This is a genomic window from Methylophaga sp. UBA3192 (assembly GCA_002363955.1).
Classification (GTDB): Bacteria; Pseudomonadota; Gammaproteobacteria; order Nitrosococcales; family Methylophagaceae; genus Methylophaga.
The window spans coordinates 332,949-375,851 of record DEXE01000007.1 but is presented as its reverse complement, the minus strand read 5'-3'; the positions used below and the strand labels follow the sequence as shown (position 1 = coordinate 375,851).

The window sequence follows — 42,903 nt, the reverse complement described above, 5'->3', positions numbered from 1 at the left end:
GCGCCAGGGAGGCGCGCGCCGGTCTGTGTTGCTCGTCACTTATTTAGAATAACTACAAAAACGTCAGGACAAGCAATGTTCCAGACATTGCTTTTGCATACACTCCATCCATGGAGATAAACGTTTTTGAGCGCAAGCCCCAAAGGGGTGAGATACATGGATGTATCTCACAAAAAGCGTTCCTCGTGCCTTGATTGACGCTTTTTCAGCTCACAACAGAGGCGGATATGAAAGATCAACAAGCCCTAGGGTTATCAGTTTTCATGGGTTAACCAAAAAACCAGTAAGCAATAATTATCGCTGCAGTTATTCCAGCAACATCCGCCGCAAGGCCGCAAGCAATAGCATGGCGGATTTTCTTAATCCCTACGGCACCAAAATACACTGCGAGAACATAAAATGTTGTTTCAGTGCTGCCCTGAACAATGGAGGCCAAACGTCCGGCAAACGAATCCGCTCCATGCACTTCCATGGTATCGATCATCATGGCCCGGGCCCCACTGCCACTGAATGGTTTCATCAGGGCGGTGGGCAGGGCATCGACAAAACGATCATCCAGTCCTGCAGCGAGCACTCCGGCACGAACACCGCTAGCGATTAATTCAAGTGCACCGCTGGCACGAAAAACCCCAATGGCAACTAACATGGCAACCAGATAAGGAATAATCATTACCGCCGTTGAAAAACCTTCTTTGGCACCATCAATAAAGGCCTCATAGGCATTTACCCGTTGCCAGGCAGCTGCCACAATAAAGGCGATTACTAATGAAAAAATCACTACATTACTGACAATAGCGGATTGCACCAGCATTTGTTGTTGTTCCAGACTGGCAAAATAAGCCAGTAAACCGAACACAAAAGCACTGAAACCACCCAGGTACATCAGCACGATGCGATCCAGCAGATTGATTTTCTGTACCGCGGCGACAGTGATTAAACCTATCAAGGTTGAAAAATAGGTGGCGATAAGTAACGGGATAAAAACGTCTGTCGGATTAGCGGCGCCCATCTGTGCACGATAGGTAAAAATGGTGACCGGGAACAAGGTGACGGCAGAAGTGTTAATGACCAGAAACAGAATCTGGGCGTTACTGGCGGTATCTATTAACGGATTAAGCTTTTGCAGTTCCTGCATCGCTTTAATACCCAACGGGGTTGCTGCATTATCGAGGCCCAGTGCATTGGCTGATATATTCATCACCATCGCCCCCAGCGCGGGATGATTCTTTGGTACTTCAGGCATTAAACGAGTGAAAAGGGGCGATAACCCACGGGTTAATAACTCGACAAATCCACTGCGTTCACCAATTTTCATAATCCCCAGCCATAAGGCCAGAATGCCGGTTAAACCAATGGCAATTTCAAAAGCGGTTTTAGAAAGTGCAAACAGCGCCTGCATGATCTGGTTAAAAATTTCTGTGTCACCCAACACCAGTAACTTAAATAAAGCTACTGCAAAGGCAATCAGAAAAAAGGCAATCCAGATAATATTCAGCATGGGGGCTATTGTGGCATGCTCAAAAAAAAAGTCACTGTTGCCAGTGACTTTTAGTTATTGATGTATTGACCAGTTAGCTTTTCTTAAATTTCTTACCAGGTTTGCTACGAGGTCCATCTTTACGATCTTTGCTGAAATTCCGGCGTGATGGACGGGCCGCTAAACTTTCAGCTACTGCTTCCTCTGTTGCCAGACTCATGTTCAGCTGTTTATTGTTGACCCATACTTTACGTATTTGTTGGAACATATCTTTTGGCATGCCTTGTGGCAAATCAATCAAACTATGATCATCATTAATAGTAATACGACCGATAAACTGACTGTCAATGCCTGATTCATTGGCAATCGCGCCGACCAGATTGCGTGGTTCGATATTATCTGCACGACCTACTTCAACGCGGTAGGTATCCATATCCGGCTCATTAGGGTGCGCGCGTGGTGCACGTTTTTCACGTGGTGGACGTTCGCCTCTGGAAGGTCTTTCACCGCGCTCCTGACGAGGTCCACGTTCCCGTTCTTCACGTGCAGGGCGTTGCGTGACATGTTTAACCGGCTTCAACGGACGATCTTTCTGCACTAAAAAGGCCAGTGCTGCAGCGATTTCAATCGGATCCGCATTATGTTCCTGTTGATATTGGCTGATCAGCGTCTCGAAATAAGCCAGTTCCTGAGACTCAATGGTTTCACTGAGTTGTTCCATAAACTGCAATACACGACGATCAGCAATATCTTCGCTGCTCGGTAATTGCATTTTGGTAATGACCTGGCGTGTCGCTTTTTCAATGGCACTTAACATTCGTGTTTCGCGTGGGGAGACAAACAGAATGGCCTCACCTTTACGACCGGCACGGCCGGTACGGCCGATACGATGCACATAGGATTCGGTATCGTAAGGGATATCGTAGTTGACCACATGGCTCATACGTTCAATATCAAGCCCACGTGCAGCTACATCAGTAGCAATCAGAATATCAATACTGCCTTTTTTCATGCGTTCAATGGTTTTTTCACGCAGGGCCTGATTCATATCACCGTTGATGGCAGCGGCTGAATATCCCCGGGCTTCAAGTTTCTCAGCCAGTTCAACTGTCGCGTTTTTGGTGCGGACAAAGATGATCATGCCGTCAAAGTCTTCGACTTCCAGAATACGGGTTAACGCATCCAGCTTATGCATACCGGTGACTTGCCAGTAACGCTGGTTAATGGTGGTGACGGTTGACGTTTTGGATTGAATGCGAACATCCACCGGATCTTTCAAATATTTCTGTGCGACACGATGAATTGGGCCCGGCATGGTTGCTGAAAATAAAGCGACCTGACGATTTTCAGGGGTTTCTTTAAGAATGGTTTCGACATCATCAATAAAGCCCATACGCAGCATTTCATCCGCTTCATCAAGCACTAATGCTTCAAGTTTATCCAGCTTCAATGTGCCACGACGAATATGATCCAGAATACGACCCGGGGTACCGACAACAACTTGTGGTTTACGTTGTAATGAGCGTAATTGAATGCCCATGCTTTGACCGCCATAAATCGGCAGAATATGGAAATCTTTCAGGTGACGGGCATAACTTTGGATCGCTTCTGAAACCTGTATAGCCAATTCACGAGTCGGTGCTAACACCAACATCTGGGTGGATTTATTTTTAACATCCAGCCGACTTAACAGCGGTAAAGCAAAAGCAGCCGTTTTACCTGTACCGGTCTGGGCCTGGCCTAGTAGATCTCTACCGGCAAGTAAAGGCGGAATACTTTGCGCCTGAATAGGCGAAGGGGTTTCATAACCTGCTTGTTGTACAGCTTGTAAAATTGGAGCAGCTAACCCTAACTCAGCGAATGAGGGTGTTGAATCGTTTTCTGGTGTGGACATTGAATAACCTGTGATGGGCAGCTTTGGAAACAAAGCTGTAAAAGTGACATTTGCGAGCGTGCAATTATACGTGCCTGAACTATGAAAAGATAGCAAAATCATTCATTTAATTAGTGCTTATTTACTCTTGAGCACCATCATGCAGAGACGATGATGGATAAGCAGCTCAGGCTTGCCATGGTGCTTATACCTGATCTATGTGATTATCAGCTAACCGGTTTTTTAAGATAGAGAAAAATACTATGGATCCTTTTTCAGTTGATGCGTATACCCCGGCAGAAATAGCTCGCCGCCTGGAAAAAATCAGTATGAGCAAATGCACTGTGGATCCGTTGAGAGTCTTTGCGTTGGCATTACTGGCAGGTGCATTTATCGCGCTTGGGGCGGCGTTCTTTACACTGGTGACTTATGACGTTGGCAATATGCCAGCGGGTTTGATGCGATTAATTGGTGGTCTGGCATTTTGCTTGGGATTAATTCTGGTGGTGGTGGCCGGGGCAGAATTATTTACAGGTAATAACTTATTGGTCATGGCCTGTATTGATGGTCTGATTAGCATAAGACAACTGATTTACAACTGGGTAATGGTTTATCTTGGCAATTTCATTGGCGCTTTAGGAATTTTACTGCTGATGTATTTCAGTGGTTTATGGTGGCAGGGTGATGGGGCGCTTGGGCAGAAGGTGGTGGCAATTGCTGACAGTAAAGTGAATATGAGCTGGATGGAAGCGTTCAGTCGAGGAGTGTTGTGCAATATTCTTGTTTGTCTGGCCGTCTGGTTATGTATGGCAGGCCGCAGCGTGACTGATAAGGTTCTGGCAGTGATCTTTCCAATTACTGCATTTGTCGCTTTAGGTTTTGAACACAGTGTTGCCAATATGTTTTTTATTCCTGCAGGCTTATTGGCACAAACTGAAATCGGGACGACTTTAGCTGTCTCTGAGCAACTGACCATAGGGGGATTTTTCTGGCATAACTTGATCCCGGTGACCTTAGGCAATATGCTGGGAGGGAGTGTATTTGTAGGCTTGTTTTACTGGTTTATCTATTTACGTAAATAAAAGGAAAACAGCATGACTGAACATGTTTATAAGCATATTGAAATCACCGGCAGCTCAGCCGATAGTTCGGATAAAGCGATTGAAAATGCAATCGCTAAAGCGGCTGAAACAGTGAAGAATCTACATTGGTTTGAGGTGACCGACACCCGCGGCTATATTGAAAATGGCGGTGTACGCTACTGGCAGGTCACTATCAAAATAGGTTTTCGAATAGAAGATTAAATCCCCTATTTATTCAGCTTGGTAAACTTGGCGCCTTCGAGCGTCAAGTTATACATCAGGCCTTTATTGCTGAACACAAACCCGACGATGGGATCTTTAATATCAGTGGTATTGATATCCTCACCTACTCCCCATTCGACAACAGCCACAGAACCATCTACTCCGGCTTTCCACCCATCACTATCGCGAAACTGCTGTAATGCCTCATCATTCATAAACACCAGAATCACGGTTTTTTGCTGAGCACCTAACTGAAAGCCGATGGATGCAGCCGCAGTATTGTAGTAATCCACAGTGCTACCACTGATGCGTAACGCACCTTCACCATATTCACCACCGATACCAAAACCGGCTTTGATGATATCGGGCAAAACCAATACCCCGGAAGCTTTTTCAAGAAAACGATCACCACCGGAAACTTCTGTTTGAAACCGTTTCAGGGCTTCATCCACTTTAATATCAATTTCGGCGGCTGAGGCGGAAAAGGATTGTGTAGAAAGCGTCAGTAAAGAAAAGGCAAAAATCATTGCTGACAGAACAGGAAGATAAGTCGAAATTCGGTTTAACATGATGTAAATCCTCAACTTCGTTATTGAGGCTTCAACATAGCACGCTGACTGGAGGGATGGAAGATGGTCAGTACATAATAAAACGTACTGACCATGCCGCTTAGTTATTGATCCCCAGACTTTTCAGATACTCATCATAGGTACCGGTAAAGTCGGTGATACCTTCATTTTCCATATCAAATATGCGGGTTGCCAGAGAGGAGACAAACTCACGATCATGGGAGACAAAAATTAAGGTACCTTCGTAGTTTTCCAATGCCAGGTTAAGTGATTCAATAGATTCCATATCCATATGGTTGGTCGGTTCATCCATCACCAGGATATTGGGTTTTTGCAGAATCAGTTTGCCAAACAGCATGCGGCCTTTTTCACCACCTGACAGCACATTGACCTTTTTATCAATCATATGACCAGAGAATAGCAGACGACCCAAAGTGCCACGGATAACCTGTTCATCATCTTCCGGGCTGCCCCATTGCGACATCCACTCGAACAAGGTCATATTACTCTTAAACAGATGATCATGATCCTGAGCGTAATAACCGATATTGGCATTTTCAGACCATTTTACATGACCGGATTTTGGCGCCAGTTCACCAACCAGCGTTTTCACAAAAGTGGTTTTACCAATACCGTTAGGACCGATAACAGCAATCTTTTCGCCTACTTCAGCCATAAAACTAAAATTTTCAAACAGCGGTTTTTCGTTATCGTAACCTTGTGTCAGTTTGCTGACTTCCAATGCATTACGAAACAGTTTCTTTTCCTGATTAAAACGAATAAACGGATTCACCCGGCTGGAAGGTTTAATGTCATCCAGCTGAATTTTTTCCATTTGTTTTTGACGGGAAGTTGCCTGTTTTGCTTTGGACGCATTGGCAGAGAATCGTGATACGAATTCCTGTAGCTCTTTGATCTGTGCTTTTTTCTTCGCATTGTCTGATTGCAGACGTTCGCGCGCCTGGGTGGAAGCGATCATGTACTCATCATAATTGCCCGGATAAATACGTAATTCGCCATAATCCATATCCGCCATATGCGTACAGATGCGATTGAGGAAGTGTCGATCATGCGAAATGATGATCATGGTGCTGCTGCGCTGGCTTAATACCTCTTCCAGCCAGCGGATGGTATTGATGTCCAGATGGTTGGTCGGCTCATCGAGCAGCATGATATCGGGATCAGCGAACAGTACCTGAGCCAACAGGATACGCAGCTTCCAGCCGGGTGCAATTTCACTCATCGGACCATAATGCTGTTCTACCGGAATGCCGACACCTAACAGTAATTCACCCGCACGGGATTCGGCGGTATAACCGTCCATCTCGGCGTATTGACCTTCCAGTTCTGCGACTTTCAGGCCATCTTCTTCACTCATTTCCGGCAGGTTATAAATCCGATCGCGCTCACGATGCACATCCCATAACTCAGGTTGTCCCATAATCACAACGTCAATAACACGTTGATCTTCGTACGCAAACTGATCCTGTTTTAATACCGCATAAGACTCATTAGGATCGTAACTCACATTACCCGAGGTAGGCTCTTGCACCCCGGCCAGAATTTTCATAAAAGTCGATTTACCACAACCATTTGCGCCAATCAGGCCATAACGATTGCCGCCACCGAATTTAACGGAGACATTTTCGAACAGGGGCTTGGCCCCGAATTGCATGGTGATGTTAGCAGTGCTTAACAAGGTTAAAATCCTGTATCTAAAGGAGAAATTCAGACGTGCTGAAAAAACCCGCCATTATACATGGTCTGATGGCTTGCCGATAAGGTTCAGTTTTTGTTGTCTGCTGAGTTTTTTGATTACTGCTTCCCGACGGCTTGCACTGCTGCGATCGGGATGCTGCTCCTGATACACTACTTTCTGTGCATCACTGGTATGGAAAAAACGGGCGCCGCCTTTATGGTTCTGATGTTGTTTTAAACGTCGTTCCAGGTCTGTGGTTATGCCGGTATATAAATGACCATTCGCCGCTTGAATAATGTAGAGCGTCCATTCAGTCCTGGTCATGAAAATCGAGGGCCACTGAATTAATGCAATAGCGCAGGCCGGTCGGAGCCGGGCCATCGTCAAATACATGACCCAAATGGGCTTCACATTGCTGACAGCGTACCTCGGTACGATCCATATTATGACTGTAATCCGGATGATGAGTGACTACACCATGCTCCAGCTGTGATGAAAAACTTGGCCAACCACAACCGGCATCAAACTTGGCATCTGAAGCAAATAAGGCCTGGCCACAGCAGATACAGTGATAACGTCCGGTTTCATCGTGATTGACATATTCACCTGAAAAAGGCGGCTCTGTGCCAGCCTGCCGGGTAACCCGATATTGCTCGTCACTAAGTTGCTGGCGCCACTGTGCATCCGTTTTTAAATCGGAGTTCATCTTGCTCTTCTTAATTACAACGTTGTGGCATTGTATAAAAAATCGCCAAACAATTCATACCTGTCTGGTGGATCAAGTGGCCCGTATCACCTGTTGTATGTCGGAACACATTGAAGGGAATTGTTTTAGCAATATCTGCATGCCTTCGATATCAAACGCATCAATGCGTTCCAGTAACTGGCTGGCATAGCGATCCAGAGTGTCAATCTGGTAACTACCTGCCAGTCTGGCAATTGCGTGGGCAAAATGCTTAATATCAGTCATGCTGTTACTTTTTGTGGCCATACGCCAGATTTCATCAATATCAGTTTGAAAATGCTTCAACAGGGACATCAGTTGCTGCTTGTTTAACTGTGACCAATTCTGCTGAGCTGTTGCGGTCACTTCAACTTCCATTGTCTGGTAATCTAGAAATACACTTAAGGCATGAAACAGCTCATTGCGTAAAACCGGTTTACGCAAGTAGGCATCAAAATGCTCCAGTTTATCCTGTTCGTAGGCATCTTTCATTACCGAAGCAGTCAGTGCGACTACAGGTAGATCGGGACTAAAGCCCTTTATTTTCTGGGCAGCTTCATAGCCATCCATCACGGGCATTCGGATATCCATCAACACCAGGTCCACTGAATTATTTTCAACAAACTCAACGGCCTGCTGGCCATTTTCAGCTTCACTGGTCTGAATGTTACTGTTGATAAAGTGTTGTCGAATCAACTCACGGTTATGTTCGACGTCATCGACGATCAGCATATGCGCCGGCTCAAAACGTATGCGACTGGCATCAAATGCCAAAGCCTGTTGCCGGAGTTTGTCACTGGCCATGGCGGCAATATCGATCCCGGGCAAGTCAATACTGAATACCGAACCTTCACCGCTGTTACTCTGCAGATGGATTTGACCCCCCATCATTTCTATCAATCGGCGGGTGATTGATAAACCAAGGCCCGTACCTCCATATTTACGAACATCCTGACCAGATTGCTGGGCGAATATTTCAAAAATATGTTCAATCTCAGCTTCGGGAATACCAATCCCGGTATCTTCAACCCGGATATGTAAATCCAGCTTACTCAGATGATCATCGACATTATCGGCGTGCACATGAATACGAACATGTCCTGTCTCAGTGAATTTGACGGCATTGCTGATTAAATTGAACAGGACTTGTCTGAGACGGGTGGCATCCAGTAGCAGGCCGTGAGGCAACTGTGGGTCAATATCTAAATGCAAGGCTAAATCCTTATTACGGATTTGCAGAATAAACATATTGGCTATCTCATCAAACAACTGGTGTGGATCAGTCGCCGTTTTATTCAGAATCAGTTTGCCGGCTTCAATTTTCGATAAATCAAGAATATCGTTGATCAGCAGCAACAGTGTATTGCCCGCACTGCGAATGGTTTTAATAAAGGATTTGAGTCTGGGTTCGGTGACCTGTTCGTCCAGCAGCTCGGTAAACCCCAGAATAGCATTCATCGGGGTTCGGATTTCATGACTCATATTGGCGAGAAATTGCGATTTGGCCAGATTTGCTGCTTCTGCATGGCTCTTGGCCTCTTTCAGTGAATTTTCCAGCGCAATTCGTTCATCCATATTAAGATAAAAGCCGAGAAAAGCCGGTTTGCCCTGATACTGAATGGAAATGATTGAAAACAGGCCCTGAATAAGCTGACCATTCCGGCTTCTTATGTTGACCATTTCACCATTGATTTCGCCTGCAGAAGCAAGTTTTGCCTGTACATCATCGCGTTGAGAAATATCAGCATAAAAATCCTGAACTTTTAATGTTTTCTGCTGATCGGCGGTAAAACCCAGTTCTTTATGACAATACTTGTTCGCCAGCAGAATACTGCCATCTATGGCCGACGTTACCATGAGGCTCATCGGCATCACATTAATCAGATGAAATAGCTGGGTTTCACTTTCCCGGAGCTGCTGTTCGGAAATAAGCCGTTTATTGACTTCAGTACGTAAGCGACGGTTCCAGTAGATAGTGGCAAGCAGGAAAATCAGCAGGACAGATGCGACCTGTATCAGTAGTGTGTAATTGGTGCGTTCAATCGTATTAACCGACATCCAGCGTTGGTCGATGGCTCGTTTTTCATCTTCTGTGATGGCTGTGATCGCTTTATTGATTATCGATAAAAGTTCGGGCTGATCCTTGACTATACCTACATGTAAGGCTGAGGAGTACTCCCGGACAATACTGGTATTCAGATGAGTCAAACCCGACTGGCTGGCGTTGTAGGTGATGGTGGGAAGAATGTCAAAATAACCATCAATCTCTTCCGCCGCCAACATCGCCAGTCCATCACGCACAGAGGGTACATAGATGATGTCAATTTCCGGATAGTAGGCCAGTAAAATCGACTCGGCAAAATAGCCTTTTACCACGCCGACAGGTTTATTGTTGAATTCACTCAGACTGCTGAGATGACCGAATTTCGTTGTGGCCATGGCCAGTGGGTAATCCAGATACGGAATGGACATGTCGAGAAATGTTTCACGAAATGTATTACGTGAAAGAGCCACAATAAGATCTATTTCACGGCTTTGTGCCGCTTCAATGACAGATTGCCAGTCCGCATTGGGTTCAAGTTGAAACTGCAGACCCGTTTGCTTGCTGATAAGTTGAAAATAATCAGCGCTGATACCACTGTGCTCACCATTTTTGTCTATAAAATCAAAAGGTGGCCAATAAGGGTCTACACCGATTCTGACAATCGGGTTATCTTTTATCCATTGCTGTTCGTTGTCGGTTAATTCGAGTCGACTCTGCTCAAACGGCAATACTTCAAATGCACTGCTATCACTGACAACGGCATACCATTTATCAATGATCTGCTGTTTTTCGGCCGCGGTAATTGCCGATAACGATTTTTCAATAATGCTGTGTAGCAGCGGATAACGTTTATCAATGGCAACAGATGTGTCGGTGGTCAGATTGGGCACTTTGGCGACCACTTTGAGATTGGAAAGATAACGTTGTTTGATTACGTTGGTTGCCACTGCGATATTACCGATATAGGCATCGGCTCTGGAAAAGGAAACCGCTTCCAGCGAATCATCGTTTGAGTCAGTCAACACCAGCGCCAAGTCCGGGTAATGGATTTTCAGCCAGTTATGCAGATAGGAGTCTTTATTTACAGCGACTTTAAGCCCAATCAAATCATCCATTGATTGAATATCATCGCGCTGCTTCTGGACAATAATGCCCAGTGAAAGACTGACATAGGGTTTTGAAAAGAAGAGAAACTCCTGTCTTGCCTCGGTAGCGGCTGCGCAGCTCAATCCCATTAACTCGCCGGCACGCATTTTTTCCATGGTGTTAGCCCATACATCTGGCTGAACGGCAATTTTCAGGCCACTTTTTTCACTGACAAGCTTCAATACATCAGCCGCTATGCCATCATGTTCGCCTTGGTCATTCAGAAAATCATAAGGTGCCCAACTGAAGTCTGCGCCGAGTTGGATTTCTGGGTTGTCAGCTATCCATGCCTGTTCTTCTTCGGTGAAAGTCAGTGCCGACAAGCGGCAACTGATGAACAGCAGAGCAAGCAATAGCAACCAGTTAGTTTTGATCGGCAATCGCAACAAATTCATCAATGTGTTCCATTAGCAGGTTCACCAGATAGGGATCAAACTGGCTACTGCTATGTGTCCTGATGTAATCAATGGTGGCATCTAATGGCCAGGCATCTTTATAAACCCGCTTGTGTAACAAAGCATCAAAGACATCAATCAACCCAACAATTCGGCCATAAATATGTATGTCCTGACCTTTTAAACCCTGAGGATAACCGGATCCATCCCATTTCTCATGGTGTTGGTGAGCGATGATGGCGGCAGCTTTGGTGTATTTACGTTTTGAATTATCAAGAATTTTATAGGCTCGGGTGGTGTGGGTTTTCATAATGGCAAATTCGTCTTCAGTGAGTTTGCCCGGTTTATGCAATATGGAATGGGGAATGGTGATTTTGCCAATATCATGCATCGGTGCGGCATGAAACAGAATATCGGCATCCTCATCGGTCAGACTTTCGTGATACAACGCCAGTAATCTGGAGCATTCGGCAACCCGGCGGATATGTTTGCCAGTTTCATCGGAAGTCGATTCCATCAGTTCGGTTAATACGTAAATCATTTCCAGCTGGTTTTGTTCCAGTTCGGTCATTAACCGTTGCTGATTTAATTCGTATTTTTGCTGCAGAGACAGATTGTTTTGCTGCAGCAGTTTTTTAGCACGATATAACGTGAGATGGGTGTTGACTCTGGCCAGCAGCTCTTCGGCGTGAAACGGTTTACACAGGTAATCCACTGCTCCGGCCTGAAAGCCCTGACTGATAGAGTCGACATCAACTTTGGCCGTGACAAAGATAATGGGGATATCCTGAAGTCGGGGTTCTGCCTTTATACGTCGGCAAACCTCGTAGCCATCCATTTCCGGCATCATGATATCAAGCAGAATCAGGTCATATTCATGCGTTCGCATCAAAGCGAGTGCTTCTGGACCGCGAGTGGCAAAAGAAAGATTATAGGGCTCTTCCTTAAGAAAATTCATGGCCACCTGAATATTGTCAGGGACGTCATCGACGATTAAAACATTGGCGTTATTATCCATCGCGATTCCTTGTATATAGATACTCTTGCGACAATCAGTTAGTGACTGCAAATGGTATCTACTGAAAATAACAGTAACTATAGATATTGTCTATCAGTCTTAAAAGCTGGTTTAACAAATATCGACAAACTAATTGCATCTGACTGGTAAGTTTATATTTGAGTTGCAATGATGAGGGATAAAAACAAAATAAGTATGATGTGGTTTTAAATAGCGGGAAGCGAAAATGGCTTTGCAAAAAGCGCCGGAATGGCAGGCTTTACTTGAGTATGAATTTGATCAGCCTTATATGCAGCAGTTAAAAGCATTTTTACAGCAGCAAAAAGCACAACATAAGGTGATATATCCACATTCGTCCAATTGGTTTCATGCGTTGGAAACGACACCATTATCACAGGTAAAAGTCGTGATCCTCGGTCAGGATCCCTATCACCAGCCAGATCAGGCACATGGTTTATGTTTTTCGGTAAAGCCGGGCATGGCTATTCCGCCTTCCTTAAGGAATATCTATAAAGAACTGAATAATGATCTGGAGATTATTCCCCCCAAACATGGCTATCTGGAAGCCTGGGCCAGGCAAGGCGTTTTGCTGCTCAATGCTGTGTTAACCGTGGAGCACGGTCAGGCGAATGCGCATCAGGGGAAAGGCTGGGAACAGTTTACGGATAGGGTGATCAGTCTGGTTAATAAGCAACGCGACCATGTCGTATTTATGTTGTGGGGCAGTTATGCGCAGAAAAAAGGGGCGGCCATTGACGGCCAACGACATCTGGTTTTAAAAGCACCCCATCCCTCACCGCTGTCAGCACACCGCGGATTTCTGGGATGCAAACATTTCAGTCGGGCTAACGAGTATTTACAACAGCACGGTCAAACGCCCATAGATTGGCAGTTACCTGCTTCGGTCAAGTTGTCATCAGATTGAATTTTGTTGTGTAACAGAGATTTCTCCAATACAGCCGATGGGCAGGCTTGATACAATTCGCGCCATGATAAATCTTAGCCAACTTTCTTTACGTCGCGGACCACGGTTGCTGTTTGAAGCGGCCAACCTGGTGATTCATCCGGGGCAACGTGTAGGTTTGACCGGTGCTAATGGCACGGGTAAATCCAGTTTATTTGCGATGATTCGGAATGAAATACACGCTGACAGCGGTGACCTGACTCTACCTGAGTCATGGGTGATTGCGCATGTCGCGCAGGAAACCCCTGCGGTTAATATACCGGCAATTGATTATGTGTTGCAGGGTGATGCAGAACTTAACCAGTTGCTGACACAATTGACACAAGCAGAACAAACCAATGATGGCCATCTGCAAACTCAGCTACATGATAAATTAGGGTTGATTGATGGTTATACAGCACGCAGTCGGGCGGCAAAACTGCTTCATGGACTAGGATTCAGTGCTGATCAGCAGGAAAATGCCGTCACTACATTTTCCGGTGGCTGGCGTATGCGACTTAATCTTGCTCAGGCATTAATGTGCCGTAGTGACTTGCTGCTGCTGGATGAACCCACTAACCATCTGGATCTTGAAGCCGTATATTGGTTGGAAGAATGGTTACGCAGTTATAGTGGAACCCTGCTGGTTATTTCGCACGACCGTGAGTTTCTGGATCGGGTCGTTACGCAGATTGCCCATATAGAACAGCAACGCATTAAATTGTATACCGGTAATTATTCGGACTTTGAAGTAGCACGCGCCGAGCATCTGGCCAATCAACAATCCGCTTATCAGAAACAGCAATCTGAAATTGCGCATATCCGTGACTTTGTGAATCGTTTCAAAGCCAAAGCGACTAAAGCCAAGCAGGCACAAAGTCGTATCAAGGCATTGGAACGTATGGAAAAGATTGCCCCTGCGCATGTGGATTCGCCGTTTCATTTCAGTTTTTTTCAACCACGGCGTTTAACCACGCCAATTTTAGCGCTGGATAAAGCCAGTGTTGGTTATCAGCAAACGCCGTTAATTGACAATATCAAGCTTAACCTTGCGCCCGGCGATCGCATCGGGCTGTTGGGGCCGAACGGTGCCGGTAAGTCCACGCTAATCAAGCTGATTGCGGGTGAGCTGCAACCATTGACTGGCAAACGCCGTGAAGGTAAAGATATTGTTATTGGCTATTTTGCTCAGCATCAGCTGGAACAGTTACGGCCAGAGGATAGTGCCTTAAATCATTTGCAGCGGTTGGATCCCATGGCAACCGAACAGGACTGCCGTAACTTTCTGGGTGGTTTTGGGTTTAATGGTGATACCGCTCTGGAGCCCGTCGCTCCGTTTTCCGGCGGCGAGAAAGCGCGTCTTGTCCTGGCTTTATTAGTTTATCAGCGACCAGCCCTGTTATTGCTGGATGAGCCGACCAACCACCTTGATTTAGAGATGCGTCTGGCACTGAATATGGCGTTGCAGGAATTTGAAGGGGCACTGGTTGTTGTTTCCCATGATCGGTATTTTTTGCGTAATGTCACAGACGATTTATGGCTGGTGGCGGATGGCAAGGCAACGGTATTTGACGGCGATTTGGATGACTATCGTCAGTTAAGACTTGGCCGGGATAGTAGTAATGACATCGAAAAAAATACGCTTGGTAACAACACTAAAAAATTAGACCGTCAGGCCGCTGCACAGCAACGGCAAAAATTACAGCCTTTGCGAAATCAGGTCAAAAAAGCCGAGCAGGTGCTTGATAAGCTGAATGCAGAGTTAGCCAAAATTGAAGGTTTGCTGGCTGATACCTCACTGTATGAGATGGCGAATAAAGAAAAACTGAAGACCTTGTTGCAACAGCAAGCAGCAACCAAGTCTGCATTGGAGCAGGCTGAAATGGACTGGCTTGATGCCAGTGAAATACTCGAAAACGCAGAAACTGCAGAGGTTTAATCCGTGGCATTATTGTCTTTAAAACAGCTGACCGTCAGTTATGGTGGCCCAAATTTACTGGATAAAGTCGAGTTTCAGCTCGATAAGGGGGAACGGGTTTGCCTTGTTGGCCGCAATGGCGCCGGTAAATCCACATTAATGAAAGTCATTGCTGGCGAGATTACGCCGGATAGCGGTGAAATGGTTGGTTTGCAGGAGTTAAAAATTGCCCGACTGGAGCAGGAAGTTCCTGCTGGTACGGCGGGTAGTGTGTTTGATGTCGTCGCTGATGGACTCGGTGAAGTTGGGCCTTTGCTGGTGGAATATCACCATATTGTTCAACAACTGCAACATGATAGTAGTGAACAAATACTCAACAAGCTGGAAAAAGCCCAGCATAAATTAGAAGCCGTTGATGGCTGGAGTCTCGAACAGCAGGTGGAAACGGTTATTTCCCGTTTATCGCTGGATGCCGATGTTGAGTTTTCCAGTTTATCCGGTGGTATGAAAAGACGGGTTCTTCTGGCTCAGGCACTGGTACGCCAACCGGATATCTTACTACTCGATGAGCCTACCAACCATCTGGATATCAGCTCTATCACCTGGCTAGAAGGTTTTCTGAAAAGTTACGGCGGCACCTTATTGTTTATTACCCATGACCGCAGTTTTTTACAGGCTTTGGCCACACGTATCGTGCAGTTAGATCGTGGGCAACTGGTGAGCTTTCCCGGTGACTACAAAAGCTTTTTGCAAAAACGGGAAGCCTTATTGTCTGCCGAAGCCGAGCAGAATGCCCAGTTTGATAAAAAGCTGGCCCAGGAAGAAGTGTGGATCCGTCAGGGAATCAAAGCCAGACGCACCCGTAATGAAGGTCGGGTGAGGGCGTTGGAAAAACTGCGTCGTGAACGCGGCCAACGTCGTGAAGTGCTTGGCAATGTGTCGATGCAAATCCAGGAAGGCGATCGGAGTGGCAAGCTGGTGGTCGAAGTTGAGAATATCAGTCAGGCATTTGATGGCCGGCAGTTATTTAAAGATTTCTCAACAGTGATTCAGCGCGGTGATCGCATTGGTATTATCGGACCCAATGGCTGTGGTAAAAGTACGTTACTGTCAATTCTGCTGGGACGGGCAGAACCCGAATCCGGAACAGTGCGTTTAGGCACCAATCTGCAGGTGGCCTATTTTGATCAATTACGTAGTCAACTTGATGAGGAAGCCAGTGTCGTTGACAACGTTGGGCAGGGTAGAGACTTTGTTGAAATCAATGGTAGCCGAAAACATGTGATTGGTTATCTGCAGGATTTCCTGTTTACGCCGGATCGGGCCAGAACCCCGGTAAAAGCGTTATCCGGTGGTGAGCGTAATCGGTTATTACTGGCCAAACTGTTTACCCAGCCCGCAAATTTACTGGTTTTGGATGAACCGACCAATGATCTGGATGCTGAAACCCTGGAATTGCTGGAGGATTTGTTACTGGGCTTTACCGGTACCATGCTGCTGGTCAGTCATGATCGCAGCTTTCTGAACAATGTGGTCACCAGCTGTATTGTGTTTGATGAAGATCAGCAAGTGCGTGAATATGTCGGTGGCTATGACGATTGGCTGGCACAACGCCAACAGTCCGTTAAGCAGGATAAACCGGCTGTCAGACTAGAGCCTGCTTCTCCAAAACCGGTTAAGAAAAAGGCGACATTAACCTATCAGCAACAACTGGATCTGAAAGCTTTGCCGTTAGAAATTGAAAAACTTGAACAACAAATTGCAGCGTTAACCGAAAAAATGTCGGCAGCAGACTTTTATCAACAGGATGCTAAGAAAATTAAAGAAACCCAAAAGCAAATGGCCGATTTAGAGAAGCAGCTGGAAGCGACTTTTGATAAATGGGAAAAGCTGGAGGCATTGCAAAACGCCTAGTCAGAAATTTACAGCTAGGGCTTGTTTATCTTTCATCTCCGCCTCTGTTGTGAGCTGAAAAAGCGTCAATCAAGGCACGAGGAGCGCCTTTTATAATTCTAAATAAGTGACGAGTAACGCAGAGTGGCGCTTTTTCAGTCACAACCCGAAGGGCTGGGACTATTTTTGCGCCCGCCTGCGTTGTCAATCACTTATGTAGTATGGCTACACGGAGTGCTTTCCGCCTTGTCGGACACAAAAATAGCCGCCAGCAGTGGTGGATATGAAAGATAAACAAGCCCTAAAAAAAAGCCGCTGCCTTGAGAGACAAGACAGCGGCTTTTTTAAGTTAAGAGTTATTCGTCTAATAATGCGTCACGATTGTCTTCACGGATACGTGGCAGAATCCACATTTCATACATGGATACTACCCACATAAAGGCAAAGGATAGTGCCATTGCACCACCACCAATCATTACAAACCAGGCAAAATTCGGATTCAGTTTGGTCAGCCACCATGCACTGATATCTATCAACAGAAAAATATAGGGCATTGAAATAACGAACACTTTTAACGGTTTTGGTACACCGGCGGCTAAACTGAAAATCAAGCCGACAAACATAAAGATAAATGCGATACCAAATAAGTGAATATGCGAAACGCGGGCAAGAGCCGTAATACTGGCACCAGTGTCCACCACCGCGCGTTCTTTTATTTGTTGGAAGTCAGAGTAATCCGGGACTGCACCACCGGCATCTGCGTTATGACAGATAATACATTTCGCTTCAAAAATCTGTTTAATACCATCATTTTCATACGCGTCTTCGGTGGCACCAGCGTGCACCCAGCTAATGATTTTTTCACGTTCATCATCAGTGGCCATGGGTTTCATTGAACCGTGTAATTTATTTTCGAGCAGAGAGTTACTTCTATTACCGTAATAGCTGTAAACGATGTCATCAACGGATAGTCCATATTTTCCATCTGCAAGGCCATGAGTCAGCTGAATCTGTACGATTGCCATCAGATAACCCACAGCGACCACAACCAGATATCCGGTAAATAGTGCTTTTAATGATGTGCCTTGACTGGCGAGATTGAGGTTGTGATTTTTTGCCATGTTGTTTCCCTTATTTTTATTGTGTTTATTCTATTACATCACGCATTTTCTGAGTAGCCGAAAACCTTATTTACTGCCAAAAACCTGCTGCAGCAGTTCCGATGTTCGTGCCGCTGGATTGTTACGGATCTTCTGTTCTTCCTGCGCTATCATCACAAACAAACCATCCAGCGCCTGACCGGTGACATAGTCCGGCAGATCCAGATTCAGATCCTGTCCGACAACGGGGACCGAGCTTAGTTGATCGTCCAGTTGATTGTAATAGCGGGTAGCCCCAACCTCATTGAGCGATGTATCAATGATCGGTTCAAATAAACCGGCCAGCTTGCCACGGGTTTTATCTTCAAAAAAACGCGTAGCCGAGTCAGTCTCGCCATTAAGAATGTTACGGGCATCATCAATGGTCATGCTTTTAATGGCATCAATCATAATTGACGTTGCCTGTGGTGCAGCTTTTTCTGCAGCCCGATTAATACTTTGTTCAAAATCGTCTGCCATTTTATTCAGGCCCAGCTGACGCATTAAGCCAGCGGCTTGTTGTACACGCGGTGGTAAAGGGATACGGATTTGCGGGTTGTTCAGATAACCACCTTCTTTGCTGACATTTTCCACCGCCTTTCTGGTGCCGGTTTCCAGTGCCTCTTTCAAGCCGTTCGCAATAGTATCAGCGCTTAAATCCGAACCTTGTGACGATTCAAGTGCTGTACTGCCTGATTTACTGAAGTCTTCCAGGAATTTTTTCCAGTCTGCATGGCTGGGGGAGGTTGCCAGTAACGAGAATAAAAAAACGATGGAGGTAAACGTTGCCGAAAATTTCATAATGTCATTCCTTTCATACCGAAGAGCTGCTGATCTTTCAGAGCCCAGTCCTTAGGAGTGGGATTGAAAAACACACAAACTGTAATTGCCTGTCGCTAATATGGAACTGCTATACGCATTCCTCGCGCATTGCGTGACGTTTTTCAATTCATAACAAAGGCAAAAAGATCATCAGACCTAAACTTTGATAGTGCCTGTATGACTCAATAAGCGTCAAGCCATCTTTTATGCCAGTTTTAGAATAACGAACAAAAAAAAGCCGGCTAAAAGTTTAACCGGCTTTTCATGTCTGTATCGGATCGTGTTATCAGCTAGGGACAACGTTTTCCGCTTGTGGACCTTTCTGACCTTGTGTCACTTCCATCGTGACAGATTGGCCTTCTTTCAGAGTTCTGAAACCATCTGATTTAATCGCGCTGTGATGTACAAAAACATCCGGACCATCGGCGCGTTCAATAAAACCGAATCCTTTTGCGTCATTGAACCATTTCACTGTACCTGTAACTTGCTCTGCCATATCAACCTCAATATCTTAAATCTTCTGCTAACTTAACTCCTAAGTCAGCTTACACTACCCCTTAAAAAGGGGTTAATCGCATTGTACGCCCAAAATTTAACAAAAAGTCACATTTATTTTGGAGTTTACAGTTTTTTTTTAGGGTTAAAATTAGCTGTAAAAACGGAAAAAAAAACTGTAATTTATTGAAATATATGAATTTATAAGAATTTTATCGTTCTGGTTAACTGGCATTAATGAAAATGTAGATTGGCAAATTTCAAACTGCGTGCACAGTTAAAATGCGCGACTTCCCTCAAATTTCAGCTTAAACCGGTTTGAAATCAGCTGGCGTTTCAGAACCTTCTCCATAGAAAAACTTTTCCAGTTCGGTTTTTAAAAAAGCCTGGGATTTCGGATCTGCAAGAGATAAACGATATTCATTTATCAGCATAGTTTGATGTGCTATCCACATTTGCCAGGCTTCTTTAGAGACGGTCTCATAGATTTTTTTGCCCAGATCGCCGGGATAAGGTGGAAAGTCGAGTGCTTCTGCTTCTTTGTTGAGTTTTACACAATGCACGGTACGTGTCATAGCATCCTCTCGGTTGATGATAAGAATTCAATTAATTGTTTAACCGGGGCGGGTAAGCCCAGTGTTAACGCCTTGTCTATTTTAACCCAGATATGCTGATTATTCTCAGCAACTATATTAATGGGATCTGCAGTGAAAATATGGGGGTGGATCGTTAATTTGAAATGACTGAAAACATGCTTGATTTCAGGCATTGATGATTGAAAGACAGCATTTTTTACCGGCAGAATGTTATCTGCTACTTGAGCCGCGGCTTCAGGAAAGCTCCACAAACCACCCCAGATGCCACTTTGTGGACGTTGTTCCAGTAATATGTGGTTATCCTGATGAATGTATATATACCAATTAGTTTGACGTACAGGTTGCTGCTTTTTGGTTTTACGGACTGGGAATAATGTGGGGTCACCGGAAGCGTAGGCCTGGCAATCGGTTATTAGTGGACATCTTTGGCAGTCCGGGCGACTGCGAGTACACAGGGTTGCGCCTAAATCCATTTGTGCCTGAATGTAATTAGCAATTCGCGTTGAGGGTAATAACTCTTCTACGCGTTGCCACATGGCTGTTTCAACGTGTTTTTCTCCTGGCCAGATGTTGATCGCATCATATCGTGCCAGTACCCGTTTTACATTACCGTCAAGAATCGGGAAACGCTGATGAAAAGCAAGTGCCATAATAGCCCCTGCTGTAGAACGCCCGATTCCCGGCAAACGTAACAATGACTGAAAATCCTCAGGCACCTGAGAATTATGTTGTTGTTGCATCTGAATGGCGGCTTTATGCAGGTTACGACCACGAGCATAATAACCCAGTCCTGACCAGAGACTCAGAACGTCATCGACCTGTGCGTCAGCCAGGGCATCAATATGCGGGAATTTCTCAATAAAACGCTGATAATAGGGGATGACCGTAGCAACCTGAGTCTGCTGCAACATCACTTCCGAAAGCCAGATATGATAAGCCGAGGCATTTTGCTGCCACGGTAAATCCTTACGACCATGTTGGTCATACCACGCTAATAAACGGTCACTGAAAGTGCTTGAAGTCAAAATAGAATCAGGCCGTGTTCCGGAATGAGCACGGCCTTTAGTTTGTCATTGATTAGAATAAACCCTTGAGTTTTTCTTTCAGCAGGTCTTCTGTTGATGGTGAAGATTCCTTTTCAGGCGCTTCTTCGGATGTTTTTTCTTCTGTTGCTGATTCTTCAACGGGCTCTGAAGAGGCGTCAGATTTAGATTCAATACCGAGCTTACCACCAAGCAAACCGCCAAGCCCGTCGCCCAGCTTTTCCTTAAGTTTTTCTTCGGCTTTGGCTTTTACTTCACCAGTGGCCTGGTCTTTGATAACTGAAGCCATATCAACTTTTGGTCTTGGATTGTCAAAACTACCCGTAATTTTTACCGGAATGGTCAGACCTTTAAGATCTTCCAGTGTTTTGCCCCCCTGGCCTTCAGCAGTTCCCACGATCGAAACGCGAACCGCATAATCAATGACCTCTCTTGGAATATCAATATCGCCCGCACCAGTGACGCGTAACAATGGCGACATCAATTCAAGATCCTGATTATTAACAATACCTTGCTTTGCTGTAAATGTGCCTTTTAGACTGCTGAAATCAGTTTGTACCGGTTCATTAGACTCAGCAGCTTTCTGACCGGAAAGCAGTGCTTTAGCCTGACGAATGGCTTCAGCAATATTAATGCCTTTCAATGCGCCATCAGTAAAGGAAAATGCGCCGTTGCCATCCAGGCTTTGTTTAATGGCATCAACATCCTTACCACTGCCATTAAGCTTTACACTGGCATTGGCGGTTCCGGAAATACGATCATTACCGGTCAGATCTTTTAATAAAGGCCCAGCCTGCACACCTTGCAGGTTTTCATCTACAGCCAGTTTCAGGCTGTCTCCACGGGCATCCAGGCTGACATTACCCTGATACTTTCCCTGATAGAGATCTGCCGCTAAAGGACTGAGTTTAATCAACCCGTCTTTGGCATCAATCGTAATGAGTATATTTTCGCTACTGATACCGCTGGCTTTAAGTTTGCCGATTTTGAAGCTGCCTTTGGCATTGATATCCCGCAATGTCTCTAATGGTAATTCACTTGCACCACCTGTGGCGGCAGTGGATGGTGTAGCAACTTCTTTGGCTGTATTTTCTTTGTCTTCTTTAGCCGGTGGTAAGTAGCGATCGGCATCAATCTGATCCAATGTCAGGTTAAATGTATAGGCCGGATTTTCAAAATTACTGATACCAAATTGACCAGCAAATTGGCTTTGGTCAAGTGTCAGTTGTAAATCTTTGGCATTAATGGAATTTTTACTGCCGCTGATTTCACTGCTCAACTGAACCAGTTCCAGTGTGGTGTTATCTGCCATTTCCGGTAATTCAATTTTTAAATCGTTAGCTAATTTACGTAAATTGAACGGTTTGACCTGTACATTGCCATTAAAAGCCAGATCATCCGACAAAATCCTGTCGCCTTGCAACCGGCCACTCATTGTCAGATCGGCTAGTTTTATAACGAGGTCATTGGCTTGAAAGGTTTCATCTGCCAGATTGGCAATAATATTGCTGTTTACTTCCAGTTTGGCTTTGCCGCCTGGCAGTTTTTCATCTTCGATGTCTGCAGTGATCGCCAGATTAGTAATGCGATGCAGCTGGCTGCCCAGATTGACTTCGATTAATCCATTAACACTGGCATTGATTTTTTGATTTGAACCGGTCGCCTGTAAATCCACTTTCAAATTATTGATTGTTACCAGTTCACTGGCCATATTGGCGTTAATATCGGCTTGAAGATCCAGATTAGCCTGTTGTAACGGCATAGCAGAGCTATTGGCTACCGTGTTGAATTTGAGTGATTCCAATGCATATATCTGGTTTTCTAAATCAACGATGACCTTGCTGTCGAGTTTGATATGGGCCTTGACTTCAGGCTTACTGCTGATAAGGTCAAACGATGTTGTTAAAGCGGTTGGTTGTCCGGGAACCAGAGGATCAGTATCAAGATTGAGATTACGCAGTTGAAAATTTTCATCTTTACTGGCGTCTGACCACAATACATTGGCATTAGTCAATTTAACCCCTGCGATACTGATTGCAGCCAGTCCACCCGAAGGTTCAGTTGAAGGACTTTCAGAAGTAGTGGCGGTCGCATCATCTGAGATCTCATCCGCCTTTGTCAGATCATCCCAGTTGGTCACACCTTGTTCATTTGTTTCCAGATTCAATAACAAACCATCCAGAACAATTGTGTCCATTTCCAGTTGCTTTTTCAATAAAGGCATCAGTTTAATACGAATTTCAGCCGCCTGGACGCTGGCGAATGATTCAGCCTTAAAGCCACTGGCATTACTAAGAGATAAAGGACCAAGCTCCAGTGCTATCCAGGGGAAGACAGATAAGCCTATATCTCCCTGTAAGGTCAATTTACGACCTGTGGCTTTTTCAACCTGTGCCGCAATTTCGTCTTTATAGTCATTAGGATCAATGATAAACGGAAGTGCTGCGAGAGCAGCGATAGCGATGATGATGATTGCGATAATCAGTTTGATAAAGGTGCGCATGCTTTGATCCTGTACTTAGATGGGTGTATTACAATGATGATAAGCCATTTGACGACGTTTATGAACCGGCTTTAATGATATAGGTGAAGCGTTCATAATCCAGTGTGGCCGAATAAACATCCTTGGTTTCCACGTTGAGAGGATCACCTTTGGCATTAAATACAGTTAACTGCCGTTTAGGGCTAAAGACACCTTTCTGGGTTATAAGTGCTGGAATTTGAGTATTTAATTGTAATGCAGGATATACAAGATTTCCGGACTTAGGCTGACAGGTCACAATTTCCGGCGTACCGTCGATTAAGCTGAGACCAGCCTGGGCATTATTCTGCCAATCATTGCAAAACCAGCAAATGGTGGCCAGTTGCAGTGAGTTTTGCATTTTAAGCAAAACCAGTTCGTTTACATCAATATTATCGTTGCATTCGGTAATCAGCAGTAAGCTGCCATGTTCAGAGTTATTTAATACCATCGTTTCCATACTGGGTGAGGCTGCCCCATTCAGAAAGTTAACAATGGCTGCATACCCGTGAACCAGTTCAACAGAACCAGATTCGATTAACTGTTTTCTGGGAGACTGTCGTTGATAACTGGCTGCCAGTTGGGGCATAACCTGTCGAATCAGCAGTAAATCCAACCTGTTTTCCTGCTTATTTATTGGTATAAGTTTTTGCCCGAGAATGGTTAACACGTCCTGAGTCTGTAACATGCGGTTATCAGGTATCTGACGTATTAGTTGTGGTGTTTTTGACATGGCCTTCGGGGCTTGATCTGTATCTGCTTCAATACAGAAAAAGCCGGTTAATAAAAAGGCATTCTCCAGAACTTGCTGTTGTGGCGGAATATCAGTAATCAAAACTTTATTAACCACTTCTGAAAGCATTGAATACAGGCGTATGACAGAATGTTTCGACAGGCTGTAGGGGTCGGCAATAACCGTTAACGCAATGAGCTTATATATATGTGCAAAGCTATCACTGCTGACCAGCGGCGATATTTCAGGTTTAAGATCCAGAGCTTTGGCTTTCTCAAGGTAAATTAACAGTTGATTTAACTGTAACCAGCAATCTTTCGGTGCGGTTCGATAATGAACAGTGGCATGCAAAATTTGTAAGGCAATTAACTCACTGCCGCGGTTTAAACAAAACAGAAATCGGGTCTGATCGGCCGGACGTTCACCACGTTGATAGTGTTTGTCCGCCAAAGTGAAATATAACTCGGCCAGACAACGCAAAGTTTGGCTAAAGTTAGTCAGGTTTTTTGGTGTGGGTCTTTTCAGGCTGGACTCGGCAGCAATAATTTTACTGTCACGGCTTAATAAAAGTCGTTTAAGCTCGAGGTAATAAACATCGAGCAGGTTAATCTGCCGGCTTTCGGAAATATGCTGTTGTTTAATGGATTGTAAGTTGGCCAGCAGGATGGACAGTCGTTGCGGCAGATCATCTGTAAGCTGAGATAACCAGGTTTTCAACAGGGCAGGATCGGTAATGATATCTCCGCGTTGCTCACTGCTCACCACCGAGGTCAGTAAATGCAGTTTAGGAAGATCTGCTGCAGGCTTCGCCTGTGTTCCCAGCAATTTGTTGCCCAGCCACATGCTGAATAATCGGGGATTGATTACTTTGGCAGGGGATTGCAGAAAATGAAAACCTTTAGCTGATAATTTAGTTGATTGGGCAAAATGTCTTTCAGCAAAAGCGAAGACAGAAAATAAATTACTACTGGTTAACGGTAATTTTATCTGCAGCAGATTTTTTTCATGATTGATTTTACGCCGGCTACAGTAAATATTAAGCAGGTTGATATCCCGATGTTGCCAGGCTTTTAAACCTTCGGCATTGTCGATATTGTAAAAATATAAAACGGCATGTCCTAATCGGCTGATTTGCCATTGGTAATTCAACGATGAGTTGTACTGCGATAATAAGGCCTGCAGCTGTTGATGATCTGCATCTGTGAAGCCGAAGCATCGTATCCGCAGATTAGCCAATTTAACTTTGCTCCGCCTCTGAAGAAGGCTGCAGCTGACGAAGCCGAACCGTTCTGATGGCATTGTCTGCGGTTTGGATGACCTCGATAATATAATCGTTAATACGTAAACTTACCCCGGGATCAGGAATACTTTCCAGATATTCCAAAACCAGACCGTTGATGGTTTTGGGCCCATCCGTTGGCAGGCCCCAATCCAATGTTCGATTCAATTCGCGGATATTTGCCGAACCATTTATCAGATAACTTCCATCACTCTGAGGATGAATTTCTTTTTCATCATCAATGGTATTGGCGGTAAATTCACCGACAATTTCTCTGAAGATATCCTCCAGTGTGATCAAACCTAATAAGTCACCATATTCATCTACCACCAGACCGGTGCGGCGCAGTTTACGTTGAAACTGAATCAATTGGGTATTGAGAGGCGTGTCTTCTGGAACGAAATAAGCTTCTTTAACAATGCTCTCAAACGTTTGTAGATTCAGGTTGTCCTGAGTCATAAGATTCAGTGCTTTACGAACATGCAAAATGCCAACGATATTATCCATACTGTCACGATAGACGGGCAGTCTGGTATACCCGCAATGGGAAAGTTGTTTAACTATTTCAGCAAATGGCTGATTGATATCGATGCCTTCAATTTCATTACGCGGGACCATTACATCGTTTACCGTAACCTGCTCCAGATCCAGAATACTCATCAACATATCTTTATGGCGGTTTGGAATCATGCTGCCGGCTTCCATTAGAGCCACCCGCAATTCTTCTATGTTAATGGCTGTTGAGGTTGCATCTTCACGAGAAACACCAAACAAGCGCAGCAAACGATTGGTAATAATGCTGGTAAACCACACTAAAGGGTAAAGGATGAACAATAAAGGTTTTAATACAAAACTGGCAGGATAAGCCACGCGTTCGGGATGTAGGGCGGCAAGTGTTTTTGGCGTGACTTCAGCAAATAATAAAATCACTAAAGTTAAGGTGAATGTCGCCACGACGATACCGTTCTCGCCAAGTAGCTTGATCCCGATAACGGTGGCAATAGCCGAGGCAAAAATATTCACAAAATTATTGCCCAGCAGGATTAAACCGATCAAACGATCTGGTCTTGCCAAAAGACTGCTGGCAATCATTGCACCGCGATGACCTTGTTGGGCAAGATGTTTTAATCGATAACGATTCAATGACATCAATGCCGTTTCAGAGCTGGAAAAAAACGCTGATAACACCAACAGGAAAAACAGAATGAGAAACAGCGCGATTAAGGAGGTATCTTCCAGCATCAGTTTAGCTTTGTATTAAGAATTCAAGGACTAATTTGCTACCAACATACGCCAGTAGTAAAAATCCAAAACCGGATAAGGTCCACTTTACGGCAGTCTGGCTACGCCAGCCATATTGATTGCGGCCCCATAACAAGGCTGCAAAAACCAGCCAGGCAATAATTGAGAATACGGTTTTATGTGCCACATGCTGAGCTATAAAATCGTTAACAAACACAAAGCCCGTAATCAGTCCCAATGTCAATAATGCAAAACCGGCATAGAGTAGTTGGAATAATGCCTTTTCCATTGTCTGGAGTGGGGGGAGTTTGCGAACCCAGCCGCCGGCATGCTTATGTCGTAACTGTTTTTCCTGAATGGCCAGAATAATCGATTGCATTGCGGCTAGTGCAAGCAGGGCATACGCTGTAAGTGATAGTAAAATATGCCATTCCAAAGCAGGATCACTGAGAGTTTGTTGGCTACCCGGTGCTTCGACCCTGAACATTAAACATAAAGCTACCAGTGGATATACTACAATTCCAGGATGCGCTATCTGAGAACGCAAACCCGTTAACATCGCGATAAATGCCATTAACCAGGCTGCAATAGATAACGTGCTCATCAGACTAAGATCCCAACCTTGGGCAAATTTCATGGTGAAATAAATATCTGCAGCATGGAATAACAGCGCTAATGTGGTCAATATGCCTATCGGTAAGGCAAGTTTATTCCCATTATGATCGCGTTTGACAAAGTCACGGATCAGAATAACGCTGCTACTTAAATACAGTAGGAAGGCTAATGCGTTGGCAATGGCCATGAGGGGAGATCCTTAAGTTCCAATAATGTTTATCCGGTTAAACGCTAAGCTTAAATCATAAACGATAAGCCGCTTCACCGGATATCATATCAGTTATAATGCCATACCTATCTACATAGTACTGATTTTCAGACACCAAACGATGCAGGATACATTATGTTTGACAGCCTAAGTGACAGACTCGCCGGTAGCCTCAAAAAACTGCGTGGACAGGGTCGAATCACCGAAGACAATATCAAAGAAACGCTGCGTGAAGTACGTATGGCTTTGCTTGAGGCCGACGTTGCATTGCCGGTTGTCCGCGATTTTATTGAAAAAGTAAAAGAACGGGCAATGGGACAGGATGTGATGCGCAGCCTTAGCCCAGGCCAGGTTTTCGTCAAGATTGTTAATGACGAACTGGTTGCCATAATGGGCGATGAAGACAACAGTCTTAATCTGAATAGTCAGCCGCCGGTGGTTATTCTGATGGCGGGTTTACAGGGTGCGGGTAAAACCACCAGTGTGGCAAAACTGGCCCGCTTTCTGAAAGAAAGACAAAAGAAATCCGTCATGGTGGCGAGTGCTGATGTTTATCGGCCAGCGGCGATAGAACAGTTAAAGACACTTGCAATTGATGTTGAAGCGAAATTTTTCCCCAGTGATGCCAGCCAGGATCCAGTGGCGATTGCACAAGCTGCCGTAGCACAGGCAAAACTTGAATATGTTGATGTAGTGATTATTGATACGGCAGGTCGTCTGCATATTGATGATGACATGATGAGCGAAATCAAACGTATTCATGCGGCAATTAATCCAACAGAAACATTATTTACGGTTGATAGTATGACCGGCCAGGATGCTGCCAATACTGCCAAGGTATTCAACGAGGCTTTACCGTTGACCGGTGTGATTTTGACCAAAACGGATGGTGATGCTCGTGGTGGTGCGGCTTTATCTATTCGTCATATTACCGGTAAACCCATTAAATTCATGGGTGTGGGTGAAAAGACAACAGCTTTGGAAGTCTTCCATCCTGATCGTGTGGTTTCCCGAATTTTGGGAATGGGCGATGTTCTCTCTTTAGTCGAAGAAGCACAACGGAAAATTGATGCGGGTTCAGCTGAAAAACTGGCCAACAAACTTAAAAAAGGCAAGGGCTTTGATCTTGAGGATTTTCGCGATCAATTGCAGCAAATGAGCAAAATGGGCGGGCTTACTTCATTAATGGATAAATTGCCCGGCATGGGGCAAATTCCTGATGCTGTTAAAAACCAGGCCAATGATAAAGAGCTGGTTAAAATGGAAGCGATGATTAATTCGATGACGCCTAAAGAGCGACGTCGCCCTGAATTAATAAAAGGCTCGAGAAAAAAACGCATCGCAGCAGGCTCTGGCACACAGATTCAGGATGTAAATCGCTTACTGAAACAGTTCTCTCAAATGCAAAAAATGATGAAAAAAATGGGGCAGAAAGGTGGTATGGCAAAAATGATGCGCGGCCTTGGTGGAAAACTGCCAATGGGCGGTGGTGGCATGCCATTTTAAGGTAATCGTATTTACAGCTTTGCAAAGCTGCGATAAGTGCGTAAAATAACTCTATTTTTCCATCCAGATTTCCAACGGGTAGGTTTATGGTAACAATTAGAATGACACGCGGTGGCGCTAAAAAGCGTCCTTTCTACGGCATTGTCGTAACAGATTCACGTAGCAAACGTGATGGCCGTTATATCGAGCGTCTGGGCTTTTACAATCCAATCGCTAAAGGCCAGGAAGAAGAGTTACGCATTGATTTAGAACGCGTCAAACATTGGATCAGCCAGGGTGCACAAACATCGGAACGTGTTGCTCAGCTGATCAAGCAAGCACAAAAAGCTGCTTAATTTCTACCCGGGAGGCTCGTGATGGCTGATGCCAGCGAATTTATCCCGGTAGGGAAGATATCAGGAGTTTTTGGCGTTAAGGGCTGGGTAAAAGTATTTTCTTTTACCGATCCTCGCGACAATATCCTTGAATACAAACCGCTTTATGTGCATCGCCATGGTGATTGGGTTCCAATCGAAGTGAATGGCGGACAGTTACAAGGTAAAGCGGTTGTCATGAGCCTGGAAAAGGTTACTGACCGCAATCAGGCCATGACGTTAATCGGTTCAGAGTTGGCGATTAAAAGGTCGCAATTACTCGAAACTGATGCAGATGAATTTTACTGGGCTGACCTGGTTGGCCTGACAGTGATTAACACTGAAAATGAAGTTCTGGGAATAGTTGATCACCTGTTAGAAACAGGTGCCAATGATGTTCTGGTCGTAAATGGAAAAGATGCGGATACGCAATATCTGATTCCATTTGTTTTGGAAAGAACCGTATTGCAGGTTGATCTGGAAAACAAACTGATTCAGGTTGATTGGCAAGCCGACTATCTTTGAATAATGAAATGCAGCTATCTGTAATTTCTTTGTTTCCGGAGATGTTTGCTGCGGTAACAGAATATGGCGTAACCGGGCGGGCGGTAAAACAGGGCAGACTTAGTCTTAATTACCTAAACCCGAGAGAGTTTACAGCTGATAAACATCAGACTGTGGATGACCGACCTTACGGAGGCGGCCCCGGTATGGTTATGAAAGTAAGTCCGCTGCTGGATGCGATTAAAACGGCAAAACAGCAGCTTGGTGATAAGGTAAAAGTCATTTATCTATCACCGCAGGGACAAAAGCTGAATCAGCATGCGTTAGGCCAAATGGCGAAACGTAAATCAATGATTCTGCTGGCTGGTCGTTACGAAGGTATCGATGAGCGATTGGTAGAACAGGAAATTGATGAGGAGTGGTCGATTGGTGACTATGTCCTCAGTGGTGGTGAACTGGCAGCCATGGTGATGATTGATGGTATTGCCCGTTTGTTACCTGGTGTGTTGGGTGATGCCGAATCTGCTGAGCAGGATTCGTTTATGAGTGGTCTGTTGGATCATCCGCATTACACCCGCCCTGAAACGTTAAATGGCCAGACAGTGCCAGCCGTACTGTTAGGTGGAAATCATGAGGCAATACGTCAGTGGCGTCTCAAACAGTCCTTAGGACGAACATGGTTACGGCGACCTGATTTGTTGGAAATGATAACTTTAACAACAGAGCAGGCTGCTTTATTGGAAGAATTTATTGCCGAGCGCGGGCAGGATTAGTTGGGAGCAAACAATGAGTAACATTATCGATCAGCTGAACGCTGAACAATTGAGAACCGATATTCCGGATTTTTCTGCCGGTGACACGGTTGTTGTTAAAGTTCGTATAAAAGAAGGTGAGCGTGAGCGTGAACAGGCTTTTGAAGGCATCGTTATCGCAAAACGTAATCGTGGTTTGCATTCAGCTTTCACTGTTCGCAAAATCTCTAACGGTGTTGGTGTTGAACGTGTTTTTCAAGCACACAGCCCAACCATTGCCAGTGTAGAGTTGAAACGTCGTGGTGATGTTCGCCGTGCGAAACTTTACTACTTACGTGACCTGACTGGTAAAGCGGCACGTATCAAAGAAAAATTGTAAGTCCGACGGGTCGTTTGATCCGTTGCAGATAGAAAAAGGGACAAAGTTGATTTCAGCTTTGTCCCTTTTTTGTGCCTTGAAGTTGCTATTATGCGATATGGTCTAACTGATGCAGCCCCATGACAAAGCCAAGTGATATACAACTGAGTCATCTACAAAGCTTTATTGATTCGCTGTGGCTGGAATCCGGGTTAAGTGATAATACGGTAACCGCTTATCAACATGATTTAGTGGCGTTTGCCAGCTGGTTACAACCATTTGATGTGACATTAACCAATGCAGAGCGTGAACATATTCAGCGTTATCTGCAGCAACGAATGCGGGATGGAAAAAAGGTGCGCAGTGATGCGCGTTTATTATCTAGTCTTCGCCGTTATTATCGTTATTTATGTCGTGAAGGGATCCGTGATTCGGATCCTACAGCAATGTTGGAATCTCCGCGATTGGGTAAATCCTTGCCAGGCAGTTTATCTGAAGCAGATGTTATCAACTTGTTAACTCAGCCTGATACGGAAACCGCTTTGGGCATGCGTGACAGAACCATGCTCGAGGTGTTGTATGCCACCGGGTTACGTGTTTCAGAATTAGTGGCATTAACCTTTGAACAATTGAATATGCGACAGGGCCTGATCCGCTGTATTGGTAAAGGCAATAAAGAAAGATTGGTTCCATTAGGTGAAACGGCATTGGACTGGTTGCAATTGTATTTGCTTGAAAGCCGACCTCAGTTACTGCAAGGCCAGGTCACAGATGACCTATTTCCAACCCGTCGCGGGCAATCAATGACCCGTCAGGCATTCTGGTACATTATCAAACGCTACGCCAAATTGGCAGATATCGATAAACCGCTGTCGCCACATACTTTGCGTCATGCCTTTGCCACGCATTTGTTAAATCATGGTGCAGATTTAAGAGTCGTTCAACTTCTGCTGGGTCATTCAGACTTATCAACAACACAAATCTATACCCATGTTGCCAAAGCCAGATTGCAGCAAATGCATAATCAACATCATCCGCGAGGTTGAGTTTCCGCTGCTATGTAAGCTGATGTTAAACTGCCGGGTTAAAATTTAATTAGATTGGGAGAAGCCATAATGCCCTCATTTGATATTGTTTCTGAAGTCGATAAGCATGAACTGACCAATGCGGTGGATCAAGCAAACCGTGAATTGGATAACCGCTTTGATTTTCGAGGAACCGAAGCCAAAGTCGAGCAGTCAGACAAAACGCTGACAATGTTTGCCAACAGTGATTTTCAATTAGATCAGTTGCTCGATATTCTCAGAATGAAACTGGTGAAACGTGGTATTGATATCAGTTGCCTTGAACTTAAGGATCCGGTTGGCTATGGCAAGATGCGTAAACAGGATGTGCTGGTGCGTGAAGGCATCGAAAAAGACTTATCGCGAACCATCGTTAAACTGATAAAAGAGAGCAAAATTAAAGTTCAGGCAGCAGTCCAAGGGGACAGCGTCAGAGTGACTGGCAAAAAACGTGATGATCTGCAACAGGTCATGGCGTTGTTGAAAAACCATGATTCAATTGATATGCCACTGCAATTCAATAATTTTCGAGATTAAGAGAACCACACGAATGAAAATAAGCCGACTGGTATGGTTACCATTATTGGTATGCATGAGCCTTGTTCATGCTGATGATATGACAAAACTCAAAGCCGAACTAAAAAAACAATTACCCGAAATGGAATTGCAGTCATTGTCTCCTGTTGGCGAGTCAGGATTATATGAAGCCATTATCGATGATCGAATTTATTATTTTACCGCCGATGGAAAATACTTAGTACAAGGTGATTTATTGTCGCTCGAATCACGTGAAAACATTACCGAAACCCGTCGGATTGAAGTGAAAAAAGGGTTGTTGGACAAATTAAATGAGGATGATCTGATTGTCTTCGCGGCTAAAAAACCTGTCTATACCGTAACCGTCTTTACCGATATTGATTGTGGATACTGTCGCGAGTTGCATCGTCAGATCAAAGACTATAACAATTTGGGTATTACCGTTCGGTATATGGCTTATCCTCGTGCCGGCGCAGAATCGGAGTCGGCGAATAAATTAATCGAAGTCTGGTGTGCCAAAGACCCTCAGAAAGCAATGACGGATGCCAAAGCCCAGCGTGAAGTGAAAAAAACCTCTTTATGTGAAAACAATCCGGTTGCCGAGCAGTTTGAAATTGGCGGAAAGCTAGGTGTTCGTGGAACGCCAGCTATTTTTCTGGAAGATGGTCAAATGTTACCAGGGTATGTGCCACCAGAAAAATTACGTGAAATTCTGGATGAATATCTTGGTTCAAGTTAACAGGAGATGGGTTTCACCCTGAGGTAAACGCGTATCTACCAGACGTATTTTTTCAGCAGTGATTTCGACATAACTGGGGGCAGGCTGCCAATCACCTAATACAATTCGATAGTTTGAAATATTTCGTACAGGCTCAAGCGGTTGGATAGCCGGTCGATGAGTATGACCATGCAGCAATAAATTAACGTGATATTGCTTCATAACCTGTCGGACAGCAGCTGGATTGACATCCATGATCTGAGCTTGTTTATATTGTTTTTGCTGCTTGCTTTTGGCTTTGATTTTATCGGAAATACGTTGACGAATTGACAACGGCATGGCCAGAAACAGCTTTTGTAACCATCGCTTGCGTACCACTTTGCGATATCGCTGATAACTCACATCATCGGTGCACAAACTATCTCCGTGCATTAATAATATAGAATGCCCGTAAAGACTTACCACGACAGGATCATCCAATAAAATTCCGCCAACCAGTCGGGCAAATCCTTCCCCAAGCATAAAATCACGATTACCCTGCATCAGGTAAATTTTGCTGCCATTTTGCTGTTGATTTTGTAACGCTTGAATAAACGGCTCAAATTCAGCCGGGATTAAATCATCACCAAGCCAGGTGTTGAATATATCACCCAAAATATAAAACGCATCCACAGCAGATTGCTTTGCAACAAACTCAGTGGCCAGCCGGATTAACTCCGGCTGGTCAGGACTAAGATGTAAATCTGAAATAAACAGGGTTTTCATTTGATGGATGTGTTGAATTAATCGACCATAATCGCTTTTTCAATCACTACTGCATCAGCCGGTACATCCTGATGACCTCCACGCATAGTGGTTTTTACTTTGCGAATCGCATCAACCACATCCATACCTTCGATGACTTCACCAAAAACCGCATATCCCCAATCCTGCATGGTTTTGCCACGATAGTTCAAAAAGTCATTATCTTTAGTATTGATAAAAAACTGTGCCGTTGCAGAATGCGGATCGCCTGTCCGCGCCATCGCGACAGTGCCTTTTGTATTGCTCAAGCCGTTATCTGCTTCATTCTGAATTGGCGCTTCAGTTGTTTTCTGTTTGAATGATTCATCAAACCCGCCGCCTTGAATCATAAAGTTTTCAATGACGCGATGAAAAATGGTGCCATCGTAAAAGCCTGATTCAACATATTGAATAAAGTTTTTAACCGTTTCAGGCGCTTTTTCAGCATTCAGCGCGATAACAATATCGCCATGATTGGTGGTGAGCTTTACTTTTGGTTGTGCGCTGCCGCCTTCGGCTTGAGCTGCCAGCGAAAACGAAGCAAAAAACAGGGGGGCCAGATGGCGATAGAGTAATTTCATGGTAGCTTGTCCAAAAATTGCAAAAACTATCATGATAGAGCATCAATGCCATTCAGGTGAAGACAATTAAAAACCTTTTTCAGAGGCAACATACCGAAACAGCACTGTTACCCGACGCCGCTGACAGCGTATAATGCGCGTTCACATTTAACTGTAAACATTCAATATGTCAGAATCTGCTGTCAATCATAATTTTATACGACCCATTATTCAGGAAGATATTGATTCTGGCAGGGTCGCCGGAAAAGTGGTCACCCGTTTTCCACCTGAGCCCAATGGTTATTTGCACATCGGACATGCCAAGTCTATTTGCCTGAATTTTGGTCTGGCGGAAGAGTTTGGTGGGGATTGTCATTTACGCTTTGATGATACTAATCCAGCCAAAGAAGAGCAGGAATACATTGAAGCCATCAAGCAAGATGTCCATTGGCTGGGCTTTCAGTGGGCGGGTGACGTGCGTTATGCGTCAAGCTATTTCGAGCAGTTTTACGATTGGGCGATTTATCTGATCAAACAAGGCAAAGCCTATGTGTGTGATCTCACCGCCGAACAAGCCAGTGAGTACCGGGGCTGGGCGACCAAACCGGGTAAGGAGTCTCCATTTCGCAATCGCAGCGTAGAAGAAAACCTCACATTATTTGAAAAAATGCGGCAAGGTGATTTTGCCGAGGGTTTTTGTGTGTTGCGTGCAAAAATCGATATGGCTTCGCCCAATATGAATCTGCGAGATCCTATTCTGTATCGCATCCGCAAGAAAACTCACCATCAAACAGGTGACAAATGGTGTATTTATCCCAGCTATGATTTTGCCCACGGACAGGGCGACGCGATTGAAGGTGTTACACACAGTATCTGTACGTTGGAATTTCAGGATCACCGTCCGTTGTATGATTGGTTTATTGAAAACCTGCCGGTGCCCACACAGCCAAAGCAGTATGAGTTTGGACGTCTTAATATTAACTACACCGTGACCAGTAAGCGCAATTTAAAACAACTGGTTGATGAACATATCGTTGCCGGCTGGAATGACCCCAGAATGCCAACCATTTCAGGCATGAGAAGACGTGGTTATACCGCTGCGGCGTTACGTGCTTTTTGTGACGGTCTGGCTGTGGCGAAAACAGACGGTATTGTGGATATAGCCCAGCTGGAATTTGAAATCCGTAAAGATTTGAATGAAAACGCAGCACGTGCCATGTGTGTACTCAATCCTTTGAAAGTGACCATCACCAATGCTGCTGAAAGCGTTGAATGGCTGGAAGTGGCGAATCATCCGCAACAGGAAGCCATGGGGCAGCGTGCATTGCCGTTCACTAAAGAAATTTTTATTGATGCCAGCGACTTTACTGAAGACACCAGTCTGAGCCGGAAAAAGTTCAAGCGTCTGGTGATTGGTGATTATGTGCGGTTACGTGGTGCTTATGTCATCAAGGCTGATGAGGTCATCAAGAATGACAACGGTGACATTATTGAAGTGATGGCCTCATTAGTGCCTGATACCGTCGGCCAGAATCCACCTCCTGAAATGAAACCACGCGGCGTGATTCACTGGGTTTCAGCTACTGAAGGCAAAGCAGTTGAGTTGCGGTTATACGACCGGTTGTTTTTGGCGGAAGCCCCGGGAAAAGCAACGGGTAACTATCTTGATGACGTTAACCCGGATTCTTTAAAAGTGATTAAAGCGATTGCCGAACCGGCAATTGTCAATTGTGAACCAGAAACGGTTTTCCAGTTTGAACGCGAAGGCTATTTTGTCAGTGATCGCTATGATCACAGCCCCGATACGCCGGTATTCAATCTGACCATTGGCCTAAAAGAGACTTCAGACAAATAAACCATGTTAAAACTCTATAACACCTTAACCAAGCAGAAAGACGTCTTTAAACCCATCGAGCCCGGCAAAGTCAAAATGTATGTCTGCGGCATGACGGTGTATGACCTCTGTCATGTCGGTCATGCGCGGGTGATGGTAGTGTTTGATGTGGTGACGCGTTACCTGCGGGCCAGTGGTTATGATGTGACCTATATCCGCAATATCACCGATATTGATGACAAAATCATCAAACGTGCGATGGAAAACGGCGAATCGATTCAGACCTTAACTGATCGCTATATTGATGAAATGCATGCTGACGCCGATGCGTTGGGTGTTCTGCGGCCTGATCTGGAGCCAAGAGCCACGGAAGCCGTTGATGCCATGCAAAAGATGGTGCAAACGCTGATCGATAAAGGCCTGGCCTATGTCGCTGACAATGGTGATGTTTACTACGATGTCAGCGAGTTTGAAGGTTACGGCAAATTATCGGGCAGACATATTGATGACTTGCGTGCCGGTGAGCGTGTGGCTGTCAATGAGGCTAAAACAGACCCGCTGGACTTTGTCTTGTGGAAAGCCGCCAAGCCGGAAGAACCTTCCTGGGAATCGCCATGGGGACCGGGGCGTCCCGGCTGGCATATCGAATGTTCAGCGATGTCGGCAGATACCTTAGGCCATCATTTTGATATTCATGGTGGTGGGCAGGACTTACAGTTCCCGCATCACGAAAACGAAATCGCCCAATCCGAAGGTGCGCATGGCTGCCAGTATGTGAATTACTGGATGCATAATGGTTTTGTGCGGATTGATGACGAGAAAATGTCAAAATCGCTGGGTAATTTCTTTACCGTTCGTGAAGTATTGGCCAAGTATCCTGCCGAAGCCGTGCGTTATTTCATTTTAATGAGCCATTACCGTAGCCCATTAAATTACGCAGAAGATCAATTGGAACAGGCCAAAACAGCCTTAACCAGGTTCTATCATTCACTGCGTGATGTCACACCACAAAAAGTGATATGGCGGGAGGATGCTGAGTTTGCGTCACGTTTTGCTGAAGCCATGGATGATGACTTTAATACGGCCCTGGCATTATCAGTATTGGCAGACGTGCGTCAGGCATTGAACAAAGCTCGTGAAGAAAGCGACGAGCAAAAATCAGCTTACCTTGCCGGATTATTACTGGCATTTGGTGAAGTGCTAGGATTATTCCAGCAATCTGCTGAGGCTTTTCTTACCGGTGGCCAACAAGATGAAACCGGTAAAATCGAACAATTGATTGCTGATAGAAATGCAGCCCGTGCGGCAAAAGATTGGGGGCGCGCAGATCAAGTTCGTGATGAACTCACTGCGATGGGAATAGTGCTGGAAGATGCTGCCGGTAAAACCAGCTGGCGTAAAATTTAAGATTTGTCTCAGCTGCCTGCTAGTGGTGGCTGAGACAATTTAATTTATGGCAATTTTCTCCTGATCTAAATCAACAATAGCGTCATTAGTCTTCTTCCCGGCTATACAAAGTGTTTTAGTGTGGGCATGATCGAATTTAAATTAATGGATCGATTATGCCTAAAGATAAAACGTATTTACTGACTATCAACGGCGGTTCATCCAGTATCAAATTTACGTTGTATAACGTAACCGAATCGCTTACCTCCATTTTATCCGGCAAGCTCACAGGTCTGGGATTGCCTGTAGCCAAGCTGCGCGTCACAAACTCGATTCAGGCAGAAGCGTCCGCTGTAGATATCAAAGCTGATAACTATCAGCAGGCTGTTGCGGTATTGATAGACTGGTTTTATAAACATATTGATATCAGCTCAATTAAAGCCATCGGCCATCGAATTGTTCATGGTGGTCATCTGTATAAAAAACCACAATGGGTCACCAAACAATTACTCAAGCATTTATCGGCAATAACCCCTCTTGATCCACAGCATTTACCCGGTGAAGTTCAATTAATTGAAGCGTTTAACGAGTATTTCCCACAGTTAAAACAAATGGTCTGTTTTGATACTGAGTTTCATCAACATCTGCCAACAGTCGCTAAATTACTCCCCATACCCCGGCGTTATTTAGACCAAGGTATTTATCGTTATGGATTTCATGGTCTGTCCTATCAATATCTAATGCAGGTTTTGCATCAGCAAGAAGGTGAGGCAATTCAGCAGCATAAGATAATTCTCGCTCATCTCGGTAACGGGGCCAGTATGGCTGCTGTCACAAATGGGCAATCTATTGATACCACAATGGCGATGACTCCTGCGGCAGGGTTGGTAATGGGAACCCGAAGTGGCGATTTAGATCCGGGTTTATACGGTTTGCTTAACCGAAGTGAAGGCATGACTGGTGAACAGTTTGAAACAATGATTAATCAGCAATCGGGATTGCTGGGGATTTCTGCTTCCACCAGTGATATGCAGCAGTTATTGGAACTGCGGTCGACAGATCCAAATGCCGAGGATGCTGTCGATGTGTTTTGCTATCAGGCCAGAAAACAGATTGGTGCCTATGCGGCGGCGTTAGGCGGTTTAGATACCTTGGTATTTTCCGGCGGGATTGGTGAAAACGTAGCGGAAATACGGACACAGATTTGTCAGCAACTGGCATTTATCGGTATTGAACTGGATAACGAATTAAATCAGCAAAATGCGCTGCGCATTTCAACACTACAAAGCAGGGTAACTGTCTGGGTCATCCCGACCAACGAGGAATTAATGATTGCACAGTCAATGTGCGATCTGTTGAACCTGAATCATCAAGGGGAAAAGTAAAATGACATCTGAAACATCGCATACATTACAGCCACTCGATCAGGACTTATTAGACAAAATGCATGCATACTGGCGTGCGGCAAATTATTTGTCAGTGGGACAAATATATCTCTATGACAATCCATTATTAAAACAACCACTTCAGGCAAAACACATCAAACCCCGTTTGTTGGGCCATTGGGGCACCACACCCGGCCTCAATTTTATTTATGTGCATTTAAACCGAGTTATCAAACAACGTGATCTCAATATGATTTATATAGCCGGGCCAGGCCACGGTGGGCCGGCGTTGGTTGCCAATACTTATCTGGAAGGCAGCTATAGTGAAACCTATCCTGAGATTTCCGAGGATGAAGCTGGATTAAAACGTTTATTCAAACAATTTTCGTTTCCTGGAGGCGTCCCCAGTCATGTTGCGCCAGAAACACCTGGTTCGATTCATGAAGGGGGAGAATTGGGTTATGCCATATCCCATGCCTACGGCGCGGCATTTGATAATCCCGATTTGGTTGTGGCCTGTGTGGTTGGTGATGGTGAAGCGGAAACTGGCTCGTTAGCCACCAGCTGGCATTCCAATAAATTTTTGAATCCTGAACATGATGGTGCGGTATTACCCATATTGCATTTAAATGGGTACAAAATTGCCAGCCCGACAGTGCTGGCGCGTATCCCTAATGATGAGCTGGAAGCCTTGTTTTATGGTTATGGGTATACACCGTATTTTGTCGAGGGCGATGATCCAAAACAGATGCATCAACTGATGGCAGCAACGCTGGATAAGGTATTGGAACAAATTCGTCATATTCAGAACGATGCGCGTGAACATGGCGTGCATTTACGTCCCCGCTGGCCAATGATTATCCTTCGTTCACCCAAGGGCTGGACAGGTCCAGAAGAAGTGGATGGCAAAAAAACGGAAGGCACATTCCGTTCGCATCAGGTGCCAATGGGGGATATGGATCAGGAGGATCATATTGAGATACTTAATAAATGGATGCAAAGCTATCGCCCGGACGAATTATTTGACGAGAGCGGTAAGCTCAAAGCCGAACTGGCGGCTTTAGCGCCTGAAGGTACACGTCGTATGGGAGCGAATCCACACGCCAATGGTGGTCAACTATTACAGGATCTCGCTATGCCGGATTTTCGTGATTATGCTGTAGAAGTTAAACAACCTGGAGCCACCAAAGGCGAAGCCACTCGTGTGATGGGCAAATTTTTACGCGATGTGATGCAAAAGAATCTTGATGCCAGGAATTTCCGTTTGTTCAGTCCCGATGAAAATAACTCCAATCGTTGGCAGGATGTTCTGGATGTGACCGGCAGAACATGGATGGGCGAGATGATTCCGGGGGATGACAAATTGTCTAAAGATGGCAGAGTGATGGAAATGCTCAGTGAGCATCAATGTCAGGGTTGGCTGGAAGGGTATTTGTTAACTGGCCGTCATGGCTTTTTTTCCTGCTATGAAGCCTTTATTCATATTATCGACTCGATGTTTAATCAGCATGCCAAGTGGCTGAAAATCTGTAATCAGATCCCCTGGCGTAAACCCGTTGCATCACTGAATTATCTTTTATCGTCACATGTCTGGCGTCAGGATCACAATGGCTTTTCGCATCAGGATCCGGGTTTTATCGATCATGTGGTGAATAAAAAAGCCGAAGTGGTTCGCGTCTATCTTCCACCTGATGCCAATACGCTGTTATCTGTTACTGATCACTGCCTGCGCAGCCGGAATTATGTCAATGTGGTGGTCGCCGGAAAGCAGGCCTCGCCACAATGGCTGGATATGGAATCTGCTGTTAAACATTGCACGGCAGGCATCGGTGTCTGGGAATGGGCGAGCAATGATAACGGCCAGACACCAGATCTGGTCATGGCCTGTTGTGGTGATGTGCCGACCATGGAAACGCTGGCGGCAGTGAAATTACTGAATATGTTTGTACCGGAGTTGAAAGTCAGGGTGATAAATGTGGTGGATTTAATGAAACTGCAATCGCCCAGCGAACATCCACACGGGCTGGAGGAAGATGCATTCGATGATTTATTTACCCGGGATAAACCGATTATCTTTGCCTATCATGGTTATCCGATGTTGATTCATCGGCTGACCTATCGCCGCACCAATCATAAAAACCTGCATGTCCATGGATTCAAGGAAGAGGGGACAACTACCACGCCATTTGATATGGCTGTTATCAATGGTCTGGATCGTTTTCATCTGATGGAAAACGCCGTCAAACATTTAGCCGATTTACCCACCGACAAGGTGTCGGAAATCGAATTATTTATTCAGCAGAAGCTTGCCGAACATGATGAGTATATTCGGGAACATGGCCAGGATTTACCGGAAATTCGTGATTGGCAATGGAATAATTAGATTGGGTTTGACGATTTGCCCCTCCAGTGTTGGAGGGGCATCAGGACTGGCTTCAGCTGTTATTGATGTAACTGATCGGCAGCAAATAACGTATTTTCAAGCAAGGTCGCCACTGTCATAGGACCGACACCACCCGGAACAGGTGTAATCCAGGCCGCTTTTTCGCTGGCTTTATCAAATTCCACGTCGCCGGTTAACTTACCGTTTTCCAGACGGTTAATACCGACATCAATCACAACAGCACCTTCACGGACCCAGTCACCTGGAATAAAGCCCGGCTTGCCTACTGCCACCACTAAAACTTCTGCACGGCGAACATGTGATTCCAGATCTTTGGTCATGCGATGACAAACGGTAGTAGTGCATCCGGCCAGTAACAATTCGAGTCCCATTGGACGACCTACTATATTAGAGGCTCCCACAACGACTGCTTCTTTACCCCTAAGATCAATACCAACAGCTTGCATCATGGTTATTACGCCTTTCGGTGTGCAGGGGCGCAACTGAGGATTACGTTGGGCCAAACGGCCGATGTTATATGGATGAAAGCCATCCACATCTTTATTGGGCGCTATATGTTCAATAACAGCATCTGAATTGATATGTGGGGGCAGGGGGAGTTGAACGAGGATACCATCGATTTCATCATCCTGATTGAGCTGGGTAATGAGGTCAAGCAGCTCTTGTTCGCTGGTGGTTTCAGGCAAATCAAATGATTCGGATTTGAAACCTACCTCTTCACAGCTGCGACGTTTGCTGCCAACGTAAACTTGTGAGGCAGGGTTATCGCCAATTAATACAACAGCCAGTCCAGGCCGACGTTTACCGGTGGCGAGGCGCATTTGGGTTGCCGCTTTGATTTTCTGTTTTAGCTCGGCAGCAATTGTTTTTCCGTCGATGATTTGAGCAGTCATTCTGTGGGTTCCGGCCTTTCAAAAGCGGCTATGATCGCACGTTGCGTCAGCCACAGCAAAAAATATAAATGTGTTGTTGACTCACTATCGGCATCAGCGTATTATTTCGCCTTCTTCGAGGATGTCTGTCCTTGGAAATGTCGGGGCATAGCGCAGTCTGGTAGCGCATC

Annotated in this window: 37 protein-coding genes and 1 tRNA gene (1 of these 38 cut by a window edge); 18 read left to right on the top strand and 20 right to left on the bottom strand. The window is 45.1% G+C overall.

Translation table 11 applies throughout. The features are described 5' to 3' along the window. Nucleotides 1-268 precede the first annotated feature (268 nt). Both B2337_RS12785 and B2337_RS12780 read right to left on the bottom strand, forming a co-directional pair. Nucleotides 269-1,498, bottom strand: coding sequence for a nucleoside recognition domain-containing protein (locus B2337_RS12785; RefSeq protein ID WP_292413609.1), 1,230 nt, complete (start codon nucleotides 1,496-1,498; stop codon nucleotides 269-271). Between the two features lie 73 nt (nucleotides 1,499-1,571). Then, a complete protein-coding gene (locus tag B2337_RS12780) occupies nucleotides 1,572-3,371 on the bottom strand; it encodes a DEAD/DEAH box helicase (protein WP_292361901.1) in 1,800 nt (599 codons plus the stop codon). A gap of 242 nt (nucleotides 3,372-3,613) precedes the next feature. Here B2337_RS12780 and B2337_RS12775 point away from each other — a divergent pair, with 242 nt between their 5' ends. Both B2337_RS12775 and B2337_RS12770 read left to right on the top strand, forming a co-directional pair. Continuing rightward, nucleotides 3,614-4,432 (top strand): formate/nitrite transporter family protein, encoded by an 819-nt coding sequence (locus B2337_RS12775; RefSeq protein WP_292361902.1) that lies wholly within the window; start codon nucleotides 3,614-3,616, stop codon nucleotides 4,430-4,432. Nucleotides 4,433-4,444: 12 nt separating this feature from the next. Next, nucleotides 4,445-4,654, top strand: a complete 210-nt coding sequence (locus B2337_RS12770) for a dodecin (protein WP_292361903.1) — start codon at nucleotides 4,445-4,447, stop codon at nucleotides 4,652-4,654. Between the two features lie 5 nt (nucleotides 4,655-4,659). Here B2337_RS12770 and B2337_RS12765 read toward each other — a convergent pair whose 3' ends face one another. From B2337_RS12765 to B2337_RS12740, 6 genes are all read right to left on the bottom strand, one after another. Next, complete coding sequence (locus B2337_RS12765) at nucleotides 4,660-5,223, bottom strand: YSC84-related protein (RefSeq protein WP_292361904.1); 564 nt, start codon at nucleotides 5,221-5,223, stop codon at nucleotides 4,660-4,662. A gap of 100 nt (nucleotides 5,224-5,323) precedes the next feature. Beyond that, complete coding sequence (locus B2337_RS12760) at nucleotides 5,324-6,922, bottom strand: ABC-F family ATPase (protein WP_292361905.1); 1,599 nt, start codon at nucleotides 6,920-6,922, stop codon at nucleotides 5,324-5,326. A gap of 54 nt (nucleotides 6,923-6,976) precedes the next feature. Next, complete coding sequence (locus B2337_RS12755; RefSeq protein WP_292361906.1) at nucleotides 6,977-7,246, bottom strand: GIY-YIG nuclease family protein; 270 nt, start codon at nucleotides 7,244-7,246, stop codon at nucleotides 6,977-6,979. Further along, the gene (gene msrB, locus B2337_RS12750; protein WP_292361907.1) at nucleotides 7,233-7,628 is read right to left on the bottom strand and encodes a peptide-methionine (R)-S-oxide reductase MsrB; all 396 of its coding nucleotides are present in this window, start codon (nucleotides 7,626-7,628) and stop codon (nucleotides 7,233-7,235) included. The genes B2337_RS12755 and msrB overlap by 14 nt, the downstream gene beginning before the upstream one ends. Nucleotides 7,629-7,700: 72 nt before the next feature. Then, complete coding sequence (locus B2337_RS12745) at nucleotides 7,701-11,231, bottom strand: transporter substrate-binding domain-containing protein (protein WP_292413611.1); 3,531 nt, start codon at nucleotides 11,229-11,231, stop codon at nucleotides 7,701-7,703. Then, entirely contained in the window at nucleotides 11,200-12,249 is a 1,050-nt protein-coding gene (locus B2337_RS12740) for a response regulator (RefSeq protein WP_292361909.1), read from the bottom strand. Before B2337_RS12740 ends, B2337_RS12745 begins: the two co-directional genes overlap by 32 nt. A gap of 226 nt (nucleotides 12,250-12,475) precedes the next feature. Between B2337_RS12740 and ung the strand changes: the two genes are divergently transcribed. The 3 genes from ung to B2337_RS12725 all read left to right on the top strand — a co-directional run bounded on the left by ung (nucleotide 12,476) and on the right by B2337_RS12725 (nucleotide 17,024). After that, nucleotides 12,476-13,174 (top strand): uracil-DNA glycosylase, encoded by a 699-nt coding sequence (ung, locus tag B2337_RS12735; protein WP_292413613.1) that lies wholly within the window; start codon nucleotides 12,476-12,478, stop codon nucleotides 13,172-13,174. Nucleotides 13,175-13,238: 64 nt separating this feature from the next. Next, nucleotides 13,239-15,131, top strand: a complete 1,893-nt coding sequence (locus tag B2337_RS12730; RefSeq protein ID WP_292413615.1) for an ATP-binding cassette domain-containing protein — start codon at nucleotides 13,239-13,241, stop codon at nucleotides 15,129-15,131. Nucleotides 15,132-15,134: 3 nt separating this feature from the next. Further along, complete coding sequence (locus tag B2337_RS12725) at nucleotides 15,135-17,024, top strand: ATP-binding cassette domain-containing protein (RefSeq protein WP_292413616.1); 1,890 nt, start codon at nucleotides 15,135-15,137, stop codon at nucleotides 17,022-17,024. Between the two features lie 335 nt (nucleotides 17,025-17,359). On the opposite strand, the gene B2337_RS12720 is transcribed toward B2337_RS12725, so the two are convergent. From B2337_RS12720 to B2337_RS12680, 9 genes are all read right to left on the bottom strand, one after another. Beyond that, the gene (locus B2337_RS12720) at nucleotides 17,360-18,124 is read right to left on the bottom strand and encodes an elongation factor-1 alpha (RefSeq protein WP_292413618.1); all 765 of its coding nucleotides are present in this window, start codon (nucleotides 18,122-18,124) and stop codon (nucleotides 17,360-17,362) included. Between the two features lie 66 nt (nucleotides 18,125-18,190). After that, nucleotides 18,191-18,943, bottom strand: coding sequence for a DUF4197 domain-containing protein (locus tag B2337_RS12715; protein ID WP_292361448.1), 753 nt, complete (start codon nucleotides 18,941-18,943; stop codon nucleotides 18,191-18,193). A gap of 307 nt (nucleotides 18,944-19,250) precedes the next feature. Further along, nucleotides 19,251-19,460, bottom strand: a complete 210-nt coding sequence (locus tag B2337_RS12710; protein ID WP_069295769.1) for a cold-shock protein — start codon at nucleotides 19,458-19,460, stop codon at nucleotides 19,251-19,253. Nucleotides 19,461-19,767: 307 nt separating this feature from the next. After that, nucleotides 19,768-20,034: an oxidative damage protection protein gene (locus B2337_RS12705; protein ID WP_292361449.1), complete on the bottom strand. Its 267-nt coding sequence runs from the start codon at nucleotides 20,032-20,034 to the stop codon at nucleotides 19,768-19,770. After that, nucleotides 20,031-21,080, bottom strand: a complete 1,050-nt coding sequence (mutY, locus tag B2337_RS12700; protein WP_349677085.1) for an A/G-specific adenine glycosylase — start codon at nucleotides 21,078-21,080, stop codon at nucleotides 20,031-20,033. The genes B2337_RS12705 and mutY overlap by 4 nt, the downstream gene beginning before the upstream one ends. 52 nt (nucleotides 21,081-21,132) lie before the next feature. After that, complete coding sequence (locus B2337_RS12695; RefSeq protein WP_292413620.1) at nucleotides 21,133-23,601, bottom strand: AsmA family protein; 2,469 nt, start codon at nucleotides 23,599-23,601, stop codon at nucleotides 21,133-21,135. Between the two features lie 58 nt (nucleotides 23,602-23,659). After that, nucleotides 23,660-25,588 (bottom strand): hypothetical protein, encoded by a 1,929-nt coding sequence (locus B2337_RS12690; RefSeq protein WP_292413622.1) that lies wholly within the window; start codon nucleotides 25,586-25,588, stop codon nucleotides 23,660-23,662. A gap of 1 nt (nucleotide 25,589) precedes the next feature. Then, the gene (locus B2337_RS12685; RefSeq protein WP_292361452.1) at nucleotides 25,590-26,873 is read right to left on the bottom strand and encodes an HlyC/CorC family transporter; all 1,284 of its coding nucleotides are present in this window, start codon (nucleotides 26,871-26,873) and stop codon (nucleotides 25,590-25,592) included. A 4-nt stretch (nucleotides 26,874-26,877) separates the two neighbouring features. Then, complete coding sequence (locus B2337_RS12680) at nucleotides 26,878-27,675, bottom strand: cytochrome C assembly family protein (RefSeq protein ID WP_292361453.1); 798 nt, start codon at nucleotides 27,673-27,675, stop codon at nucleotides 26,878-26,880. Nucleotides 27,676-27,831: 156 nt separating this feature from the next. Here B2337_RS12680 and ffh point away from each other — a divergent pair, with 156 nt between their 5' ends. From ffh to B2337_RS12640, 8 genes are all read left to right on the top strand, one after another. Continuing rightward, nucleotides 27,832-29,202, top strand: a complete 1,371-nt coding sequence (gene ffh, locus B2337_RS12675; RefSeq protein WP_292413623.1) for a signal recognition particle protein — start codon at nucleotides 27,832-27,834, stop codon at nucleotides 29,200-29,202. An 86-nt stretch (nucleotides 29,203-29,288) separates the two neighbouring features. Next, nucleotides 29,289-29,537 (top strand): 30S ribosomal protein S16, encoded by a 249-nt coding sequence (gene rpsP / locus B2337_RS12670; protein ID WP_226071152.1) that lies wholly within the window; start codon nucleotides 29,289-29,291, stop codon nucleotides 29,535-29,537. A 21-nt stretch (nucleotides 29,538-29,558) separates the two neighbouring features. Next, on the top strand, nucleotides 29,559-30,080 hold the full coding sequence (rimM, locus tag B2337_RS12665) for a ribosome maturation factor RimM (RefSeq protein ID WP_292413625.1): 522 nt from the start codon (nucleotides 29,559-29,561) through the stop codon (nucleotides 30,078-30,080). An 8-nt stretch (nucleotides 30,081-30,088) separates the two neighbouring features. Beyond that, nucleotides 30,089-30,832: a tRNA (guanosine(37)-N1)-methyltransferase TrmD gene (trmD, locus tag B2337_RS12660; protein ID WP_292361456.1), complete on the top strand. Its 744-nt coding sequence runs from the start codon at nucleotides 30,089-30,091 to the stop codon at nucleotides 30,830-30,832. A 13-nt stretch (nucleotides 30,833-30,845) separates the two neighbouring features. Then, a complete protein-coding gene (gene rplS / locus B2337_RS12655) occupies nucleotides 30,846-31,190 on the top strand; it encodes a 50S ribosomal protein L19 (protein WP_292361457.1) in 345 nt (114 codons plus the stop codon). A 119-nt stretch (nucleotides 31,191-31,309) separates the two neighbouring features. Beyond that, on the top strand, nucleotides 31,310-32,215 hold the full coding sequence (gene xerD, locus B2337_RS12650) for a site-specific tyrosine recombinase XerD (RefSeq protein ID WP_292361458.1): 906 nt from the start codon (nucleotides 31,310-31,312) through the stop codon (nucleotides 32,213-32,215). 69 nt (nucleotides 32,216-32,284) lie between these two features. Then, nucleotides 32,285-32,770 carry a YajQ family cyclic di-GMP-binding protein gene (locus B2337_RS12645; protein ID WP_292413626.1) on the top strand — a complete coding sequence of 162 codons (486 nt, stop codon included), beginning with the start codon at nucleotides 32,285-32,287 and terminating at the stop codon, nucleotides 32,768-32,770. A gap of 13 nt (nucleotides 32,771-32,783) precedes the next feature. Beyond that, entirely contained in the window at nucleotides 32,784-33,509 is a 726-nt protein-coding gene (locus B2337_RS12640) for a thioredoxin fold domain-containing protein (RefSeq protein WP_292413628.1), read from the top strand. Here the strand turns inward: B2337_RS12640 and B2337_RS12635 are convergent. Then, entirely contained in the window at nucleotides 33,501-34,253 is a 753-nt protein-coding gene (locus B2337_RS12635) for a UDP-2,3-diacylglucosamine diphosphatase (protein ID WP_292413629.1), read from the bottom strand. The genes B2337_RS12640 and B2337_RS12635 overlap by 9 nt on opposite strands. Before the next feature lie 17 nt (nucleotides 34,254-34,270). Beyond that, a complete protein-coding gene (locus tag B2337_RS12630) occupies nucleotides 34,271-34,852 on the bottom strand; it encodes a peptidylprolyl isomerase (RefSeq protein ID WP_292361462.1) in 582 nt (193 codons plus the stop codon). Nucleotides 34,853-35,018: 166 nt separating this feature from the next. Between B2337_RS12630 and B2337_RS12625 the strand changes: the two genes are divergently transcribed. The 4 genes from B2337_RS12625 to B2337_RS12610 all read left to right on the top strand — a co-directional run bounded on the left by B2337_RS12625 (nucleotide 35,019) and on the right by B2337_RS12610 (nucleotide 41,819). Beyond that, nucleotides 35,019-36,686: a glutamine--tRNA ligase/YqeY domain fusion protein gene (locus B2337_RS12625; RefSeq protein ID WP_292413631.1), complete on the top strand. Its 1,668-nt coding sequence runs from the start codon at nucleotides 35,019-35,021 to the stop codon at nucleotides 36,684-36,686. A 3-nt stretch (nucleotides 36,687-36,689) separates the two neighbouring features. Beyond that, nucleotides 36,690-38,072, top strand: coding sequence for a cysteine--tRNA ligase (gene cysS, locus B2337_RS12620; RefSeq protein ID WP_292413633.1), 1,383 nt, complete (start codon nucleotides 36,690-36,692; stop codon nucleotides 38,070-38,072). A gap of 155 nt (nucleotides 38,073-38,227) precedes the next feature. Next, a complete protein-coding gene (locus B2337_RS12615; protein WP_292413635.1) occupies nucleotides 38,228-39,436 on the top strand; it encodes an acetate/propionate family kinase in 1,209 nt (402 codons plus the stop codon). Nucleotide 39,437: 1 nt separating this feature from the next. Further along, nucleotides 39,438-41,819: a phosphoketolase family protein gene (locus B2337_RS12610; protein ID WP_292413636.1), complete on the top strand. Its 2,382-nt coding sequence runs from the start codon at nucleotides 39,438-39,440 to the stop codon at nucleotides 41,817-41,819. Nucleotides 41,820-41,878: 59 nt separating this feature from the next. Here B2337_RS12610 and folD read toward each other — a convergent pair whose 3' ends face one another. Continuing rightward, nucleotides 41,879-42,733 carry a bifunctional methylenetetrahydrofolate dehydrogenase/methenyltetrahydrofolate cyclohydrolase FolD gene (gene folD / locus B2337_RS12605; protein WP_292361467.1) on the bottom strand — a complete coding sequence of 285 codons (855 nt, stop codon included), beginning with the start codon at nucleotides 42,731-42,733 and terminating at the stop codon, nucleotides 41,879-41,881. Nucleotides 42,734-42,874: 141 nt separating this feature from the next. Between folD and B2337_RS12600 the strand changes: the two genes are divergently transcribed. Beyond that, nucleotides 42,875-42,903, top strand: a tRNA-Pro gene (locus tag B2337_RS12600) (it continues 197 nt past the right edge of the window).

Bases quoted from the DNA above. Each gene is read 5' to 3' on its own strand.
- B2337_RS12785 (WP_292413609.1), bottom strand. From the start codon at position 1,498: ATGCTGAATATTATCTGGATTGCCTTTTTTCTGATTGCCTTTGCAGTA.
- B2337_RS12780 (WP_292361901.1), bottom strand. From the start codon at position 3,371: ATGTCCACACCAGAAAACGATTCAACACCCTCATTCGCTGAGTTAGGG.
- B2337_RS12775 (WP_292361902.1), top strand. From the start codon at position 3,614: ATGGATCCTTTTTCAGTTGATGCGTATACCCCGGCAGAAATAGCTCGC.
- B2337_RS12770 (WP_292361903.1), top strand. From the start codon at position 4,445: ATGACTGAACATGTTTATAAGCATATTGAAATCACCGGCAGCTCAGCC.
- B2337_RS12765 (WP_292361904.1), bottom strand. From the start codon at position 5,223: ATGTTAAACCGAATTTCGACTTATCTTCCTGTTCTGTCAGCAATGATT.
- B2337_RS12755 (WP_292361906.1), bottom strand. From the start codon at position 7,246: ATGACCAGGACTGAATGGACGCTCTACATTATTCAAGCGGCGAATGGT.
- msrB (WP_292361907.1), bottom strand. From the start codon at position 7,628: ATGAACTCCGATTTAAAAACGGATGCACAGTGGCGCCAGCAACTTAGT.
- B2337_RS12745 (WP_292413611.1), bottom strand. From the start codon at position 11,231: ATGAATTTGTTGCGATTGCCGATCAAAACTAACTGGTTGCTATTGCTT.
- B2337_RS12740 (WP_292361909.1), bottom strand. From the start codon at position 12,249: ATGGATAATAACGCCAATGTTTTAATCGTCGATGACGTCCCTGACAAT.
- ung (WP_292413613.1), top strand. From the start codon at position 12,476: ATGGCTTTGCAAAAAGCGCCGGAATGGCAGGCTTTACTTGAGTATGAA.
- B2337_RS12730 (WP_292413615.1), top strand. From the start codon at position 13,239: ATGATAAATCTTAGCCAACTTTCTTTACGTCGCGGACCACGGTTGCTG.
- B2337_RS12720 (WP_292413618.1), bottom strand. From the start codon at position 18,124: ATGGCAAAAAATCACAACCTCAATCTCGCCAGTCAAGGCACATCATTA.
- B2337_RS12715 (WP_292361448.1), bottom strand. From the start codon at position 18,943: ATGAAATTTTCGGCAACGTTTACCTCCATCGTTTTTTTATTCTCGTTA.
- B2337_RS12710 (WP_069295769.1), bottom strand. From the start codon at position 19,460: ATGGCAGAGCAAGTTACAGGTACAGTGAAATGGTTCAATGACGCAAAA.
- B2337_RS12705 (WP_292361449.1), bottom strand. From the start codon at position 20,034: ATGACACGTACCGTGCATTGTGTAAAACTCAACAAAGAAGCAGAAGCA.
- B2337_RS12695 (WP_292413620.1), bottom strand. From the start codon at position 23,601: ATGCGCACCTTTATCAAACTGATTATCGCAATCATCATCATCGCTATC.
- B2337_RS12685 (WP_292361452.1), bottom strand. From the start codon at position 26,873: ATGCTGGAAGATACCTCCTTAATCGCGCTGTTTCTCATTCTGTTTTTC.
- B2337_RS12680 (WP_292361453.1), bottom strand. From the start codon at position 27,675: ATGGCCATTGCCAACGCATTAGCCTTCCTACTGTATTTAAGTAGCAGC.
- ffh (WP_292413623.1), top strand. From the start codon at position 27,832: ATGTTTGACAGCCTAAGTGACAGACTCGCCGGTAGCCTCAAAAAACTG.
- rpsP (WP_226071152.1), top strand. From the start codon at position 29,289: ATGGTAACAATTAGAATGACACGCGGTGGCGCTAAAAAGCGTCCTTTC.
- rimM (WP_292413625.1), top strand. From the start codon at position 29,559: ATGGCTGATGCCAGCGAATTTATCCCGGTAGGGAAGATATCAGGAGTT.
- trmD (WP_292361456.1), top strand. From the start codon at position 30,089: ATGCAGCTATCTGTAATTTCTTTGTTTCCGGAGATGTTTGCTGCGGTA.
- rplS (WP_292361457.1), top strand. From the start codon at position 30,846: ATGAGTAACATTATCGATCAGCTGAACGCTGAACAATTGAGAACCGAT.
- xerD (WP_292361458.1), top strand. From the start codon at position 31,310: ATGACAAAGCCAAGTGATATACAACTGAGTCATCTACAAAGCTTTATT.
- B2337_RS12645 (WP_292413626.1), top strand. From the start codon at position 32,285: ATGCCCTCATTTGATATTGTTTCTGAAGTCGATAAGCATGAACTGACC.
- B2337_RS12640 (WP_292413628.1), top strand. From the start codon at position 32,784: ATGAAAATAAGCCGACTGGTATGGTTACCATTATTGGTATGCATGAGC.
- B2337_RS12635 (WP_292413629.1), bottom strand. From the start codon at position 34,253: ATGAAAACCCTGTTTATTTCAGATTTACATCTTAGTCCTGACCAGCCG.
- B2337_RS12630 (WP_292361462.1), bottom strand. From the start codon at position 34,852: ATGAAATTACTCTATCGCCATCTGGCCCCCCTGTTTTTTGCTTCGTTT.
- B2337_RS12625 (WP_292413631.1), top strand. From the start codon at position 35,019: ATGTCAGAATCTGCTGTCAATCATAATTTTATACGACCCATTATTCAG.
- cysS (WP_292413633.1), top strand. From the start codon at position 36,690: ATGTTAAAACTCTATAACACCTTAACCAAGCAGAAAGACGTCTTTAAA.
- B2337_RS12615 (WP_292413635.1), top strand. From the start codon at position 38,228: ATGCCTAAAGATAAAACGTATTTACTGACTATCAACGGCGGTTCATCC.
- B2337_RS12610 (WP_292413636.1), top strand. From the start codon at position 39,438: ATGACATCTGAAACATCGCATACATTACAGCCACTCGATCAGGACTTA.
- folD (WP_292361467.1), bottom strand. From the start codon at position 42,733: ATGACTGCTCAAATCATCGACGGAAAAACAATTGCTGCCGAGCTAAAA.